Origin of the sequence: Planktothrix sp. PCC 11201, assembly GCF_900009135.1 — a bacterium.
GTDB lineage: Bacteria > Cyanobacteriota > Cyanobacteriia > Cyanobacteriales > Microcoleaceae > Planktothrix.
In genome coordinates this window covers 368242-425912 of sequence record NZ_LT797701.1, presented here as the reverse complement: position 1 = coordinate 425912, position 57671 = coordinate 368242, and the positions used below count along the sequence as shown (strand labels likewise).

The following is a 57671-nucleotide window of genomic DNA, read 5'->3' as shown; positions in this document are numbered from 1 at the left end:
ATAACTGTGGACTCTCGGCTGATGGTATTGCTGGCCCGGCAACCCTAGCAGCATTAGGAATTTAGCTTTTTTTGTAGAGACGTTGCATGCAACGTCTCTACAAAAAAAGAGACGTTGTATACAACGTCTCTACGGGGTTGATATTAACGCAACCACAATTTAATAGTTTTGTCCTTACTTCCACTGACTAAACTATTCCCATCGGGACTAAATTTAATCGAATAAATCTCATCTTGATGTCCGGTTAGGGTATTTAATAATTCTCCCGTTTTTAAATTCCATAGTTTAATAGTTTTATCTCGGCTACTACTAGCAATAATAAGGTTATCAGGACTAATGGCGACGGATAAGACATCGTTAGAATGTCCGGTTAAAGTCTGAATTAACGCGCCAGTTTCTCGGTTCCAAACTTTAACGGTATCATCCAAGCTACCACTGACAATAATTTTACCATCGGAACTAATTGCCAGCGATCGCACCCCTTCTAAATGTCCGGTAAGCGTATTTAATAATTCTCCGGTTGCCACCTGCCAAATTTTAATAGTTTTATCCTGAGAAGCTGTAACTAATAGTTGACCATCGGGACTAAAAACAACCGCATAAACCTGATCTTGATGGTCAGTTAAATTATGTAAAATAGCCCCCGTTTGTCGATCCCAAATTTTCACAGTTTTATCCGCACTCGCACTGGCAATTTTTTGATTATCAGGACTAACATCAACTGACCAAATAGTTGCTAAATGTTCTAGGGGAGGATAGGCTTTTCCAGTAGTCAGATTCCATTCTAAAATCCGCCATAACCCACTCCCAGAGGATATTTCTGTACCATCGGAGTTAAAATCTACAGCATAAATTGGGGAGAAATCTCCAACTAAACTTTTAGTTTCATTTCTACTTTTAATATCCCATAATTTCAAAGTTGTGTCCTGACTCCCACTAGCAATAGTTTGACCATCGGGACTAAAGGTAACAGCCCAAACCGCATCAGCATTTTGGGCAAATTCTTCAGGCGTTACGGTTTTCCAAAATAGTTTATCCTGACATTTTTGGATGAGGTTTTTAATGGCTTGATTTTTTAAAGCGGTTTCGGTAATATTGTCCGCTTCATTTAAACATTGCTCATATTTTCCTGTGACTAATAATTCTTGGATAGCATTAATTTTTTGGGTTTGAAATTGTTGTAAATTTCTCCATTTTTGATATTCAGATAGTGCCAGAATTATTCCCAATAAACTCGCCAGTCCCAAACCCAACCAAAGCAGTTGATCAAGACGAATTTTTTTTAAGAACTTAGACTCTATATTTTGAGATTTAGCTAGAGTAGGAATGGGGCGAAAATTTTGGATAAATTTAGAAAATTGAGTTAAAATAGATTGGGGTAAAACCTGTTTTTCAATAGTGGCAATATCCTGATCATTTAACCCTAAAAGTTGTTGAAATCGTTTGAGTTCTTCCCTAGTTTCAGGACTAAAAGGATATTCCTGCTGCATTGTGGCAATTAAAGCTTGTTCATAACGTTCTCCCTTTTCATGATATTTACGATAGGGATTTAAGATTTCATCTTCAATAGCTTCTGCATCTTCGGGTAACAGTTCTAAACTTAGGCGTAACTCCTCTAAAATTTGCCGACCGATAATCGAAATTTCACCCCGATGATGGTTGGCACACCGTTGAACTTCTTCCCGATAGATTTCTAGTTTGGAAAGATTAGGCGCGGAGGCGGAACGCAGAGTTTTCAGAACAGATAAAACGTCATCAACAGATTGATAACGTTGGTGATAATCAGACCGCACCATCTTATCAATGAGATCACCAAATTCCACACTAACAATTGCTAAATGTCGCCAAAATATTTCCCCTGTATCTGAACCATTATTTCTTCGCAATTTTGACAATTCTGATGCTGGCAAACCCGTTAATGCTTGAATGGCAACCATTCCCAAGGCATAAATATCACTGTTAAAATGGGGATGACATTGAAACTGTTCAATGGGCATATATTCCAGGGTTCCCACCCGACTACTGGGGGAATCTTGATCGGAATTCAAATTAATTTCTTGAACCGCTCCAAAATCCAGTAAAATAATTTTTCCATCGGTTTGACGACGGATTAAATTACTCGGTTTAATATCCCGATGAATCACTCCCTGTTGATGCACAAATCGGAGTATTCCTAATACATCGGTAAGTAAATTAATGACTTGATTTTCTGTTAAGGGCTTACCTGGTAAAATCTCATCCATTAATGAGTGACCCGAAACATAGGATTCAACTAAATAAAATTCTCGATTTTCTTCAAAATAAGCCAACAGTTGGGGAATTTGATCATGTTGGGAGAGTTTTTCTAAAACCTTGGCTTCCTGTTGAAAACGCTGACGGGCTACATTAACAAGTTTGGCATCTGCTGGGGTCAGATGCAAATGTTTAACAAAACATAACGACTCACCGGGTCGGCGAGTGTCTTTAGCGAGATAGGTTTTCCCGAAATCCGTTGACTCAATCACGTCTATGACTTGATAGCGTCCGTCTAAAAGCTGACCAACCATAGCAAAAATATTGACCCTATTTTGTTTGATTATGGCATTAATCGTGAATAAACTTATAAAAACCCGTAGGGGTTGGGTCTTCCAACCCTCTTTGCGCTTGGGTTGAGTCTCCCAACCCCTACGATAAAATGCTACAACCTATTTAGGATTGCTATATTGATTTTAACCCCTCGAATTGAATAATCTAGTAATTCCATCGGGTGCATTAAATTAATATCTTTTCCTTGCAATTGTAAGTGTTTTTTAATTTGCAAAGAACAACCGGGATTAGAAGAAGCAATTAATTCTGCCCCGGTATTTGTCAAATTATCTACTTTTTGCTGTCCTAATTCTTCGGCAATTTCCGGTTGCAACAAATTGTAAATCCCGGCACTTCCACAACACAAGGAAGCATCTATTGGTTCTCGTAATTTTACCCCCGGAATTTGTTGCAGCAGTTGACGGGGTTGGGAACTAATTTTTTGTCCATGTAATAAATGACAAGCATCTTGATAAACTAGGGTTAATTCCCCGGTTTCTGTTAAGGGAAATAGGGGTGTTGTTAACCCAATTTCGACTAAAAATTCCTGAATATCTTTAACTTTTGCCGAAAATTCTTGTGCTGCTTCTCGATATTGGGGATCATCTTTTAAGATATGTCCATATTCTTTTAAGGTATGACCACAGCCCGCCGCATTAATAATAATAGCATCTAAACGAGTCCCGGAAAATCTGTCAATCATTTGTTTAATTAAGGTATGGGACTGTTCCGTTTGTCCCTGATGTTCGGGTAAAGCTCCACAACAGCCTTGATTTCTCGGAATCACAACTTCACACCCATTGGCGGTTAAAACCCTGACCGTGGCTTCATTAACGGGGTTAAATAATAACCTTTGAACACAGCCCAAAATTACCCCGACTCGATAGCGTTTTTCTCCTTGGGTGGGAATAATAACCGGAAAATCTTCTCGAAAAGCGTCTTTAGGAATAGCAGGTAAAATTGATTCCATTGCAGCTAAACGAGGAGATATTTTTGGTAATAAACCTGTTTTTCTGACTATTTTTTGTATTCCTAATTTTTGATAGATGAAAAGCGGTATTAAAAATGCCTGTAGACGTTTAGGGTAGGGGAATAAATTAAAAATTAATCCTCGAATTAAACGGTCAGATAAACTTCTGGGAACATTTCTTTCAACTTGAGGACGAGTGGCGGCAATTAATTGATCATATTTAACACCTGAAGGACAAGTGGTGACACAGGCTAAACATCCTAAACAGCTATCAAAATGTTGGGCGGTTGTTTCCCCCAAGGAAGCATCATTTTTAGAAATGGCATCCATTAAATAAATCCGCCCTCTTGGGGAGTCCATTTCTGTTCCTAAAACCCGATAACTGGGACAAGTGGACAAACAAAACCCGCAGTGAACACAGGTACTTATTAAATTAGGATTAGGGGGATTTGTGGAGTCAAAACCAGGAATTTCAGTCGGGTTTAAATGGGGATTTTGTCCTAAAAAGTTACTTTGTTTAGCAGGAAGTGATTGAGGGTCAATAATTTGATCAGATGTTTGCATTTTAACTAAATTCTCCCAAAATAATTGATTAATTAAATTCCACCGACAAAACGATTGGGACTAAACTGATTTTGAGGGTCAAATTGTTGTTTAATTTGACGCATCAAATTCAAAGCATTTCCTGCATATCCCCAAACTTCTAACTTTTGTTTTAGGTCTACAGGTGCTTTTAAAATTGATAAAAACCCCCCTTGGGACTCACACCAATTTCTTAATTTTAACAGGGTTTCTGGGGAAATGCTGTCAAACCTTAATACCCCTAAACCAACTCCAGCATGAATCATTCCCAGGGTTTGATATTGGATTAAGGTTTTGACCGCCGAGGTAGGGGTGATTCCGACTTTACAAATAATAGAATCTTGAGATTCAGATTGCCAAATTTGCTGTTTTAATTGTTGCCATAAATTATCCTCATCGGAATCAATATAAATTGCTTTTAACCCTATTTTTTCTCCCAACTCTATTAATCGTTGAGATTGTTGTTTAATACCTTCTGCAATACTTTGGAACCGAACCATTAAACCAATATTATCTCCCAATCCTAATATTTTTGATAGGTCAGACGAGATTAAATCCACAGCGACAGGAGTTAAAGCAGAAGCTAATAAAATTTGATTGACTTGAGAAATAGCTTCAGCTTCTCCTGTTAATATTACCGTCCCGGAAACTTCAGCTTGGGGATAAACTCGTAGGGTAATTTGACTAATAATTCCTAAAGTTCCATAGGAACCTGTAAATAGTTTCATTAAGTCATAACCGGCTACATTTTTAACCACTCGACCCCCAGCTTTAGCGATTTTTCCATCATAACGAATAATGGAAATCCCCAGGATTAAATCTCGAATACTTCGATAACGTTGGCGCAGGGAACCTGTATCTCCCGTGGCAATAATTCCGCCAATTGTTGCGGTTTCAGGATAACTCGGATCAAATCCTAAAACTTGATTTTTCTGAGCTAAAATAGCTTGCAACTGGGAAAATTTCATCCCTGCTTCTACGGTAACGGTTAAATCGCCAACGGCGTGTTCAATCAGTTGATTCATGCCCTGGGTACTGACAGCAAAATCAATATTTTTGACCAGTCCCCCCCAATCAATTTTACTACAAAAACCGCAGGGTAAAACCTTTAATTGCTGTTGGTTAGTATAGGCAATAACCTCTGCTAATTGTTGTTGAGTTTGAGGATAAATTAGCCCTTGAATTGGGGTTTCTGGTGCTAAACATTGAATGATTTGTTGTTGTCGCACGGATTCAATTTTGTCCCAGGGTTGGACATTCCCTACCCCCACAATTTTTTCTAATTCCTGTTGGTTTTTAGGGTTGGTGCTAGAAATCGCGTTCATTTAAAAAATTCAGAGATTGATTGAGGCAAAATTAAGTTATAACTATTCTATAACAAAAAACACCAGAATCTGGAATAGGGAAAAGGGGATTCAAGCAATGGGTGGTAATTTTTTCTAGGAGACCGTTATGGAATTTAAGGATATTATTGGATTAATCCACCCCGTGTTGGCGGTGGTTTTTGTGTTTCCCTTAATCGGGATTTCTGTATATATGGCATGGCAAACCCGTCAACGCCGTTTACATCGTTCTGAATCAGAGAATAAAACTAAAATTCCGGCGAATGTTGGACAAGAACATTTAAAAATAGGTCGGTGGTTAACGGGTTCGGTGGTGGGAATTACGTTAGTTGCTTTAGGGTATTCAATTTATTTTAAGGGGGTTTTTAAAGATTTATCCCCTGAGAAAATGCCTCAAGCTATTTTTATTATTTTTATGTTTGTACTCACGATTGCTTCACTAATTTTACTCTATCGAGCTAAACCCAATCAACGGATTTGGCGAGGAGTTTTTGCCACTTTAGCCGGAATGGGAATTGTGCTTATCGGATGTCAGGAAGGGGTGTTTAGACGGGGTTATGAGTGGCAATTCTCCCATTACTATTACGGGGTAGCAGCAGCGTTATTAATGATTTTTTCCTTGGCAATTGTCCCGGATATTTATCAATCAAATCGCTGGAGAATTACCCATACGGTTTTAAATTGTATTGCTTTATTATTGTTTCTAGGTCAAGGAATGACGGGAACCAGAGATTTACTAGAAATTCCCCTCAGTTGGCAAGAACAACATCTCTATCAATGTGACTGGAATCAGAGAACTTGTCCTCAACCGCCTAAAGGTTAAGAGTTCAAGTTTTGTCCCCCAGATTCATCTTATAGCAATAGGGAATAGGCAATCTCGCTATAGGTAAATACTTACTGTGAGCAGCTTTTAACTTTCAAGAATGTCCTAATAGATGTGGCGACTGCTTTATAACCATGAGTGGTACTCGTGTATTATAGCCACACCACTTATGATTATTTTCGTCTTGATTCTAATTTTTGATAAACATTTCTTAACTCAACATTGTGATAAGCTAAGGCGACTAAGGTATGATAGAATAAATCCGCAACTTCCCCGGCGATCGCATCTTTTTCATTATCCTTACAAGCCATAACTACTTCAGCCGATTCTTCTCCAATTTTTTTGAGAATTTTATTATCTCCCCCCGCTAATAATTTACAGGTATAGGATTCTAATTGTGGATAATCCCGGCGATCGCAAATTATATCAAATAACCCTGATAACGTATTTCCTGATAACTCCTGATGCCGTTCTTCCACCCCAATAATCACCATCGGACTATCATCATGGTAACGAATTTCCTTTACCATTATTTCCGACTTCCATAACACAATCGATGTTTCTTGACAAGACCAAATCTGTTTTGATGTAATCGTTTTTTCTAGGGCTTCTGGATTCATCCAAACCCAATTTAACACCGTTCCTTCTAAACAATCTTGGATGATCGCCAGAAGTAATCCGTTTTCGTTGTAACGAATTGTATCAATTTCACTCGACAGGCTTAACTCTAAGGGTTTTAAGGTTGACATAAATTTACCGAATACAACGAGATCCCTAACTTGATTACAATATCATCTGGTTGGTTGGGCTATACCCAGTAAAAGTGATCGGAATATTGCTTTTTGTCCATTAACCCAAACTATATACAGTTCAAGGAGATTATCTCAGAGTGACCCTACCCTTAACAACTACAAAATCAGAAGAAATCTTTGCCGCCGCCCAAAAAATCATGCCGGGGGGTGTGAATTCTCCCGTGCGGGCGTTTAAGTCCGTCGGGGGACAACCCATTGTTTTTGATCGCGTCAAAGGCGCCTATGCTTGGGATGTGGACGGCAATCAGTATATTGATTATGTTGGCTCTTGGGGGCCGGCTATTTGCGGTCATGCCCATCCCGAGGTGATCAACGCCCTGAAAGAAGCCTTAGAAAAAGGTACCAGTTTCGGGGCTCCCTGCCTATTAGAGAATATTTTGGCAGAAATGGTGATTGATGCGGTTCCCAGCGTGGAAATGGTACGATTTGTCAATTCAGGAACCGAAGCCTGTTTATCGGTCTTGCGCTTGATGCGTGCCTTCACTGGACGGGAGAAACTGATTAAATTTGAAGGTTGCTATCACGGGCACGGGGATATGTTCCTGGTAAAAGCTGGTTCCGGGGTCGCCACATTAGGTTTACCGGATTCTCCTGGGGTTCCTAAATCCGTTACTATTAGTACCCTCACCGCCCCCTACAATGACCTAGAAGCCGTCAAACAGCTATTTAAGGAAAATCCAGGTGAAATTGCCGGAGTCATCCTAGAACCGATTGTAGGCAACGCTGGCTTTATTCCTCCCGATGGCGGATTTTTGGAAGGGTTGCGGGTGCTAACTCGGGAAAATGGGGCTTTATTGGTGTTTGACGAGGTGATGACCGGGTTTCGCATTGCCTATGGCGGGGTGCAGGAGAAATTCGGGGTGATACCAGACTTAACGACCTTGGGAAAAGTCATTGGTGGCGGTTTACCCGTGGGGGCCTATGGCGGACGGCGGGATATTATGTCCATGGTGGCTCCGGCTGGCCCGATGTATCAAGCGGGAACCCTATCGGGAAATCCCTTAGCGATGACCGCAGGCATCAAAACCTTGGAGTTATTGCAAAAACAGGGAACCTATGAATATTTGGATAAAATCACCAAAAAATTAAGTGTTGGTTTGTTACAAATAGCCAAAGAAACTGGTCATGCAGCCTGTGGAGGTCAAATTAGTGGAATGTTTGGTTTATTCTTTACTCCAGGGCCAGTCCACAATTATGAAGATGCTAAAAAATCTGATTTAGCCAAATTTAGTCGTTTTCATCGGGGAATGTTAGAGCGAGGAATCTATTTAGCCCCCTCTCAATTTGAAGCCGGGTTTACCTCTTTAGCCCATACGGATGAAGACATTGATCAAACCTTAGCAGCGGCTAGAGAAGTCATGTCTAGTTTATAATTTTTTCTGCCCCTACAAATTGAATTGAATGTAGGGGCGATTTTGTTTTTAAAACACAAGAATTATGAAAGTTCAGACCTCTGTTTTTGCAGCACTCCTGTCTTTGACCATTCTGGGTACCGCCATGGTTGCCAAAGCAGACACCGTAAAGGCGCGCTGTGATGTTTACCCCAAAGGAGAAGATAAAGCCTCATCTTCCGGGCTATGTACCTTTTCTCAGCGTCAGGGCGCTGTCGGTATTCAACTCAAAGATGGCAAACGCTATGACCTTCGCCCCGTAAAGAATAAACCGGGTAACTATGTAGACCAAAATGGTCAAGCCGCCTATCGTCAAGCTGGTTTGGACGACAAAGGGCAAATTTATCGGTTAGCCCAGGAGTCAATTTATGTCTATTGGGATACGGCTCCCTACTAGATAACGTTCAAAACCGATGGATTAGTTCACAAATGTTAGCAAAAAAGGATCGGAATAACCTATCATTTTGAACAATTTTCTGTTTAAATTTTGAACAATCACTTTACTATCCTTCAGGAAAAAACAATTATGAGCATAGAAGATAGAATCAAAGCTGCGGCTACAGATGTCGAAGGCAAATTAAAAACCGCTGCGGGTGATTTAACGGGTGACAACCAACTCAAAGCGGAAGGGGAAGCCAAACAAATACAAGCAGAAGCTATGAATGCAGCAGCCGATCTCAAAGATAAGGCTAAAAACCTAATTGATGGGGTGAAAAATGCGACTAACGATGCACTCGATGGCGTGAAAAAAAAATTGGACTAAACCAGAAAATCAAATTATATTATCGTAGGGGTTGGGTCTCCCAACCCTCTTTTTACTTGAGCAGGACTTATAATCAATCACTGAATAGTATGACGAAGTAATAGAAATAACGCATTTATCTTTAGATTATTTTTTTTGACCAGTCACAATAAAACCTGGAAAACCTGCTAAAAAACTCCCTTGGTTGTGCAGTTTTTTTAACTGATTTACCCATTGATTTAATTCGGATTCTGATATGACTTTTTGGTGAATCGCTTGCTCTAAAAGTCCATGACAAACCCACATAAAGAAATCGTATGGTGCCAGATTAGTGTGGGGAACAAAAGTGATGTTGGTTAAACCTAATTCGGCAAATATTTCTGGGAGTTTACAACCTATTAATCCATTGGGAAAACTGTCCGATATGAAGCCTACAATTTTGCGAGTTAAAGCGGGAAAAGCCGAGTTAACAAAAGTGCCGTCTAAGTAAAAATCAAAGATGGCAATTTTTCCGCCAGGACGCAATACACGAATCATTTCCTCAACTGCATTCTTGGGGTTTTCTAGGAATAATAAAACTCGTTCTGCCCGACAAGCATCAAAGCTATTATCATTCATCTGGAGAGAGTTGGCATCAGCTACAGAATACTTGACTGACAGATTTAATTTATCTGCTCTTTTCTTGGCCTCCTCAATCATTAACTCACTTTTATCGACTCCCACAACCAAACCATTCTTCCCAACAATTTGTTTTATACGTTGTACTTCCTGACCGATTCCGCACCCTACATCTAAAACGCAATCACCTTCTTTAATGTCTAAATAATTAATGATTTTCTGCTTGCATACACGCACAGAATCTATTTCGTCACATTTATCTAGAAAGTCAAATAAAAATTTTTGTTCGGTGATTTTTTCGGGAGATTGAAATCCCAGGGCTATATTTTGCATAACGTTTTTAGAAGATACTATAGCAATCCTAAATAGGTTGTAACATTTTAATACTGATATGAAAGAGCCAGAAGTATTATTTCTGTTCCCAGATCCGGCGTTCCCTATTCCCTGTCATGAATGGCTGGGATTGATTAATACTTTAATACCAGACAGCATAACATGGTGTTCATTTTGTTAACAGACTCCATGTACTCTTGTTCCGGGAGTGATTCTGCTACTATACCTGCTCCAGCATTTAGGTAAATCCAGTCATCATATTGATAGACGGAGCGGATGGCGATCGCTAAATCTACTAGTCCAGCGCTGTTTATCCAACCAATAGCACCTGCATAAATACCTCGTGGCTCGTCTTCTAGGCGAGCTATCCATTCCAACGCCTCACTTTTATCAATACCGGACACAGTAATGCCTGGAAATAAAACCTTCAGAGCATCCCATAAAGTTTTCTTTGGTTTTAACTGACCGCTCACTCGCGATGACAAATGCTGTACATAGCGGTATTTCTTGACCTGCATAAAATCAAATATTTTAACTGTTCCAGGTACAGAAAGTTTGGCTATCTCTTGTTGAGCAAGTTCGACGGAGAGCGCGTGTTCCTTAACCTCTTTAGCATTGGTAAATAATTCACTATACAGGCGAGCATCTTCTTGCGAGTTTTCACCCCGTCGCCGGGTGCCTGCCAACGGATTAGTAGTAACAAATCCTTGATTGTCTATTTGCATCAATATTTCGGGACTAAATCCTACAGCACTTACATCTCCTATATTCAGACAATATGAACGGGCAGAGTTATTAAGTTTCGTTCCGGCTATATAAGTTTTAATAACATCCAGATCTCCTTTGAGCTTTACATAACGAGAAAGTATGGCTTTTTGTAATTTACCTGCTTGAATAGCTTGAATGAGAACATCTACTTTACTTTGATAACATTCCTGCTCGTTATCAGTAACATTAATCGATATGGGTGTGGGAACGAACTCTGTTAATTGGCTATTAACCAATAACGTTTTTTTGATTTTATCTAGGGATTTTATGCTTTTAATTTTTACTTTTTGTTTAGTAATGTGAATTTCAGTTTCTGGCACAATAAAACATAAAAGTGGTTGCTGTATTGCTTTGGAGTAGCTTGAGTAGAAGCGAACTATATCAAAAGCAATATAGCCATAAGCCGTCCAATCTCTAATTGGCAAAGATGCTAATAAGGATTCTACTTGTTTAAATGGATCGCTAATAGGGACTGACAGCTTTTTTTCTGTATCTTCTAATGAGACAGCCTCGCAGCTTACTGATACTTTAAATAAGATATTGCCAGCAATACGCACTTCGTCCTGATCTTGATAAAGAATATAGTCAGAAATAATACCTTCTTGAAGCAAATTTTGCAACACAATAATAGGATGAATTTCCCCTGTTACAAACACTTCTTCGTACTCATATATTTGTGTTTCGCTCATTATATTTTCTAGCAATTTATAGTTACGAGAACAAGCACCCATTTATTCTATACTATTTTACAACTTAAATGAAACTGAACAGGGGTGCAATTGACAGTATTGACTAACTTCAGGTATTCAATTATACTGTTTAACGTGAATTTTTTAAAACTAAATAAAAGTGATCTATTTTTGATTTTACCGAAAGAAGATCACTTTTATTTTCTTTTTTACCCCGACAATGAAAACGCCCTGGCCCCAAATGGGAACTCTATTTTGAGCAACGACGCTTTCGTAGAGTGGCGGATGCGTTACCTCGTCGTCCAAAGTTACTGACCTTAATTCATTTAACTCGACAAGGAGAATATCTCTTATGAACATTTCACCATTTCTCAATAAAAAGCTCGCTCGACGTTTTAAAGGATACGACTTTGATGGCAATGGCTACGTCGAGAAAACAGATTTCGAGCAGGCTGTTGCCAGGATGTGCGAGGCATTTGGTCATGGGCCTGATTCCGCAGCGCGACAGAGGTTATATGACCTCACCATGCAACTTTGGCAGCGTCTTGTCACCACTGCCGATGTCGATGGCGATGGTCGGATCAGCGAAGCCGAATACAAGAATGCATTTTCCAACAGTATGCTTGTAACCCCTGAAAACTTTGAGCAAGGCTATCGTCCGTTTTGCGAGGCGGTCATGGAAATCGCCGATGTCGATGGCGATGGTCGTCAAAGTTTAGAGGAATATGAACTTTGGATGCATACGTTGATCAACGTGCCAAAGGCCGATACACTTGTGGCTTTCCGCCTGGTCGATAAGGATGGCAGCGGCTATATCACCACCGATGAAATGGTGGAGGCTATCCGCGAATACTACTTCAACGAAGACCCGCAATCGATTGGAAGCTTGTTGCTAGGCCCGCTTGATTCCTAACCGGCACAAGATAGACTAGTACACAGCGGCAGAAGTAACGCCAAAACGGGGTAAAGACAAGATACGCGCAAAATTTATCACGACGTAAAGTTTTGTAAAGTAGCAATGTATTTATGTCTTTCAAACATTGCCTAGTTGGGTTCAATTTAGGCAATGTTTGATGGAGAGAGAAACAGATCATAATATATATAGCGTCCTTGCGTAAGTCCTGTTGAGTTTGGAGACTTTTAAGCCTTAATTTTTAATCTTTTCTACATAACCCCATAAACTATAATCTCGACTTAACCAACCGTGAAAAAATGCCATTTGACTGGGATTTTCTTGAACCCGTTTATAACGATATAAAATTCGTTCATTAATAATTTGTAGGGCTGTGTATTGGTTATTTCCGCGTTCTAAGGCTTCCCTGGTTTCTGGATCAAATACTCCGGTTTGTGGTAATCCTAATGCTTGTTGTAAAAACGTAATTGAGTTATTAATTCCGAAGTTAACAGAAGTATCAAACATCACAATAGCGAGGGATGGGTGCATTTTTGCAGCCTCACTTCCTTGCCAATAGCTATTATAAATTTCAATTAATTCTGTCTCAGACATTTGACTCACATCTAAGCCGGGTAATCCTCGATTAGAACGATAGACATTATATTCCGCCTGGGTAATTCCTCGATAGGTTCTGCCCCCAATATCGGAGGGATGATCACTGAATCCTCCTTCAAAATACAGGGTAAATCCTAAAGCTGCATTAAATAATTTGGTTTCATAATCACTTCTAATTTTATTTCTTGCCCAACTTTGGCTACCAATCACAACCGAAAATGCTAGGGTTAATAACACCATTCCGGCGATCACCTGGGGCTTGAGTTGGGTCTTTAGTTTTCCAGGGAGCATTTGCTGCCAATTCATAGGTTTAGAGGGGATGAAATTTACCGTAGGGCTATTTAGCGCACTAGGGACTAACAAGCCAAAGTCTAGGATAGCAGATATGGTTAATAGTTGAGGCTTAGTTATTCACCCCAGCAAGGATGTCTCCCCTCCCCCACCGCTCTAAGGGGTAAACTCACCCCTAGGGAGTTCGGTTCTACGAATGTACGAATCAGGCAAATGTCGCTATGGTGAAGGGATAACAAACCGCCTTTGTCGGGGAGTGAGACTTTACTTATTTCTAAAAGTTATTTCTAAATTCTATAATTCGTTTTAGGGGGACGATGATGAACCAAATATTATTACCAACACTCAGTCAGATTTTGGCAGAAGATGAAACCCATAAATTAGGTTATTCCTATTCGTCTCAATTTCTGTGTCATTCAGAACATCATTCTAATATTTCTTCTGAGGTTAAACGATATTTAAAGGCAGAGGAAGAATGGTATAGTGGCGTTAAATCCATGAATTGTTTATTAGAAGAACTCCAATCTAATATCAATTCAATATCGGAAAATTCGATTTCAAGTTCAGACGCACTATCCCATTTAGGATTAATTATTTCCGGGCCAGTTCCGGTTTTAATTCATCCCGATTTAGCGATTCATTTTGCGACTCAAATTTTTACCCATGACCTGTCTAAATTAGGAGATGAATTAGTTTTAAAATTACGCCATCCTAAAGCCTTACTTCCGGCATCGGAGGAATTCTATAATTCTATGCCTGAAACAGAAGCCTGTCCTTTACATGGGAAAGATCCTTTAGTTAAAGAACAGTTTTGTTTAGTTTTAACAAGTCAGTTTAGTTTAGTTATGGTATTGGGTCAGGATTTAATTGGAAGTCCGGCTTTTCTGTTTTCCTTTGATCCTGATATTGTGGAAAAAGCATTATTAATTCTGCGTGATCGCATGGAATTAATTAAAGCCACAGCAAACCGAGATTTAGGAATGGAAGTAGCTAGACAAAAAGCCAAATTAGAGGAGAGCATTGCCCGGTTTATTCCGATTGAACCCAATTATAAAACGGTGATGCAATTTAGTCGTTTATTATTAAATAATTTATCCTTAGAAGTAGAAAAAAAATCAGAAATTGAACCTTTAAAAAATAAGTTAAAAACCGTTGGCATTGCCGTCAAAAAAAATTCCAATTTAGATAAAAACAAGAGTTCAAAATCTTTTCCTCCCGAGCCAGAAACGACTATTCTGGAAAATCCAATCCAAACGGCAGAAGTTGAATTATTACAAGCGATCGCCCATGAAGTTCGGACACCCTTAGCGACAATTCGCACATTAACAAGGTTACTATTAAAACGGCCAAATTTACCAGCCGAAGTAATTCATAAACGTTTAGAAATGATCGATCAAGAATGTACAACCCAAATTGATCGGTTTAACTTAATTTTCCGGGCTGTTGAATTAGAAATAGAACAAAGCCGACAAAATAGTCGAGGAAATAGTGAGGAGAAATCCCTACCATTAACGGCAATGTCATTAGGAGATGTGTTTCAAAGTAGTCTATCTCAATGGCAAAAACAAGCGAGTCAGCGTAACCAAACCTTAGAGGTAATTTTGCCCCATAAACTACCGACAGTCATCAGCGATCCGACTATGCTTGATCAAGTCTTAACGGGAGTGATTGATAATTTTACCCGCAGTCTTCCCTGTGGTAGCCATATTAAAGTCGGGGTGAGATTAGCAGGACATCAGTTAAAGTTACAATTAGAATCCCAACCCGGAAAAGAAGTTAATTCCCCCTTTGCCGTGTCTCCCCAATCTCCATTAAAATCAATAGGGCCGTTATTAATGTTCCAACCGGAAACCGGAAGTTTAAGCCTAAATATGGCGGTAACAAAAAATCTATTTCATGCGTTGGGGGGGAAACTGGTAATTAAACAGCGCCCGCAACAAAGGAACATCATGACGATTTATTTACCATTACAAAATACCTCGGAAACTGAATGAAAAAAAATTGGATCAAACAACATTTTCTATTAGTTAGTGCTTCTGTTCTCGTCCTTGAAGGTTTAATGGCCGGGGTCGCCCTAGCTCAACCCGATCGTTATGGAGCGATCGCCACCTCCATATCGGGAGGTTGGGGTTATGGTTACGATTATCCGACTCGACAAGAAGCCGAACAAAAGGCATTAAAAGAATGTGCTAAATCCGATTGTAAAGTCCAGGTTTGGTTTAAAAATGCCTGTGGTGCGGTAGCCAAGAGTCCAGAAGGAATTATCGGTTGGGGTTGGGCGATCACAAAAGAACAAGCCCAAGCAAATGCTCTAATTGAATGTGGTACCGGGACTTGCAAAATTGAAACCTGGGCTTGTACAACCCGATAATTAAGTTCAATGCTGTTTATTAGTTCATGTATCAACAAGAACTGCGAGAGTATAATGGGGGCATTGCCCACCTAACTCAATTACAAGGAGGGACAATGCCAGCAAAAGATGTTTACCATGATGCGGTTAAAAATGCTCTAATTAAGGATGGTTGGACAATCACAGCCGATCCCTATCCTCTGGAATATGAAGATGTTGAACTTTATCCTGATTTAGCAGTAGAAAAGGTCATTTCAGAAGAACAAAAACAACGTAAAATTATTATTGAGATTAAAAGTTTTATTAGTTCTTCATTAATGAAAGATTTTGAATTAGCTTTAGGACAATATATACTGTATCGTAATTTAATTCAATGAGCTTCGAGATGAATACCAAGAAATTTACTTAGCTATTAAAGATGAAATTTATGACACTTTTTTTCAAAGAAAATCAATTAAAGCTGTAGTAAAATTAAATCAAGTTGCTTTACTTGTTATTAATACGGATAAGGAGGAAATAGTAGAATGGATAAATTAACTAATTATCGTCAAACTATTAAAAAGATATTAACAGAACATGATTATCTTGCTAATCGTTCATCTAAGAAAAAATATGAAACTTGTTTAGTTTTTGATGAAACTCATGATCATTATTTATGGATGTCTGTAGATTGGGTTAATCACAAGAGAATTAATAATACTCATGTTCATATTCGCATTAAAAATGATAAAATTTATATTGAGGAAGATTGGACAGAAGAAGGAATTGCTAATGAGTTATTAACTGAAGGTGTACCAAAAGAGGATATTGTTTTAGCTTTTTATGATCCTGAAACTCGTCAATTTACTGAGTTTGCTGTGGCTTAATAGTTTTTGTTTATAATGGTAGAATTAGTGACAAAGGAGGATAATGCAAGGAGGATAATGCCAAGAAAAGATATTTACCATGATTCTTTTAAAAATGCTTTAATTAAGGATGGTTGGACAATTCTAGCCGATCCTTATACAGTTGAATATGAAGATGATAACCTTTATGCTGATTTATTAGCAGAAAAGAGTTTATTGCCAGAACAACAAAAGCGTATAATTGTAGTGGAAATCAAAAGTTTTATTAATCCTTCGCCAATGAATGATTTTCAAAACGCTTTAGGGCAATATCTTCTATATCGTGATTTTCTTGAATTTTCTCATAAGGATTATGAACTTTATTTAGCAGTAAGAAGTGCTGTTTTTAATTCTTTCTTTCAAAGAAAATCAATCCAACCTGTAATTAAACGTCATCAACTTCACTTGATTGTTTTTAATGATAAAAAAGAGGAGATTGTATCATGGATAAAATCGTAAAATATCGAGAGTTAATTAAAAGTATTTTAACAGAATATGATCAGTTAGTTCATAAATCACCTGATTATAATACTGAAACTTGTTTAGTTTTTGATGAAACTCACGATCATTATCTTTGGTTAACAGTTGATTGGAAAGAGGATAAACGACTAAAATCAACTCATGTTCATATTCGCATTAAAAATGAGAAAATTTATATTGAGGAAGATTGGACAGAGGAAGGTATTGCTAATGAGTTATTAACTGAAGGCGTACCCAAAGAGGATATTGTTTTGGCTTTTTATGATCCAGAAACTCGTAAATTAACTGAGTTTGCTGTGGCTTGATTGTATGGTTAAGTTTAACTTTGCTGTTTTTTGTCTTTTCCTAAGATTAAAAATTTTTAACGAAAAGAAACACTTGAGTTCTAGTTTAGATTTTAGGAATCAAGTGGGGGTTTTTGTACCTCTACCTCCTCTAATAACATCGCGTAGGGGGATTAGCCAGAAACTTGACTTTCAGTCTAAACACTGTGTACGATTGAAAATTATGGCTTAAACGCCTAAAAAACATAACCAGTAGGATTAAAGATATGTCGCAAGCAGTATTTGAACGTACCAAACCGCATATTAACCTTATTACTATCGGTCATACAGGTCACGGTAAAACCACACTTACCGCAGCCCTATCCAGGGTAATTACTCGTACCTATGGTGGTGAAGAAAACTCTTTTGAGCAAATTGCCACTTCTCATCATGCAGAGTACGATACTCCAACACGTCACTATGCACACGCTGACTACCCAAGTGATGATTTAAACACTAGGCTTACAGGTGATGTTAAGTTCGATGGTGCAATCCTAGTTGTTGCAGTAACTGAGGGTCTAATGCCACAAACCAGCGAGCACATTCAGATGGCAAGACAAGCTGGCGTTCCCTATATCGCTGTATTTCTGAATCAATTCGAGGATGTTGATGAAGAAGCATTAGAGTTGCTTAAAATGGAAGTGTGTGAACTGTTGTCTAACAATGACTATCCAGGTGATGATGTCTATGACCATATTGTCTGTGGTTCATCTCTAAAAGCCCTGGAAGGTGACGGGTTTGAGGAGGTAAAAATTCGAGATATTTCTGCGGTACTCGATAGCATTCCACTACCTTAAGGTGAGTGTCATGTTTCTGTGTTGTTAAACAGGGTTCCCGCCTAAAAAATACACGGATTACACAGTGAACATTTCAAGTTTAAGTGCGATCGCTTTTCTAGGGGAGGTTGAGGTGCGATCGCTCTTTGAGGTGTAGGAGAGTTATGGTGCGATCGCTTATTATAAATTATTGATATCTCTATTGCCTGGAATCATGACTGAACTCCTCAAGCAAGTTATTGCAGAAATCCAAGAACTTCCTGCCGACCAGCAAGATGCGATCGCATTGCGTCTTATGGCTGAACTGAAAGATCAACAGAGATGGACAAAGCAGTTTGAATCAACCACAGACGAGCAGTGGGATCGATTAGCTGACATGGTTCGGCAGGAAATCGCAGACGGTGACACCGTTGCGATCGCGGAAAAAATTTCAGCCTTGATGACAGAAAATTATCTCAAAGAAAGAGCAAAAAGAGGCAGTAGGGCAAAGTATGAAGCAATTTTGGCAAAAGTTCCCGATGTGAAGCCAGAAACGTATGATAAGCTGCTACGCAGCTTGATTTAATAAATAGCATTTCCTTTGTTTTTAATTTTGCGAGACCAATTAATGATTAAATCTCCTTCGTTTAACAATTTATTCAATAATTCTTCTAACTGCTCTACTGATTCAAATAGCCGATGAGCAATATATTCTTTAGCTGAGTGCCAAACCAATTCAATTAAATTAAAGTCAGGGCTGTAAGGGGGCAAAAACTCTAACCTAATATTCGGCATTTCTGCTTCTATTCTCTCTAAAATCTCTTTCTTTTTATGAAAACTAGCATTGTCTAAAATTATTACTAATTTAGGCCCAGTTTCTAAAAATTCTTCGGCTAATTTTCCCGACTCTATCCATTCTTCAACAATCCAATTATGTAAAGCTTTGATTTGTTGATAAAAGGTCTCCGATTCTCCTTTCTTAATCACAAAATTTATTCTTTTTTTATCGCTATACCTTAACCCTCCCATTAGATTTACTCTTCCTTTCCTTCTTTGTCCTGTTACTTTTTTTCGGCTTCCCTTTTTCCCCCAGGTTTTTCTTCTTATTACTCTCAAACTAAATCCTACTTCATCCCAAAACCATACTTGCAAGCGTTCAGGTGATTCTTTTTCTATTTTTAAATACTCTAACAATTTCTCTTTAAATGCTTTCCTGTGTACCGGATTTTGTTTGTCCTCTAAGCTGTACTTTGCCCAAAGGTAAACGTACTTTTTTCTTTGTAATATTCTCCTGACTTGAGAGCCACTCAACTTAATTCCTGTTGCTTGCTCTAAATATGTTGCTAATCTATTTCCTGTCCATCTCCCAAATTCATATCCGTATTCTGATGGTTCTTTTTCTACTACTTTTAGTAACATTTCTTCATATTCAGCCGTAGCTTTCCGAAAGTTTCCTTGGCTTCTTCCATCTATAAAACTCTCCATTTTATCGGGATCACCATGAACAGCCCAGTACGCTACTGTCGGATAGGAAATTTCTAAAAAATTGGCTATCTTTTGATAGGTTTTTCCCTCATTCATTAATAATAAAATTAAAATCCTTTCTCTAATTTGAGCATTTTGATTTTCTTTCATTTCTTTAAGTAATCTTTCTTTTTGCTCTTTAGACAGATGATTTTTGGCTGGCATTGGGGGTTATATCCCTAAAAATACTTAATCTTCTATTATACAATCAAGCTGCGTAGCAGCTTATCATACCCACTGTCTAACACTGCTTTGGAACCGACCGTTCAAGGTTCTGTAAAAGCCAATATTTGACTGCGGCGTCTGAACTTCACCGTTAAGGGGAAATTGAGGTGCGATCGCTTTTTAGATGTAGAGGAGTTTAAGGTGCGATCGCTTTTGTGGGGAGGTTGAGATGCGATCGCTCTTATTCGTTTTTTCCACTGTTGAGGATCACGCTTAACATGAAAACAAGTGATATCATATATTAATCTATTGCTTCCTTTCTAAATTAAACAAAGATTCTTGATAAACTATAAATATTTTTTCACAAAAGATTCAGGCGTTAAACATTCAAAATCTGCAATAGCTTTGATTAATTCCCTATTCCCTGAGATAAAACAATTTGCTTTTCCATATTTTGCCGTTAGAAAAATCTCCATATCTTCTAAAGGAATATTGCCCTTAATCCTCATTTCTATTAATAATTGATACCATTCTTGATTAGGAGTAACATAGTGAATATCTAATCTAGTAAAAATCAAGCTCAAAACTAAACCTGCTTGATCTTTATTCCATAAATATTTACCAACTCGTCGTATTTGATCAATTAACTCTGCTGAAAAAATGATTTGACTTTCTAGTTGACGATCTTGTTTTCCATAATAACCAATCGCCGTTAAAATTTTAGCTTCATCTGAATTAATATCTTGAGTTCCTATAATATAAATATTAGTATCAAGGAATAATCTATTTAATTCAAGCATTTTTAAATTAGTCCTTTCTCTGTTAACATTTCTCTTTTAACTTGCTTAATTAAATCAAGGATTTTTTCTTTAGAATCATAACCTTTCTCCCTAGCAATTTGACGCATAAATTCGAGTTCATCAGGTTCATTTTCAGCTAAAATCACTAAATCAACTTCTCCATTACTAAAATCAGTGGGGATTGTAGCTGTTACTTTCCCATTGTTGACTATTCCTTTTGTTTGGATAATTCTCATTGGACATTCCTTTTTAATAATAAACTCCAGATCATTATAACATTTTTGGATAGCTTGTAACCTTGTTACACTGATAAGCCTTATCTAATTAATGATTGGAGATCGCACGCCAAGAGCGATCTTCGCAGCTTACCGTAGGTATCCGCTTTTTGATGTGTAGAGACGTTTGGGGTGTGGAGATGGGAGGTTGAGGTGTGGGGGAGTTATGGTGCGATCGCTTATTATCAGGTATTTTTAGTTAGTATTATTATTGTGGGGTTCTTTATGGCTCACCTACTCAATTACAAAATTACAAGGAGGAGATTTTACAATAGCTCAATTATAAAAATACCGTAATTCTATTAAAAAGGTATTGTAACACATTAATTCTACAAACCTATTATAACTTACCAGATTCGGCATTGTCTTTGACCAATATGGGGTCAATTGTAATTGGTAAAAGTCTTTACTTGAAGATTTTTAAACATTATTAGTAATATTAAAATCCCCTCAAATACCTATCAATCCATGATATAGTTTCCCTGTTCAATATATTACTATCAACAAGATGGCTAAACTCAATAAATTTAAGGCTTTTTCCCTATCTACCCTACTCTATGGGATAGCAGCATTAACCTTTTTACCCATTCCCAAAGCAGAAGCCGCAACAAATTTTAACTGTCCGGGCCAATTTCCCCAAAACAGAATGCAGTTTTCTGTGAGTTATCTTGATGGCCGATTTACAACCATTACGTTAACCCCTCAAAGTGGCCCACCTCGCACCAATCAATTAAAATATGATCGACCCAACGAGCGGGGAGAATTAGTTTATCGGGGGGGTGATATGGGCGGTGCTGATATCATTGTCATCGACTTATCAAAAGGAGCCGTCCAACCTGGGACACAGGTTTCTGTCTCACTGGATGGACAGTGGGCGAGGGGAACTTGTCGGCTCTAATTCAGTTAACTTTTGACATAGGGATGATACGGAAACCGAGTTTCTGAATGATAAACACGGTTTCCGGGAAAAATATTCTGATTCTAAAAGAGTATATAATAAAGATAGATTTTAATTTAGATAAAATCAGGAGTAACAAATGGAAGCAATTACGATTAAAGTTGATAATGAAGTAGCGAAGCTTTACCAGGAAGCAGATAGTAATAAACAAGAAAAAGCAATTTGGGTTTGTAGCCTGATTCTGAAAGAATTATTAAAATCATCTGATTTTGATGAGATTGTTAAACAAGTAAGAGAAGAAGCTAAAGTTAATGGTTTAACTCCCGAAATTTTAGCCGAGTTATTAGAAGATTAATAAACTTAGAACTGTATTAGATACAAATATTTTTATTAGTGGTTTATTGTTATCAGCATCAAAAGCCCAACAGGTTTTTGATCAAGTTACTGAAAGCCAAATTCTCTTGATATCTGACAGCACTTTTGTCGAAATTTATCAAACTTTTATTCGTCCTAAATTTGATAAATATGTATCTTTAGAAAAAAGGTTGAATTTTATTGGGAGTTTAAGGCAAAAAGCAGAAATAGTGAATGTTACTGAAACAATTACTATTTGTCGAGATGCTAAAGACAATAAATTCTTGGAATTAGCAGTAAGTGGGAAAGCTGACTTGATTATTACAGGAGATCAAGATTTATTGGTATTAAATCCTTTTGAAAATATTGAAATTATTACTGTTAATGAGTTTTTAATAAGGTTTAATTAATGATCTTAGTAACTCTCTGATCACTTACCCTCCAATTATAACACTTATAAATCTATTTTTCCAACAAAATATTTTAATTTAATCAAATATGATTTGTCATTTTATGGTCGGTATTCCGGGTTCGGGAAAGTCAACGGTTGCTAAACAGCTTGCGGATCTCAACCGGGGTTTAATTATTTCGACGGATCGGATTCGGGAACAACTTTATAAAGATGAAATTATTCAGGGGAATTGGTTAGAAATTGAAGGGGAAGTCTTGCGAGAAATGGAACAGGCGATCGCATCTTCTCAACCAATTATTTATGATGCGACTAATGCTTATCGACCTTGGCGACTCGATATATTAGAAAAAATTGCTCTAATTTATCCTGAAATCCCTCGATATTGGATTGCTTGGGTGTTAGAAACTCCCATAGAAACTTGCAAACTGCGGAATCAAAATCGCCAACGTCAAGTTCCTGAATCTGTGATTGAACAAATGGGAAAAGCGATCGCAGATTTTCCTCCCACTACCTCAGAAGGATTTATCAAAGTTTATAGTTTAAAACCAGACTATTTTGACTTAAAAACTTTGATTGATTTTTAACCATCAAAACTCCTTAAAATCTCGTTTCATACTCAAACCGAACTTCACTTTCATTCCTAAAATTTGTAACTCCCCGCAACAGTATATTATCATTGAGGCGATAATTAATATTAAATTGAAACGGTTGATCAGCGGCTAAAACCCGACTCAAGGAAACATAAGCATTATCAGTCACATCTAAACCCACTTCAATTCCTACTCCTAAAGCGGAAGCTGTGCCCTTAGAACCGCGTTCGGCTACCCGCGAGGGATAAATCCTAAATTCCGTTAATCCCGTGGCGTTAATCACCTTCTGTTGGAGTTTACCAAATAATCCGGTACTGGCAATATTTGCTAATACTAATGTACTATCATCTTGGATTCCTTGAATCACACTTCCCCCCAATAAAGCAACCAATTCATTTTGAGAACGGGACGGAGAACTTTGTAACTTAATAATATCATTAATTTCCGAAGCTGGGCCGCGAACAATGGCGGTAATTCGGATCGTCCTAACGGTTCCAAATCGAGAAGGACTTAAGGCTTCCGTTTGTTCCGCCGGAAACGCTGAAGGGGGAGAAACAAACCTTAAAGTTTCAGGAACACGGGTGACTAAACGGACATCTAAAATTGGATCTAATCCCTCTGAAGGGACAAATATTGCCCGTTGGGGATAACCTCGATCTAACCTTAATTGACTGGTATAAAGATTCACTTGCCCCCCGGTTAATTCAATCGTTCCTTGAGGACGAATATCATCAAGACTGGCTAAACTTCCATTTAATTCAATCGTTCCTTGGGCATTAAAATTAATTAAAGGTGCATTTAAAATCGGGGGAGTCATGACTTGAATATTGTCACCTAAAGTCAGTTTTAATCCGTTCAAACTGACATCCACAGAAGGTTGAGTTGTATTCGTAGTATCTGTGGGTAATTTAGCGGTTTCTTGCGAAGGTAAGGTCACTTTTCCCTGACTTAATATGACTTCTCCTCCTAATTTTGGTTTCAATAATGTTCCTGTAAGAAGAATAGCACCATCAGCATTTCCTTTATAGAGTTCGGGTAAATTAAGTGTTAGTTTTTCCAGGTCTAATTGTAGAGGAGTTTGCAGATCTGGGTCATTTTCATCTAAGGGACGAGACACGGGTAAAACACCACTTAACCGGATATGTCCGGTTCCTTTATCTCCTTGTAAATCTCCTTGAATATCTTTTACTTGAATGCGATCGCCGATAAATATAGCTGTTCCACTTAATCCGACAATTGATTGTTCTAAACTGCGAGCAATTAAAACGGCATCTTGGATTTTAAATAATCCTTCTGGTTTCAGATCGAGTTTAATTCCTCCAGTTTCTGGTTGTTGTAAACTACCACTAATTCTTAATTGAACTAATCCTTTTCCTTCCTGCCAATTTAATTCAGGATTGAGCAAATTGATCACCGCTAATCCTTGATCTTTAATATCAACTCGAACATCCACTACATCACTTTCTGGGGAAACTGTTGCAAAGGGTAATTGAAAAGGTAAAGTCCCTCTAAAATTAATCGGATCGGTTTCGGTAACTAACAAACTCCCGCCAAATCTTAGTCGAGAATTATTATAACTAAAACTGCTTTGCGCTTCTTGAATTGGTTCATCATTAACCGTTGCTTCTAATAAGGTTAATTCCCCCGATGATTGGGGATTCTCTAAAGTTCCAGCAATACTCGCCCGCACATTCAATTGTCCGGTTAAATCCACATTCGGCAAATCAACAATTTTTTCAATTTCTTCTAAGCGGATATTTTTGCCCCGAAACTGACCTGATGTTTGTTGATTAGCTAAATTCAACTGTCCGCGAAAATCATATAATGCCGATCCAGCACGCAATTGTATCGGTTCAACTCGCACTACATTATCTGCAAAATTAGCTTCTAATAAAAACTGATCGGCGGTATATCTGCCATAATTCCAATCTTGACCTTTGATGGTTGCTGTTGCATTAATTCCCCCTGAAATTGAACCTTGAAATGCCATTTCCCCGGTAAATTTTCCATCTAAATCCTGTAAAGGAGGTAAGGGCTCCGCCGCGATTTCTGCCAGGGATTCTTGTAGGATTCGTCTAATTTCTTCTAGGCGTTGTAACTGTTCAAATAACGTAGCAGTAGGGGGTAAACCGACGGGAACAGGCTTTACATCGGCGGCTATTCCATAGTTTGGAGGGGTTAATCCTCTGCCTAAATCTGCTAAATTAAAGATTTTTAGGGCGGTTAAAATATCCTGTAAACTTCCTTGAGGGATTTTAATTGTACCTTCAAATTGATTTGGCACGGGGGATGAATTTGGGGTTTGAGGTGTAGAAAGACTCGCTAAAATATCAGAAACATTGGCTTGACCTTGAATAAAAATCTGAGTTATTCCTTTGCTCAGTTCAGCATCGGTTAACTTAGCAATCCCATTTTGATAACTAAAATTTCCTAAGAATAAATCGGTTTCAATATGACCTAAAATTAGTTTCTGAACTGCAATATTTCCGACTACCCCTATTTTATTAATATCAAAACTAGCTAAATTAGAGACGGTTAATTTTCCCGATGCAATGCCTTTTAATTGTCCAATATCTAGTTCAGCTAAGGGAGATAAACTTAAAGTTTGTAGAGGAAAGTCGTCTAAATTAATCTCTAAATTATTCCCTTGGGAATTTCCGACCAATAGACTATCATTCCGTTTTACTAAAAACGAAGTAGGCAAATATTGATCATCTAAAGCTAATTCTATTTTATCCCGTTCTCCCGCCAAGGCAATATTAACCTTTTGATTTGGAATAATATTCACAGTTCCTGCTAAAATGGGTTCAAAGGTGACATCTCGAACAGCAAAGTTATTTAATCTTAAATTTCCGTTTAGGTTTAAAGCAGAAGGAGTTCCAGTTAACTTACCATTAAAATCAACAATTCCAGCCACTAAAGGACTATCTCCGTTTCTAATTTCCAAGGGTAAAGCAGTTAAGAAACTTTGAACTAATGGAGATTGTAAATCAAAATTATCAGCCCGAACATTTAGGTTTAAATTAGATAATTGGGGCATACCATTTCCTTGAAATTCAACTCCAATTAAGCCATCGGTTGAAAATCCCTGGGTTTCAGCTTTTTTAATATTAATTTCCCGACCATTCCAACTGGCAATGGCTTCAAAAGGTTGTTTAATAATCGGTAATTCTGTTAGTCTTAATTGACCTAATGCCTGTATAGTGTTAGGATTAAAGGAGGCAACATTTCCTTCTCCGGTGATTTCAGTGTTTAATAATCCTCGCAATAAAGGCATATTTTCAGCTTGCTGTAATAGTCCATTTTGACGTAAACTATTTGGCATTTGAGATTCGACTAATTGGGAGAAACGACCTAAAGCAATTTGATCTCCTTTAAGGGTTGTTTTCCATTGTCCTTGGCGGGTTTCTCCGGTTGCTAAAATGACTCCTCCATCTCTACCTAAATTGACTTGACTATCGAGGAAAGCGATCAGGTTATTTGGGGAAAAATTAGTGAGATTTCCCTTGAATTTTGCTAACCCTTGTAGAAATCCGCCTGGGAAATTTAAGGCGTTAATTTCAGCTACTAAACTAGGTTGTAAATTGGCCAAGGGTAATCCTAAATTAATCAGGGGTTGTAGAGGAATTTGAGCGGTGATTACTTGACCTGTTAATTGATTATTGGCTAATTGTCCTTCCGCGTTAATAATTCCACCAAAATTCCCTAAATTAACCTGTGCTAATCCCGTAGCAATCAGAGTATTAAGATTAAAATTAGTTAAATTTCCGGTAACATTTCCTTCTCCGGTTAAACGACTATTACGAAAGTCTAAGGTCTGAATTTGATTCTGAAGGTTTGCAGGTAAATTAGCCAGGGGTAAACCTAAATTAATCCAAGGATTTAACTGGAGTTCTTTGGCATTAAATTGTCCTTTAAATTGCCCCTGATTTAGTTGACTATTGGCGGTAATTATTCCCCCTAATTGACCTAAATTAATAATTGTTTTCGCATTTCCTATAAAGTTATTTGGGCTAAAATTATCGATTTTACCCGATAGAGATCCATCAATTTGTAAAATTCCTTGACTGATATCTAAACTCTGAATTTGGGAGGTGAGAGCATCGGTTAAGTTGGCAAAGGGTAATCCAATATTAATTAACCGAGGTAGGGCTAAATTGTTGCTAGAAAAATCCGTTTGTAGGAGTCCGTTTTGGAGTTGGGCGATCGCCTTAATTGTGCTATTCTGAAAGTTAAGTTGAATTTGACTATCTGCTTTTAAGCTATTGAGGGAAAAATTTTGCAAATTTGCTGATAACTTAGCGGCTAAATCTAACTGACCATCGGTTAAATCAATGGATTGAATTTGTTGTTTAGTCTCATCAGGAATTGCAGCAAATAATAGCCCCAAATCAACTAACGGAGTCAGGGAAAGTTGATTGGCTATGACTTCAGCATTCCAAATGTTATTATTAGTTTGTTGAGCGATAAGATTAAGATTACCTTCAGCAATTTTAATCTGTGCTTTCGCCGTATTTCCTGAAAATTGAGCTTCCCCTAAAATTGGATAAATAGCTGAAGGTAAGGAGAATTGAGTCTGGGCTTTTAAGTTATCTAAATTCCCAGAAATTTGACCATTTGCAGATAGGTTTCCCATCTGAAAACTGGTGATAAATCCATAGGATTTAGCGATCGCGTCCACAGGAATATCATTAATATTAAAATCTAATTTAACAATCGGATTAAGTTCGGTTTTAGGTTGTGAAATCTGGGGATTTGGGGGTAATTTCGGCAAAGTTTTTTGGTCAACCGTAGGCTGAGGTTTTATTGGGGGTGCTAATAACCCCGTCAGTCCTGCTAATTTAATTTCTCCTTTTCCTGCGACTGACCCCCCAAGGGAAGGTTTAATTAATAGGTTTTGAATTTCAATAATTGGATCATCTGAAATCTTGAAATTTGGATCAAGTTTAGTTAAGATATTAAAATCCGTTTGAATTGTATCAAAATAAACGCGATCTAATAAGGTTTTTTGGGTTGTGGCGATAGTCCCGGAAATTTGAGGGGCGTTTAAATTTCCCTTTAAGTTAAGATTAGCTTTCAATTCTCCCGTTACCGGAAAGGGAAGGGTAACAGGTTTTCCCTGAATAGTTTCTCCGGTTTTTAGTAGGGTAGAAACTTGAACTGGTTGTAAATTTGCTAATAAATTAACTTGAGTTTTAGCCAAGTCTAAGTTAGAATTAGTTAAAACCGATCCAGTTAACCCCAGTGCTAAATCTCCCATGGTGGTATTCAACTGATCAATGATCAATTGAGTTCCCGAAAAGCGCAATTTAGCTTGACTCAAATTAACGGGTTGAGGAAGACTATCAACAGCAACTTTAACTTGATCTAAATTCAGCGTTCCCCGGATATTTAAGGGTTGATAGTTATTTAATTTAACGTTTAAATTTGTATTGAGTTTTCCCTGTTTGATCGAAATACCAGGAGTTTCTACAAACCAAGCTAAATGGCTTAAATTCAAACTATTAGCTTGAATTTGAGCATTAATTTTTCCTGTTTCTAATAAAGCATCACCTTTGATGGCAAAAGTACCTGTTTCTGCAAATTTACCCCTTAAATCCGCTTGAATCCGCTGCTGATCTTCGGTTAAATTAGCTTTGATTTGATCCACCGCAATGACAATCGGCTTTTCTTTGGCTTTCAAAAGCGCGTAGGGCGTTAAACTAATTTGAGCATTTTCAATTCCAATCGTTCTAAAAACCAATGTAACCGGAGGATTTGGATCTAACTTAAGTTGAGTATCAATCCAGTTTCCTGATGAATTTTGTTCAATATAAATATTAGGATTAACTAAGGTAATATCCAGTTGAACCTTGGGTTTAAACAAGGATAAAACAGAGAAATGAACCTCTACCGCCGTCGCTTCCCCCCTATCGGTATCCGTGGCTGTGGCGGGGATGGACGAATGACCAAAACGAATACTATTCAGGGTAAATCGTTCAAGGGGGCCAACATCAACGGGCCGTTGTAGTATCCCCTCTAAGACATTACTAATTATGGGGGCTAACCGATATCTAATCAACCAACTAGCGGTTGTTCCCACGGTTAACAGCGTAATTCCGCATCCTACACCCCCCCAAATCAGGATGCGCTTTAACCGTCGTCGGGGACGTACTATCGATTCAGAATTGGGATTCGGTGAATTAGGCATCTCAAATCTGGCTCTAAGTGAATCAACACAATATTATAGAAGTAATTCAGACTTAGAGAACCTGCTCCAAAACCCACAAGACTCCCACCTTAGAGATAATACTTGACAGGTCTGGCAGTGACCATTCTATTGATTTGCAGGGTATTATGGAGGGGTTAGAACAGGTAATGTAGCGATTGGGAGTCAACTTATGCAAGCTATCCTTTTAAGCCGCGAAGAAGTTGCTCAACGTGCAGAGCAACTGTACGAAAGCAGAATCCGCCAAGAAGTGGAAGTTGAAGAAAATATTGGCAAGATGGTCATCATAGACATTGAGACAGGTGACTATAGGATTGATGCAAATGGCTTACGCGCTGCTGACTTCTTGAGCGAGAAGCACCCCCATGCTCGACTCTTTGGGATTAAAATTGGGTACAACGTTGCTGCCGCTTTTGGTGGGGGTGTTATGGAGCGTGTAGTCAAGTGATTTCAGGGATTGTGGCTGATGGACACCCGATTATTACCATCCCATTTCGGATTCCTAATCGCGCTGACTTCCCCATTGAATTCGTGATAGACACAGGATTTACCGATGAGCTTTGTTTACCACCTGAAGCAGTGGCACTACTGAATCTCCCCTTCAGATACGATATCCGTGTGAATTTGGCAGACAACAGCCGAGTGATGTTGCCTCTTCATAGAGCAATTATTGTCTGGAACGGAGAGGAGCGAGAAGCTCGTGTACTTGCGACAGGGCGACGACCTCTAGTTGGAACTGCTTTATTGGATAGCCATGAGCTTGTGATCCAATTTACGGAAGGTGGGTTGATAACGATTGATGAGTTGTAGTCCTCAGCATCGGCACAAACGCAGGCTAACAAGTCGATGAAGCGGACGGGCGAGACATTTGGATTGTGATGCAAAGGTTATCTGCCACCGCTTATCTTGGTCGTTATGCCAATACCTCTAAGTCCGTTAAGGTTATCTGTTTCTAGCTAAGATTAGGCAAGCAAAGATGGTCGGCTTCGTTGTTGAGTCCCCAAAGGTAATCAGCGATCGCAAAGCTTAAGTAATATATAGGTGATCGGGGCATAAACCCACATTCCGCAGATATTTAAGCCAATTGAATTTCCAATTAAATTGGAATAAATAAAAGCCCAAATGACTGTCATGTAATAATTGGGGCTATTTTTAATGTAGAATAATAATTGGAATAGCTCAAAAAAGAAAAAGGGGAAAATAGTTGTAAATAAATCTAAGTTATGAGTCAAGATGAGAACTCTTGGCTGGAACGAACTTGGTTATAAAATACAAATTTGTTAAAAAAGAGGATTCTATTTCTATGAAAAAATAACAATTATTTTGGTTTAGTTAAATAACGGTAAATTAGCTATACAATCTGATAATAAAGCCTCGGAAATTGAACGAAAAACTGTAAAGGTTTTCAATTTTTTAGAATTAGTGGAAAATTTAGCCCCCATCTGCCGAATGTGGGTTTCAACATCAAAACCACCGAATTTTTCTACTAAATGGGGTGGATTTACCTTTGGCAAATCTTGATGCAGTTCTTGGTCACTATTGGAGAATATACCGAAAGTTTCTGCCTATTATTTTCTATGAGGCAAATATACCGAAAATTTCGGCTTTTTGTCCCCTAGTGGTTGATAAGACAGAAAGTTTCAGTATAATAAATAGTTAGACTGCAAACTCTTGAACAGTTGAAGATAACTTTTATGCTGAGTTAAGCTCGAAGAATTTGAAGTTATGGATTTGGAAACACAGAGATTAGTGGTGAGGCAGTTTTACGAAGAGAACCATGTGCACTTATTTGAAACAATCTGGTATGGGAGATGTGAGGGGTTCGCTCCACCATTTGAAAGGATTGCAAGCGTTACTTTAGGAGAGCTAAGTCCTTTGCAAGTAGAAATCGAGAGAATCAACCAAAATGTTCCTCAATCTGTTTCCGATGCTTTCGCTCGCCACCTCTGGTATTCTCAATGGAATTTTGCCCATCTGTTTCTTATAAAAGTTCCCATTGATGAGCAAAACTTCTTTTTTCTATTTCACCAAGGAGTCAGTGAGGATGCTTGGGATAACGACACTAGCTTGGTTGAGGTTTTTACTGAACAAGGTGAGTTTGTTGGTGCAACACATTTTAGCGATGACAAACCTGTGAAGTGGATCGAGAGACAATTTACTCACCAAGACTGTAGAGACGGCAAAAGAGGCGACCCTCCTCCTCCTTGGTCTGGAGATGATCCTAATGCTGTGTACTATAACGAACCTTTGTGGACTGAAGAGATGCTGATACGATAGGGTGCGAAGGTTGAGGAGAAAGAGACTGTTATTCGCTACGTTTGGCGTTAGTGAATTAACTCGGAAAAACCTTATGTTATTTGATTTCCAGTTTGATTGTGTTGTCCGATTAGCAATGATATTGATAGGATAGAAGGGGATAAGTCAAGTTAAGAAAACCCAGGGATTTTAATGACAATATAATCTGGCTATCAAGACTAAAGATTGGTAGATTCCTAGAGTATGGAGACTCAAAATTATGTTAAACCAAAAACGCTTTTGGGGATTATTTCTAACGATTGTCCTAGTGATGATCGGGTTCAAAAGTTTTGCCCAAACACCGCCCCCGGACTATTTCCCTTTACCTGTGGGGGGAGTGTGGGAATATCAAGCAAAAACAGCCGATGGGAAGCAATCTAAACTAACAATTAAAGTTGAAGGATTAGAAACGCAATCCGATGGAACAAACCTTTATAAAACCGAAAATAATTTAGGATTTGCACCCTTTTATATTTGGTATAGCAAACCCAGTGGATTAGTCAAAGAACATCAACAACTATATACTTTTGGAGGAAATAACACAGAATATCGCTTAGAACCTGCCAAAACTATCCTTAAAAATCCCCCTACGTCTGGGGATAGTTGGACTTGGGAGGGTAAAGAAATTGCGGTGATGACCACAGAAGTTAAAGAAAATTATCGGGTTGTCGGAATAGAAGATATTGAAGTTCCCGCCGGGAAATTTTCAACGTTTAAACTAGAAATTGAGGGAACCAAAGCCGGAAAACCCTTTAAAAAAGTGGCTTGGTATGGTAACTTTATCGGGCCGATTAAATGGCAAATTTTTGATGATCAAGGCACTTTAAAAACGACAACGGAATTAGGAAAATATACCTTTCCTCCTAATTAAATTAAGAGGCGATCGCACCTTCAAAACCCATTGATAATTTTCTAGTTTTTCAAGGGAATAGTTAAAGGAGAATAGGGAAGACTAGGCTCTATTCCATCGTTAGGTGCGGAGTTGATCGGGGCGGTTTCTTCTGAAAGAATAGGAGATTGTACTTCTACCGGAGGGGTTGGTTCTGTGTAGTAATTAGGAGCAGATTCTTCAGAAACATAACCTCCTCCTGCGGCGGATGGAACCTCTGGCGGTAGAGTTTCAGCCCCAGATTGAGAGTAATTAGGGTCAGTTGGAATATCGGGTTGAACCGTTGGATCACCAGAATAACTATTAACAGGGGTAGAAACCGAGTAATCTGTAGTAGGAGGTTCCGGTTTTACCTCGGAAGGAGAGAGTAAATATTCATCTATTTTAGATTCATCCGTTGACGGACTTTGTTCCTGGGTTTCAGCCACAACACCAGAATTATTATATTGATCAACGGGCGATTCTTCTGCGGTTTTTGCTTCTAAATCCGCAGATTTTGGTATTGGGTAATCTCCATTTTCTAAGGGTTCTTCAACCGAACGTTGAGGGGCTACTTCACTTGGAGCTTGAGTTTGAATGGAGGGATTTTCAAACATCGGTTCCGTGGAATCTAAATTGGCAAAAGGATGATTGATCTGAATCTTGGTTTTCTGACTAACAATATATCCATAACGACGGGTCAAATCAAAACCAACCCAACCAAAAAATAAAGAGGTAACTAAGAATAAAATCGGAACTAAAAAACCCAAGGAAGGGGTATATTCTACGGGTTCCCATTGGGGAATTGAGACAGGAACAGGCGGAATTTTAGGTTGGGGATGGGGCGGGGTAACGGTTACAAATACGGGGGTTTCCACAACAGGTTTCACCGCCACAGGTTCAGGGGGGATAATAACCGGATTAGGTTGAATTAAAGTATTAGGAGATTGAATTACCGTAGTAGTTGCTTCAATCGGTAAAAAAGCGATCCACTGATCAACATTTTGAGGCCGTCGTGCAGGTTCAATTTCTAATCCCCAATAGATCAACCTTTCCACCACAACACTCAGGGTGGGTTGAATTCTCCTTAAACTCGGTTTAGTCGCGTTGAGTAACTCCTGTGTGGCTTCATTGACTCGTAGAGGGGCTTCTAAGGGCGGTTCACCCGTTAATAAATAATAGAGTGTAGCCGACAAACTATAAATATCCGTTGCCGGAGTTAATTGTTGATGGGGAAGATAATGTTCTAGGGGTGCGTAACCCACGGATAAAACCCGGTTACGGATGGGAAACTCCGGGTGATACTGGATGAAGCCATTAGTTAAACCAAAATCAACTAAGGTGAGGGTATTTCCATGACATCGGATATTTTTGGGTTGGAGATTACAGTGGAGTAAACCCTGTTGATGGAGTTTTCGCAACGCCGCAGAAATCTGACTAATATAGTTTATGGCTTGACCCACCGATAGCCTGGGACTCGATTGTAGGGTTTCTTCTAGGGTTTTCCCAGGAATATAACTCATTACCAGATAGGGTAAACCCTGTTCTTCAAATAGGTCTAGGACACGCACAATATTCGGATGGTGACAGTGACTTAAACCCTGAGCAAAGGTGATAAATTGTCGCCTAATTTTGGGAAAATCAACGGAGGTCATGAATTTCGGATGGAGGGTTTTAATCACCACCGTTTGATTTGTCAGGGGGTGAGTCCCTTGGTAAGTTACACCAAACTCCCCGCGACCAAGAACCGCATCAATTCGATATTTGCCGTTCTGGAGAACCATTTCCTGCGTTAGATTCATTGCTTAATCACCAACTCCCCACCGTTTATTATCTGCCCATACCAGAACGAAACCATCGTTTTAGCACAGTCTACCTTCAGTTCTGGGATTGTAGCGCCTCTATGGGATGATCGCCAACTCTCCCCAGGGGTTAGACTAGAACTCCTCCACCATCCATTCCGAAGATCTCCCTCCTAAATCGAGGGGAATACTCACGGCTTTTCCTAAACGGGGTTTTTCTCGGGTATTTAGAATATAATGTCTTACCTGTTCCGTACTTCCCCAACTATTCAAATAGTTAGCGATCGCATTCAAATGGGCGATATAATCGGCTTCATTCAAGGGAAAGGATAATTGTTCCAAATATTTCCACATAATTTGTAGAAATATTTTACCCCTTGTCCGGCGCAGTTGAATATCGTAGGACACTCCCCATTTATTTAATAACAATTGACGAATATCTTCACCAGTCATAGTTGCGATTAACTCCCTAAATACAGATCCATTAACCGCCAATTCCTAACCCGGTGGCTAAGGCGGGGGTGAGGGGAAACAGGGTTAAAATCATCAACAAGAAAACCAATAATCCCCAGGCGGCACGGGTATCATTGGGTTCAGTTAATTCATTTGAACTCGGTCTTTCTAAATTTCGTTGTAAAATTAAAATTACTAAGGCCCAATAAAGAGCTAACGGATTAGATAAAGAAGCGATCGCTAAAACAATAAAGGTAGCAATAGTTGAACGTCCGGCAATTTTCCGGCCATAAATCGCCTGCATCATTCGTCCCCCATCTAACTGTCCGGCTGGCATTAAATTCAAAGCCGTAATCACTAACCCAAACCAACCGATTAAGGTTAGCAGATGCACGTCAACGCTGGCTTGGTGCAGTTGGGAACCTAAAATTAATCGGGATAAAGTTCCGACTAAGACCGATCCCTGAAAAAATTCCGTTGGCACTTGAAAAGCACTGCCTGGATGGGATAAAAACAACCCCGTAATTAATAGGAATAACGATAATGCTCCGGCGGCCGCCGGGCCAGCAAAAGCCACATCAAATAACACCGTCCGGTTAGGTAATACGGATTCAAAGCGATTAAAGGCTCCAAAACTTCCGATTTGAACCGTAGGAATAAAAAACGGCCAACTAAACTTAATATCATAACGTTTTGCTATTACTTGATGGGCGATTTCATGGAGAAATAAAACCGCTAAAATTCCGAGGGCGATGGGGATAATTTCCGGGTAACGGGTTAAATTTTCAGAAAAATCGAATCCTAATAATAAACCTCCCGCTTCAAAAATTGTTCCTACCGTCATTAAAAATAAAATAATCGCTAAAATTTTTTGAGGAATTGAAGTGGTTAAGGGTTCATTCGTCTGGGGTAGAACAATCACAACGGGTTTGCCATCGGGATTATCTACTAAAAATAATCGTAAGCGATCGCCAATTCTTTTTTTTAAATTTGCCGATAATTGTTGATAAGCAATTTCTGGATCACTGCGAAGATTTCCTTTAAAAATCACCCCGTCTTGATAGGGAATGGTTTCCGTGGCAAAAAAGGTATCAATGCCAAAAATACCCTGAATAATTTTCAGGTCTTCTGGGGATAATGGCACCGAGCGCAGGTTCAAAACCGGATCGGAGGTTGGGGAAGGTTGAGGCTCCGGCGACCGGGGGGGTGGATTTTCTGACAGTTCGGGTTTCGGCCCAGAGACCGAATCTTGATTCGCCACTTCCCTAAGTCGTCGGCCAATCATAATATATAATCCGGTCGAAGCCACGAATAAAAATAAAAGACTCACCAAATTGAGGTAAATTCCCGCCGCCGCCAAGCAGAAAAACAGTAACCCAGGAGACATTAAGGCCACCGATTGCAACCAGGACAACAAACCCAGTTTCCCATAAGGCAAGGCTCGATAATACCCCCAACCCAGGATACCCAGGGCTACAAGGAGGACGAGAATAGTGGTGTTATCAGATGCAGTAAACATTATTGACCTTGATTTTGAGCTTGAAAGGCGATCACCTTGAGAATTCATTGTAGCCCAGTCCATTCCACCCAACTCCAATCAGACCAGTAATCAAGGCATTGTCGGAATGATATCTAGGTCTTTGGGGTGGGTATTGATATCCCCCTGGGAAATGAAATCGGGATTTGTCGCTAAAATTGCTTTAGCTTCTGCCATATCTCGGCGGGTTGCTTCGCGCAGTTGTTCTCGCAGGGCGGGCATGGCGGCCAAAGCCCTTGTCCAGTCGGGAATTTCAGCCGTGACCGGATTTTGAAAGAATTCCTGACCCGCTTCGGCGATCACTTTTTCAAAGACATCAATAATCGCTTCTTCGTGATGACGGTCATACTGCATATTATTAAACCGAGCATCGACAAAATATTGGCGGGTAAAATCCTGGGCTTCCCGTTTGAATTTAATTCGCAAGGTATGAATTTGTTCCCTAGTCACCACCACCCGTTCGGTTTCGATTAAGGTACGCAAAATCGACCGCAGAATATCAGCGCACATTTTGCGTAATCCTTCGGTGGGAGATTGACCAATAGTTTGATGTTTATGGTCGAAGTTACCTAAATCAATTTGAGCAATTCTTTGGGGAACAACATTGCGATAAACCTCCGCTAATAAACCAATTTCTAGGCCCCAATTGCTGGGAATTCGAGTATTAAGGGCGATATCATTGGTTAGGGCAAATTCCCCAGATAGGGGATAACGATAGGCACTTAAATAGCGCAGATAATTGTTATAGCCATATAAATCCATCAGTGCCACCAATAACGGGGTGACAAATAGACGCATCACCCGACCATGGAAACTTCTAGGTTCGCCGCCCAATCGGGCATAATAGGCTTTATTAAAGGAAATCCCTAGTTCTTTTTCCAGCAGGGGAAATAATAGTTTCAGGGGATAGGATTTATCGTAGGTAATAATATCAGCATCGTGAAGCGCAATCACTTCGGCTTGCAGGGATACCACCCCCAAACCAATCCAAACCGCCCGACCTTTGCCTTTGAAGCTCATCAGGTCTAGGCCTTTTTCCCGCAATTTTTCTAAAAGTTGGTTGACTCTTGGGCTATTTTCCCAAATCACCAGGGTGGGTTGGGGTAGAACACTAAAAAAATGAACCGCTTTTGTATATTCTTCTAGGGTTTTAGCATACAAACAGACCACAATGGTATTAACGAAATGACAGTCTTTGAGGCAATCTCGAATCCGGGTCAGAGCGGGTCTTTCCAGTTCTTCGTATAGGGCTGGAATCAAGACCGCCGTGGGGCAAGTTTCACAAAGTTGGATAAGTCGGGCTTCTAATAAGTCGAGATCGCAACCAAAGTCGTGAATTGTGGTAATTAATTCTTGTTTATAGTCCATTATGGTGACCCAACTCCCAAGATAGCCAGCGACTTACAAAGTCCATCTATGCTAACACTCAATGACAAAAAAGGATAGAATTTTTTACAGAAAAATCAACGCCGTGGCGGCTCCTTGATTTATTAATCAGAATAAAAGGTTAACAGAGGATGTGTCAGATGGGGTCGAACTTACCCCTACAATTTTAGAATGCCTAATCACTTGGCTGCTAAAATGAGGGTAAAATCAGTTCCTTCACCTAAGACGGAATTGACTTGAATCTCTCCCCCATGTTTTTCTACCACAATTTGACGGGCGATCGCTAGTCCTAAACCTGTCCCTTTCCCCACTAATTTCGTTGTGAATAAATGGTCAAATATTTTTTGTTTAACATCTTCAGTCATCCCCTGAGCATTATCAGCAATATTAATCTTCACTTGGTTATCTACTAAAGCAGTTGTAATGGTAATCCGATTAGGATTTGCCTGAATTTCTGCCAAACTGCGATGGGTATTTGACTCATCTAAAGCATCGAGCGCATTGGCCAAAATATTCATAAATACCTGATTCAGTTGACCTGGAAAACAATTGATTTTGGGTAAATCACCATAGTTAGTAATTACTTCAATTGCCGGACGTTTTTCGTTAGCTTTGAGGCGATGTTTCAGAATTAAAATTGTACTATCAATCCCTTCATGAATGTTAAATGGTACTTTGTAATCTCGATCAGCCCGGGAAAAAGTGCGGAGCGAAGTGCTAATATTTTTCAGGCGATCGCAAGCCATTACCATGGAATTTAATATGTTTGGCAAGTCTTCTAAACTAGAATTTAAGTCAATTTCTTCGGCATGGCGTTGAATTTCTGCACCAGGATTTGGGAAAGTTTGTTGATAGAGTTTTAAATGTTCAACTAGGTCAAAAAAAGTCGGTTTAGCTTGTTGTAGACTAGCATAAATAAACCCTAAAGGATTATTCATTTCATGACCAACACCCGCAACCAAATTACCCAAAGCCGACATCTTCTCATTTTGTACAAGTTGTAAATGAGCGTTTTTCAGATCGTTTAGTGCGTCTTCCAAGGCTTGGGATTTTTGCTGTTCTCGCTCATACAGTCGGGCATTTTCCAGAGAAATTGCCACCTGAGTACAGATTAAATTCAGAAGTTCAACCCGATCACGGGTAAATGCTCCGATCGTCAAATTATTTTCCAGATATAAAACTCCAATCAAATTTCCCTGATTCAAAATCGGGCTACAAAGGATACTTTTTGGCTGATATTTGTGAATATAAGAATCAGCAATAAATCGGTAATTTATCGCCGCATTAGCTAATACTAAAGGTTCCCTGGTTCGCTCAACGGTATTAACTAAACTAATTGCTACATCTAAACTTGATTCTAGGGGAATTGAGGGTAAGAGTTGCGGTGGTTTTCCCTCCTCTACCAAAGCAACTAATTCTAACGAACTATCTTGTTTAAGTAGTAACACACACTTACTCGCTCCGGCATTAGCAATCACCATTTTTAGGAGAGTAGTGATTAATTGATCCCGTTCAATTTCCCGAGAAATCGCTTGAGAGGCTTTGATCAAAGTTGCCAAATCTAGGGCTTCAGAGATACTGGTGGAGGTTTTAGTCCCAGAAATCGTTCCCCCGGTGATCGTTTCCTGAACAGAGTCCATAACCCGAGGTTGTTGCAGGATGGGTGTTAGGAGTTGGGGATAGGATTGTTCTAAATTAGCAATTTTAGCTTTGGCTCCCCAACGGGCATAGCAGTAGTAGGCTTCTTGCATATATCCGGCGGCGATTTTCTGTTTGTCCCATTCCCAATAAAACCTGGCGGCGAGTTCGTTGGCCAGTGCTTCTTCTTGAATAAAGCCATGGGTTTTAGCCCCGGCAATCGCCCGATCATAAAACTCCATCGCCTCGGCTTTGTGACCTAAAATCCGCTCCTGTTCCGCCCGAATTAAATCACATTTGTGGGCAAAATTCATCGGTGCTAGAGTCGCCCAGTTGATCAGCCGATCCAGATCCTGAGTCACCGCTTCACTGATGGGCAAGGTCTTGGTATTAGCCAGTAACGTCAGGGCATGATAGAAATAAAACACGCCATAGAACACCGTCCCAATAATACTACCAATAGTTTTCTCAGAAATTTCTGCCCTTTCTAGGGCGTTTTCTGGTTGGCCAAAATGGTAAGCTAGAACCAATTTATGGGCATTAACACTGCCGATGGAGTAGGTATCTCCAGCTAATTGATGTTGAGGAAATCGGGTGGTTTCATCGTAAGCGCTGCCCACGAGTTGCTGCGGATCATCGGCTTCACCCGTCCAATTTAAGACGGCCTGTTGATGAATTTGATGAAAGTTCAGAGCGGTTGTTTGATTGAGTTGGGCGATCGCCTCGCCATAGGTTTGCATTTCTTCCCGGAGTTGGAGCAGTTCATTTCCCGTCGCATAAGCAAGCTCACATCGGTTATGGACACAGTAGGCTGCGAACTCCAAATCTCCCGATGCCAAACCCGCTTGATAACCTTCAATTAAAGGCATCAATACCGTGTGAATGGGCTGTTGCCAAATCCGCACAAAGGGATAAACTAAATTGATAATTTTGGCTTTAAAACTCGATGCTTTCAAGGTTTCCATCAAGGCGATCGCAATATCCGCCGCCCGATTTCCAGCGACAATTTCTCCCCCATAGGCACAAAGAATTAGTCCATAGGTGGAATAGGCATAGGGGGTTTGAATTGCATTGCCAAACTCCAGGGATAACTCAATTTGTTTGAGGACAATTAACGGATAAAGTTCTGGGGAACCCATGTAGGCAGCCGAGGCCATACTGCTAAGAATATTCATCGCAGCCAGATGTTTAGGATCGCTCATCGGGGGTAAATTCATCACATTCTCAATCCTGAGTCCCTCGCCAATGGCCTCCAGAGCCTCTGGAATCATGTCTGGGGTGGGATGGGCGGGTAACTCCACATCCAACTGTTTCAGGGTTGTGCGGGCGACCTGAATAGCCTCTGATAATTGATTCTGGGCGATTAAGGATTGAATTTGAATTTCTAAAATTTTGACCTGTTCTAGGGGGCTGGAGGTATGCTGGAGAACTGCTTTTACCCAAGCCTCTACCCGCTCAAATTCCCCAATCAGACAGGCTGAATTAGCGGCTTCGGTATGCAATTCTAAAGTGAGAATCGGCTGTCTGTTCCATGGGTCAGAATTGTCAGTGTCTAACAGTTGTAGCCCCAGGTCACAATATTGGGCTGCTGCCGGGTAAGCCGCCGAGATTCGGGCTTTTCGCCCCGCTATCAGATTTAGATTAGCCAGATGATCTCGTTGTTCGGTGTTAGTTATTCGGTCGAGGCCTAGGTTAAATTGACTAACAATGGCAAAAATTTTCTCATCGAGTTGCTCCGGTGCGGTTTGAGCTAATAGCAATTGACCAATTTGTAAATGCAGGGCTGGTTTTTGGTCGTCGGGAATTAGGGAATAAGCCGCTTGTTGGACGCGATCGTGCAGGAATTTATAATGGGCATTAGCAGTGGGGTTGACGCTGGAAATCCCGTCAGATTGGGTAAAGAATTTATAGACTTCCGTAATCGGAAAAATTAACCCTTCTTGTAAGGCTTTCCATAGTTTATCCGCCATTGAGGTCAGAGATTGAGAGGTTTCTGAAACGATGGCTAAAGTGGCTAAATCAAACTGCGCTCCAATACAAGCTGCTAATTTTACCACCTCCTGAGTTTCTATTGGTAACTTCTGTAATTGCAATGCCATGAATTCCACGATATCATCGGTAATTGCTAAGGCTTTGACTTGGGAAAGATCACATTGCCAATGCCAAATATCCCAATTGAAGCTAATCAGTTTTTCATCATATAATGCTTTCAGAAACTGGGTGATAAAAAAGGGGTTTCCTTGAGTTTTTTGATGGACTAATTTTGTTAAAGGTTGCGTCAGAGATGATTCACTATGCAGTGTATCTACCACTAAGCAATTTAGATCTGATTCACTTAAAGGGAGCAAAGTCATTGTATTCACAATCGCCCCGGTTTTCCCGATTTCATCTAAGGTTAATATCAAGGGATGAACGGGGTAAACTTCATTATCTCGATAGGCTCCTAATATTAATAAATGTCCGGTATCTTGGATTAATAGTTTGAGTAAATTCAGTGACGCTAAATCTGCCCATTGCAAATCATCTAAAAACATGACTAAGGGATGTTCAATGCTGGTAAAGACTTGCATAAACTGGGAAAATAGGAGGTTAAACCGATGTTGGGCGGCGCTTCCTGATAGTTCCGGTGCTGGTGGTTGTTGACCGATGATATTTTCTAATTCGGGAATCACATCAATTAAGACTTGTCCGTTATCTCCTACTGCTGCTAATATTTGAGTTTTCCAAGTTTGCAGTTGACTCTGGGATTCTGATAATAATTGTCCGATTAAATCACGGAAAGCTTGTACAAAAGCACTGAAGGGAATGTTTCGTTGGAATTGATCATATTTGCCTTTGATAAAATAACCCCGTTGACGGACAATGGGTTTATGGACTTCATTAATTAGGGCAGTTTTCCCAATCCCAGAAAAACCTGCAACTAGCATTATTTCGGGGTTTCCGGTGCTGACTCTTTCAAAAGCTGCTAAGAGTTGAGTTACTTCTGGTTCTCGACCGTAGAGTTTTTCGGGAATTAAAAAGCGATCGCACAGATCCCGTTGTCCAATTTTAAAGGTTTTTATTTTACCCGTTTCTTGCAGTTGAGTTAAACAATTTTCTAAATCATATTTCAGCCCTAAAGCACTTTGATAGCGGTCTTCTGCATTTTTATCCATCAATTTATTAACGATTTCCGAGAGTACCTGGGGAATTTTTGAATTGATTTTATGGACTAAGGGTGGTACTTTGGCAATGTGACAATGGACTAACTCCATCGGGTCATTGGATTGAAAAGGTAATTTTTTTGTGAGTAATTTGTAGAAAGTTACACCTAATGAATAAAAGTCAGTTCGATAGTCAACTCCCCGATTCATTCGTCCGGTTTGTTCGGGAGAAATATAGGTCAGTGTTCCTTCTAATACGTTAGGATTAAGCAGTATTTGTGTTTCTCTAGGTAGCAAGGAAGCAATACTAAAATCAGTTAATTTTATTTGTTTGGTTTCGGGATTAATTAAAATATTACTGGGTTTAATATCTTTATGAATAATCCGCTCTCGGTAGAGTATATCTAAGATATTGCAAAGGGTAATTGCTATCTGTAAAAAATCACTTAAAGAGAGGATATTTTTCCCTTTAACTACCCATTCTTGCAGAGACATCCCCCCAAAATCTTCCATGACTAACACATAGCCATTTTTGTAAACTTCTAGGCTATAGGTTTCGATGATTAGAGGGGATTTGAGATGTTTAGTAATCGTGTATTGATTGCCAAACTGTACCAATTCGCTAAAGGTGGGATAATCGTTTTTCAGCCGTTTAATGATCACAGATAATTGGTCACTGTTACGAATAGCCCGATAAACTAAAGTGCGACTTCCTGAATAAACTGTTTCGACAATTTGATAGTCAAGAATTTGAACGGTTGTGTGAGGGTTGCCGTTTTTTAGGGAGTGATCCATAGCTGTATTTAAAAATTGATTGATGTGAGGTTGGTTAAATGTGTATTTAATAAAGTTTTGTGATTAATTTTTTCACAATTGATGGCTGTTTACTTGATTTTTTGGTAGTTTTATTAGAATTTTATAAAAAAAGTCTGGGAGATTGAAAACTCAGAGGCTTCAGCCCACCAGATGAAAAGCGACCCAAGGGAATTTATTCCCCGTGAATATTCTCATGGATTTATGCTACCATTTACGGTAACAGGAAAAGGTAAACAACCTGTCTAAAAACCTAGTCGCCTAACGGCAAAACGCGCTCACCTTGACAATTGAATCTATAGGGTTCTACTGCACAGTTCTAGTTTTCCCCCAGCAGTGGGTAAAAGATTCATGGGAGCTAGACGAACAGTTTTCAAGTAAAAAAGAACTCGCAGCAGTTCGACAGGCTCACTGCGAATAGGGTAGGGCATACCCGAATTCACGCTTGGGGAGAATCCCACCTCTGGTTGAAGTACTGCAAGGTACTTTGATTAAGTGGTTTCGTTGAACCAAGAATCTCAGTGTTTTTAAACCTGAGAGTGTCAACACGATCATTAGGGAATAACCCAAAATTTGCCCAATTTTTGAACAGACAAATGATCAGTTGGTCTAGGTACTTAAACTGGTGATCTGGTGATCACCAAGCTCAAAAGTATTTCCCTAATCGTCGGAAAATTATTATTTATTGGTTAGATTAAATCCATTCATCTACTCAACAACTGGATTGAATTCTGCAATGACGGGAAAATGATCCGACGGCCAAATATAATTAATTTGATTAACGTCAATGTTCACAGATTTTAATAACATCCGATAATCATAATAAATCGTATCAACGGCGGCGATCGCTTCACCTGTAAAATTATGAAAGGTTTGTTGAAATTCTAAAGGAATATCGGATAAACTATCTAGTAATTGAATCCCATTAGCAAGGGGTTTTAATAAAGTTTGACGTTCTTCACTATGGGGTTCGGCGTTAAAATCTCCGGTCAATATTAATAAGGAATGCTCCAGATTAACTTGATTTAAGTATTTTTGAATTAACGGAATACTCAATTTTCGAGATTGTTGACTATAATAATCTAAATGGGTATTAAAAACGGTGATTTGTTGTTGGGTTTCTCTGGAAATAAACACCCCGCAACTCACGGATTTAGGGGTAGAATTTCCCCATTCTGAACTGATACTTCCGACCAATTTAGGAGTATTACTTAACCAGAAATCTTTTGATTCAATACATTGGAACGTTTTAGTTTGATAAAAAATAGCACAATGTTCTCCAGTTCCATTGCCAATTTGATCCGTGCCAATACTTTGATATTGGGGTAATAATCTGTGTAAATCTAAGAGTTGATGGGCTGTTCCTTCCTGGGTTCCAATAATATCAGGGTTGTGTTTTTCAATTAATTTAGCAATCGCATAACGGCGAAACTTCCAGTCATTGTTACCTTGATCGGGTTTATCATAACGAAGATTTAAAGTGATAATTTTCATAGGGTAAGATTAAAGCGATCGCCTCCAATTAAAAAATCGTTCTAAAAGCGTTTGTTGCCAAGTATTCGCTGCATATTTTTGTTTTTTTAACAATAATGCTGCTTTACTATTAACTTCAGATAAAGTCGGATAAATATGAATCCCAGTCAAAGCGGAAACCTTCAAACCATGAGACATGGCCAAAACAATTTCATGAATTAACTCTCCGGCGGATGCACCCACTAAATGAGCACCTAATATCTCACCATTCCTCCGAGTAATAATTTTAGCAAATCCTAGGGTTTTTGCTTCAGCAATGGCACGATCAACTCCCCCAAAAGGTTGTTTTAAAACACAAATATCCTCCCCATACTGTTCCTTTGCTTGTTGTTCTGTTAACCCGACTCTAGCTAATTCAGGATCGGTAAAAGTCGCCCAAGGTATGACCCGATAGTTAACTTTACTAATCGGAAAAAATAGCGCATTCGTTAACACCACAACAGCCTCATAACCCGCAACATGAGTAAATTGATACCCGCCAATGACATCTCCGCAAGCGTAAATATACGGATTAGTGGTTTGGAGTTTATCATTAACTTGAATCCCCGATGGATTTATTATAACACCCGCCGCTTCCAAATTTAAGGATTCAATATTAGGTACTCGTCCCACGGAAACTAAAATTTCATCGGCTAAAATAATATGGTTCCCGGCAATAATTTTCTTTTTGCTATTTTCTATTTCAATCCGTTCGGCTTTGGTATTATTTAAAATCACAATATTTTCCGATAATAATTGATCCTGAACTACCTTTGCCACTTCGGGATCTTCTTTCGGTAAAATTTGATTTCGACTCGATAAAATTGTCACCTTTGACCCTAACCGAGAAAAGGCTTGTCCCAGTTCACAGCCTATGGGCCCTCCTCCAAAAATTGCTAAGGATTCAGGACAATCTTGTAGAGAAAAAACCTGTTCATTGGTGAGAAAACCTGCTTGATTTAACCCTGGAATATTAGGAATAGCTGCCCGGGAACCCGTGGCAATTACAAAGGCTCTAGCGGTTAGTTTACGCCCATTAATACCGAAGGTTTTGTTATCTAAAAATTCACCATCTCCAAAAATAACCTCAACTCCTAAAGATTCAAACCGCTCGGGAGAATCATGGGGCTGAATAGTAGAAATAACCTGTTGAACATGACTTGCGGCTTTAGCGAAATTAATGTTATAATTATCGGTATAAATCCCAAATTTTGCTGCATTTTTAACTTCATAAGCCACCCGAGAGGCATGAATTAAAGACTTGCTAGGAACACAACCAAACCATAAACAATCTCCCCCTAGGCGATCGCGTTCTACTAAAGCAACTTTTGCCTTTAATTGGGCAGCGGCACTGGCAACCACTAACCCCCCAGAACCACCTCCAATCACCACCAAGTCATACTCAACGGCCATAATTTTACCTTTAAATTGTAGAAGCTGGATTTCTTCAGCTATCTTTCTATTATGCAGCAAAAAATGCCTTGGTTAAAGATGGCTGGACGATTACGAATGATCCATTACGTTTTGTTTGTTGTATCTGGCTGTTCGTAAAACAACCTATCAGGCAATTTTTTCTGAGCCAATTGGACAGTTAGTGATTAACAAATATCGAGTTAATTTATTGATTTTTGAAAGTCAAAAGGAGGAAATTGTTCAATGGATAGTTTAGTTCAATATCGAGAAGTTATTCAAGAAAAACTTAAAGAATATACAGAAATTCCCTATGCTTACGGGGATTTACAATGTCGTTTGATTGTGAGTGAAGATAGAAACAACTTTTTATTGATTACTTTGGGATGGGAAGATGATGTACAGGTTCATGGATGTTTGGTTCATATAGAGGTGCTTGGCGATAAAATTTGGATACATCGAGATGGATTAGAGGATGGAATTGCCAATGAGTTAGTCAAGGCAGGAATTCCCAAAACTCAAATTGTCTTAGGGTTTCATCCCCCTAATATTCGTCCTTACACGGAGTTTGCTGTTAATTGATAATAAAAAGGGGCGGGTTTAGTGAAATTTCTAGCAGGTATTCGAGATATTGGCGAACCCGCCCCTACGGGAATTGTGTTGAATTAAGCGGAGAGAAAATCGGATCGTGCTATTAGCTACAGCTGATGATTTTTCATGCAAGTTTATTCCTATGTTCTCCTACTTAGGATCACAAGAATAGCAACCGTCTTTTGTCTGTTCGCAGCAAACTGTACTAGCAGATGCAATACCCAAAGATCTCCACCCCAAACTAGGGGTTAAAAATAATAAAATTAGGCTAAATATAATTAGCTTGAATGGTTTATTCATGGTGTTTAAAGATTGCTTTATGGTGTTTGTAATTACCAGATTAAAACTTACTTGTTTAATTGTCTGTAGATGAAAGTTAGTGATTTAAAAGTTAATTTAGGTAAGGGAAAACTTTGTTTGAAGGATGCAAAGTTAATTAAAGTCAATCAAAGTGAGTTATAGTTATTATTTCAAGCTGTAACTTACCACCAGATAGACTAATGGACATTAATGCGGCTTTGGATTTTATCAGTTCACAACTGATGGCTAAGAAGCTCAAAACCTTGAGTACCCTGGAAACTACTATCTTGAAAGAAGCGTGGAAGGGTAAAGATGGCAAAAGTTATGACGAAATTGGAAATAGCGAGTACCTTGATGGTGGAAGTGTTAAGACGGCTGCATACAAACTTTGGCAGAGATTGTCAAACCTATGTGGAGAAAAGGTAAATCGGGATAATGTGCAAGCGGTAGTAGAGCGTTACTATAATAAAATTGGTTTAGCCGAGGCTACTGTGCCGATTAATAGCTCATTAACTGTTAATATTGAAACAATTGATTCAGAAGATCACAGAGAATGCCATCAAATTGAAATTACTTTAAGAGAGAAAACAAATTGGGAGCAAAAAAAGTTATTTGGAATTAATACAATCCTTGAGCAACTCAGAGATCATCTCCAAACTCGTGATGATTATTGGTTGATGAGTATTACGGGTGCTGGGGGAATCGGAAAAACTTCTTTGACGGAAAAATTAGTGGGTGAATATGCTGCTGATGCAGGTTTTTTTAAGTTAGCTTGGACTATGGCTAAAAGGACTTATTATTTAGAACCCAATATGTCAGTTAAAAAAGACAACAATAAAAAAGATATCAATACAGATTACATGATCTATGATATCGCTTCACAATTAGACATTAATTTACCTCCTGCAAATCAAGATTATTTTTTAGCCCTGCAAAGAAAATTAACATCCGAACCTTATTTAATTGTTATTGATAATTTGGAAACATTACCCGAATATCAAAAGCTTTTAGCTAGATTTAACCCTTTTGACCCAATGTGCAATATTAGACCCAGTAAAGTCATATTTACTTCTCGTAAAGATCTAAAAGCTAATAATTGTGCAGTGAGAGAAATTAAGTTACCTGGTATAGATAAGTCAGCGACTTTAGAGATGATTCGACACCAAGGTCAAGAATTAGATATTGTCAAACAAGCATTAGATGAAGAATTAGAGCCAATTTATCAAAAAACAGAGGGTAATCCTTTGATGATTTCATTGGTGATGAACTTATTAAGAATCTATGACGACCCTTTATTAAAAATTTTTGAACGATTTGAACAAGATCAAGATATTCAAGAGTTTTTATATGAAGAATCTTTAAATTCACTTTCAGATAATGCTCTACTGATTTTAAACTTAATGATTAAGTATGCTGCGGGCTATTTAATTCCTAGTTCCGACCTGCAAAAACCATCGGGTTTGAATAATGATGAATTTAGACAAGCAATAACAGAGTGCAGTCAATTTAACCTTTTAGATAGCAGTCGCAGTCTGAAAGACGAATCCCGATATTCAATTCATAGCTTACTTTATGAATTTTTAAGGAGAATTCAAGATGAACATTAAAACAAAAAATCAATCGATTAATCGTCGAGAAAGTCTAAGAAATAGATTACGTCGAAATGATCTGGAAAATGATCATCATTTGAATCTTCTTTTAGAAAAATCTGAGGATGAAATAGATTTAGCTAATGTGATTACGGCTTTAAAAGATAACTCTAAAAATATCCAATATTTACCACTTTGTTCCCAATTGTTAACTAAATTTACCAATAAAGCCCTACAAATTTTAGAGAGAACTCAAGAATGGTCTTATGAAATTAAACTTATTCTAAAAGAGTATGAAATCAATTATAAAAATCCACCTTATAGTCTATATTTTGCACAATTCAAATGTTTAACACATTTATCAGTTTCTGATCCGGAAGCGGAATTATCTATCAATAAAGCAATCGCTTTAGAAACAGATGAATCTAAACAAATTGACTTGAAATTGGAATTGGCAACTTACTATGAAAATAGTAGCCAATATCAAAAAATGAAAAAAATTCTTGATCAGTCTGAAATCCTATGTAAGCGAAATCCTAATTTAGATCAACAGTTAGCAATGACTTGGCTTTTTTTAGGGCATTACTATTTTTATAGATTCCAATTTCAGGAAGCCAGAGATTATATGAATCAAGCTAAAAATCTTTTAGAGATTATCTGCAAACAGGAAAAAAAAGAAAATATAAAAATTTTAGGATTGTTTGGAAATTGCTTACATTATTTAGGTCGAGTTTATTTTGCACAGTATGATTTTGTGACGGCGGCTCAACTCTATATTAAAAGTCAACAGATGCTGGAAATCGAAAATTTTCCTACTAACAAATCTACTTTAGCTGATAGCAACCCAGCAGCAACTGGATTTTATCATCTAAGATTAGGTCAAGTTTTAGAAGCGTGTCAATTGATTGAAAGTGCAGATTATCACTATCAGCAAAGCCAGAAATTATTTCTTGAGTGTGGTGCTGCTTCGGGTCTAATGCAAGTATCTTTGATTCGAGCAAATTTGATAGGTAGTTATGTAGATAACTCGACCTTTAACAAAAAAAGTATCTTGGAAAAACAAGTAGAACAAATTAAGAATGCAGCGAAAGATGCACAGGCTATAGGTTATAATCGGGGCTATCTTGAAGCCTTATTACGTCTATTATTTCTGTATCTAAAATATGGGAAAATATTGGATTTAATTAAAGTATGTTTTGCTATTGTTACAGCCTCTGAATTTTATCAACTTATTAATCCAAATACTTTTATGTCTGGATTCCAACTAGCAATAGGGCTATATGGTATGGGGCCTTATTACATCGCTAAATTATACCAAAAGCAAAAGCACAAACCTAGGACTATTCTCAAAGTTTGCCCTTGCCACGATCCTGAATGTAGGAAACTTAGATGAAAAATATCAGGTATTCCACCTTAAAATAAACTACAATTTGCCCCGTCACCACAATCCGTGATAAAGCAAAATGAAACTTCACAAATTCCTGCTAAAATATCTTCAGGTTTGCATTGACAGTTTTGATTAATTAAGTTCTGACACGGACGCTGTTTTTTTTGTGTTTCACTATAGAGAATCAGAGCGGCAGTTTTACAAGATTTGAAGCGTTGATTGGCTAAGGGAATAGCATCAATTATACCATATTTTTTAATCAATTTTTTAATATATTGGGAGCAAGAATCAGTCTTGTGTAAAACTCGGTATGCACAGGAGAATCCTTTACGCGGTGAAAGATATTTTTGATATCCTGTAATTGCTGCGATCGCCATGATGCAGGCATCAACAAAATCAATTCTACTATCGATATATTGTTCTAAACCGATCAAATATGCAATTTCAACCAATGCGACCTGGGGAAGAAAAATCTGTTGATACTGTAAGTAAATGGGCGTTACGTCAGCATGGCGTTGATCCAAACGATTAACGAGAGCGACAACAAAACCAGTATCGGCGATTACTCTTTCCATGTAAAACCAGAGGTTGAGTTCAGTTCTCGATTCAAGATTTCCTCAGACTGGGTTGCCAAATCGGGTGAACCTGCAAAAAGACCAATTAGGGGGTCTTTTGACTGGGGAATTGGGGCAATTTCTCCTGTCGAGGGTAGCATTTTTTGTTCGACTAACTGCATAATTTGACTGGCTAGATGAACCTGATCGGATAAGCTCAATTGTTGAGCCGCCTTGAGGAGTTCTTGAACGTTCATAAGAGATTTTTTAACAAATTTTATTGAGGGGTTAGATCATACTTTCTATTATATATTCCCAGAGTGTTTGGGCTAATTTATAACAAAATTACCAAATCTAACCAACAACAGATAGCCTGTCTGAACTGGACACAACGCCCCCAGAAGAACTCCAGAGGTTCCCGAATTGTGCAATAATGATCCGGGCAGTCTCCCAACCCAACGTGCGTCCAATGGCCGACAGTCCCCAAATCCCCGATGAACTGATCCAGGTTTTAGCTGAATTTCAGGATCTGCATTTTGAACTCCCTGATCCAGAAGCGGAAATTCCTGAATTGGATTTTGAACACCAAATTGATGTCGCTTGGAAAGTTTGCGATCGCTTTGACTTGCAAACCGAAATCTGGCGCGGCAGAATATTAAGAGTTGTTAGAGATCGAGAAAAAAAAGGCGGAGAAGGACGGGGTACAGGGTTTTTAAATTGGTTAAAAGAACGGGAAATTAGCAAAAGTCAAGCCTATGCTTTAATTGAATTAGCTAATAGCGCTGATGCCCTATTACTTCAAGGTCATCTTAACCCCGATGCGATTAATAACTTTAGTAAAAGGGCATTTATCGAAACCGCAAAAGCCCCCGCAGAAGTTCAACAAATGGTGAGTGATGCGGCTTGCAATGGCGATCGAATTACTCGCCGTGAAGTCCGACAATTAAATGATGAATGGACGGCAATGAGCTCCGATTTAATTCCCGATAGTATTCGAGAAAAAGCCACGGAAGGGGCTATGCCACCTCGCTATTTAGCGCCTTTAGTGCGAGAAATGGAAAAACTACCAGAAGTTCATATTACGGAATTACAACGGGAAATGATCGAAAATCCCGATGTAGATACGATTAAACAGTTAACATCAGAAGCCAAAAATTTATCAAAATATTTGGATGCGGCGGGTCAAGTTCAAGCCTTAAATCAATCTTCTGTGGATATGGAAATGGCATTAGAAGAAGCGTTGCGGGTGGGATGTTTAAATACGGCTTCTGATTTAGTGAAACAAGCCACCGTCCTCGAACAAACCATGGTTAGACTGCATAGCAGTTGGAAACGAGTGGGTAGTTTAGCGGATAGATTATATGTGGATACCGGAGCAAGTACCCCCCATTTGCGATCGCTTTTAGGCTGTTTAGAACAGTTAGCGGGTCAAATTATTGAAGTACAATTAGGCGATGGTAGTGAGGGCAAAATTCGCCTACAAATTCTATCGGATAACGATTAAAACCAAGTAGTGGGTTGGCGTCAGCCCTATGGTAGCAGCACGCCATCGCCCGCTATGATTTCCTAAACTATAATTTCCTAAACTATTAAGCATTTTAACCATAGATTCCAATGTAAAATATAAATCCTAGCGATCAAAGACGCACAAAATCACCCAGGGCTTTGTCAGCGCACCCCCCAAATATTAATTAAAAACTTAGTTATTATAGAGGATAACTGATCTGATGTAAGATTCTGGAGATCTGAATCAGTTACAAGATCATCTCTTTACAAACATCATCAAAATTGTATGCTAAGTTGCAACGGATTTGAGCTATACAACCTGTTCCCGAGTTCTACTGCTATTTCCTATCCTAATCTATCATCAACCCTGCAAGATCAATGTTTATATGATTGTCAGGTAGATACTTCGGAAACTGGAGAAGTAGTTGCTAATTATTTTAACTCTAACCCTTTATTACCTGGGGTAATTTTAACAGAAAATAACAATTTTTTTGGGATGATTTCTCGACAACGATTTTTAGAACGGTTAAGCCGTCCCTACGGCATTGAACTATTTTTAAAACGTCCTTTAAAAGTATTATATCGCTGGGAAAATAAAGAAATCTTAGTTCTAGCGGGTTCTACACCAATTTTAGAAGCCACTCAAACCGCTTTACAACGCTTACCCGATTTAGTTTATGAACCTATTGTGGTTGAACTTTCTCCCCAGATTTATCGACTGATTGATATGTACCAACTGTTACTAGCTCAGTCCAAAATTCATCAATTATCGAATCAAGTTCTCCACAAATTATATCAGGAATTACAAATTCAAGCCAGCCTAGATGGATTAACTCAAGTCCCCAACCGTCGGTTTTTCGACCAATATTTTGATCAACAATGGTCACAACTAAAATCCACTGAATTTCCCCTATCTCTGATTTTTATTGATGTCGATTACTTCAAAAAGTATAATGATACCTACGGACATCAAGTGGGAGATGATTGTCTTAAACAAGTGGCTCAAGTCATCGCCCAAACTTTAACATTAAAACCGGGTTTAGTGGCTCGATATGGAGGGGAAGAATTTGTGGTTGTGTTACCCAAAATCGATCAAAATGAAGCGGTTTCAATAGCCGAAAAAATCCGAGATAATCTCAAATTTATTCAACTTGATCATCAAAGTTCTTCGGTGAGTTCCTATGTCACATTGAGTTTGGGAATTGCTACCGCAGAATTTGGAAATCCAGAAACCATGAAAACGATTAAAACACCCGGAGATTTAATTGTTATAGCCGATCAAGCCTTATATCAAGCTAAAAATCAAGGACGCGATCGGGTGATTTGTTCGAGTTTAAGACATCCCTATCTTTGGGTAACAAATCCCGCAATTTCACTTCAAAATTCCCGGAAAGATAGCTAAAATTACACAATCATATTGTTGTTTTTTAAACCTGTATCGCGGGTGATAGGAGTATGTATCCCCATTAGTTTAAGAACAGGTAAATAGATTAATAATAGGTTAAATTTAAAATTTTGCTTCAAATTATAAATTATAGAATAAAATGGAGTAAAGGCTTTTCAGGGTGAAACGGTATCCTTTAAGCTGTTAAGGATTTGAAAGACACTACCCCAGTCATCAATATGACTAAATTGTGAAGATTTTACGGTTTTTGAATCGGTAATTTAGATGCAGCAACAGCTATCCAATCAATTGAAATTCAATCTATTTATTTTGACATGATTATGCTCACTACTTACTCTATGGAAACGTCATCCTTAATGCCTGCTTTTTCATCAATTAATGAGTTAAATTTAGGGTCAACCCTGAAAGATTTATCTTTGTATGATGCTCAAGTTGATGTCAATCAACCGGGAATAATTCTGACTCAGAAGTTAGAAGAAAATCCCCTGATTCCCGGGGTGATGCTAACTCAAAATGGTCAGTTTAGCGGAATGATTTCTCGACGAATATTTTTAGAATGTTTAAGTCGTCCCTATGGACGGGAATTGTTTTTACAACGGTCTATTCGTTCATTACAAAGGTTTGCTCAAAGCCAATTATTAGTTTTATCAGGAGACACCTTAATTGTAGAAGCAGCCCATCGAGTTGTCAAGCGATCGCCTGAATTATTATATGAACCCATTGTAGTTCAGTTAACAGAAAATCGTCATCAACTTCTCGATATTCAACAATTATTAGTTGCTCAATCCCATATTCATCAATTAGCAACTGAATTATTACGTCAACAGGCTCAATCCCAACTGATTCAAACTGAAAAATTAGCCAGTTTAGGAAAAATGGTCGCTGGAGTTGCCCATGAAATCCGAAATCCTGTCAGTTGTATTTTAGGAAATTCTAGCTGTCTGTTAAATTATTATCAAGATTTAATTAAGTTAATTCAAACCTATGAAGACAATATCCAAAAACCTTGTCCTGCGATTGATGATGTTAAAGCCGAAATTGATTTTGAATTTTTGCAGCAAGACTTAGGAGAAGCAGTTAAAAGTATTTTAGTCAGTTCAGAACGTCTGAGTCAACTGGTTAATAGTTTGCATAGTTTTTCCCACATGGATGGTAGTCAACGGCGGGAAATCAATATTCATGATTGTCTGGATGGAACATTATTAATTTTAAAAAATCGTCTAAAACAGGGAATTGAAGTCGTCAAAAACTATGGTGATATTCCCTTAATTAAGTGTTATTCGGGTCAACTGAGTCAAGTGTTTATGAACCTAATTTCTAATGCCATTGATGCGTTAGAAGAAACTGATCAACAGTCTCTCAAAATTGAGATTAATACCCAGGTTAAAACCCTATCTGAAGATCAAATATATCCGGCGCAGTTAGCCCAACTTTCTCAGGGAAATCGATTATTATATTGTTTACCCACTGACAAAAAAATTGATATGCTTGATATTGATGTGAACTCAGAATGGCTATCAGTTTCTATTCGGGACAATGGAATGGGTATTCCCCCAGAAATTCAAGCTCGAATTTTTGATACTTTTTTCACCACTAAACCCGCCGGAAAAGGAACCGGATTAGGATTAGCGATTAGCTACCAAATTATTAGTGAAAAACATGGGGGTCAACTCAATTTTATTTCTAATTTAGGATTGGGGACGGAATTTGAGATTTTACTCCCGATTATTTAAAAACTGATCACTGATTGTTTCAGTAGTTCTAATAAACTTAGAGGTAAATTAAACTGATTAATTTCTCCGATTCCATGATAATCACTCCCCCCCGTTTTTAATAGATTATATTCTTCACAAAGGTTTTCTAACCGTTGAATTTGTGATAAACTATGGTGAGGATGATAAACTTCTAAACCCATTAATCCGGCTTCTAATAATTCTTGAAAAACTGTTTCAATTTTTCCCCCTTGATATAAATAAGGATGAGCCCAAACCGGAATCGCGCCGCAGGATTTTAATAATTTAATCCCATCAATACTCGAAAATCTGTCATACTGAACAAATGCAGGTTTATAATCTCCTAACCATCGGTCAAAGGCTTCTTTAGTAGACTTAACATAACCCGCTTTGACCATCGCCATGGCAATATGGGGACGCGCAACTGCCATCCCTTCTCCCATGGGTTCTAACTCAATTGGATAACCCAGCTCAGCCAGTTTTTCTATGATCTGAGTAGCTCTATTTTTGCGTCCATTTAAACGTTCTTTTAGGGGAGTTTCCAATTTATTTCTATTAGGATAAAATCCCAAAATATGCAATGATCTTTCATTATGAACGGTTGACAATTCCACACCCGGGACAATTTCTATACCGTAGAATTGTGCCGCCTGAAACGCTTCTTCCCAACCGGATAAAGTATCATGATCGGTAATCGCTAATGCCTTAACTCCAGCCTCGGCGGCGACCTTCACCAGTTCCGTTGGAGTCAGTTGACCATCGGAGTAGGTGGTATGACAGTGTAGTTCTAACATCGGTTAATTAATCTCCCAGGGATTCCTTGCTTAGAGTATAGTCTGAAGAATCCCGAATCAGAATTAATCCGCCTGAAGATTTCTTTTCCTCCGGTATTCCCTGTCATACCGTATTTCTTAAGATTAAGGTGCGGATAATGTTAATAAAAAAGCCAAATTAGACTCTGCTTTTAAAGCATGGGGGGCGTTAGCAGCCATGATAATAAAAATCCCAGGTTCTAATCTAATATCTTCCCCATTTAAGGTAAAAATTCCTTCTCCTTCTAATACCTGAACTGTAGCATTTCGACTTGAGGTATGTTCAGAAATATCGGTTCCTTTTGCCAAACAAAATAGGGTATATTGGCAGATGTCATTTTTCCAGAGCACTGAACTGAAAATTCCCGATTCTGAATAGTTGATTTTGTCTTTTAGATTTAAGATAGTTTGAGTCATGGTTGAATCCTTTTACCAAAGTTGATGGGTTTGCAAGAAATCCTGAATAGTTTGATAGAGTAAATGGGCCTGTGCTGGAGAAAATCCCCCGTGACCTGCCCCTGGTATTGTTAATAATTGATTAGATACCCCTAATTCATCTAGCTTGAGATGGAGTTTAACCGCTTGTTGGTGGGGAACTAATCCATCTTGATTCCCATGAATGGTTAAAATCGGAGGTAGTCCCGGGCGAACGTAATTAATCGGGGAAATTTTAGTCGCTAATTCCTGAATATTAGGTTGTTGACCGAACCACATCAGAGCATAATCTTGGCGGTTAACTCCAAATAAAACATCATTAACATCCATAATCCCAAATAGATTAATAATCGCCGCAACTTTTAATTCAGGTGGGTTTATATCTTCACCCGTTTCTGCTAATAAATCAAATCCGGCAGAATTAGGTAAAATACTACATAACGTGGCTAAATGTCCCCCGGCTGAACCACCAATAACGACAATTTTATTGAGATCAAATTGATATTCAAAACCATGGGAAAAGACCCAACGCAAAGCACACCTAACATCTTCAACCGCCGCCGGAGCTAACGCCACATTCCTTAAACGATACTCAACATTAACAATCGACCATCCTTGGGTTAAAAATGGGAACAGTTGGGGCAGGACTTCCTCTTTGCTTCCTGATATCCAACCACCACCATGAACCGCCACCAAAGTTTTATTGACTCCCTTGAGGTTCCGTGGTTTGTAGATATCCAGATGAACTGTAACATCATTAATCCGGCGATAGGGAATATTGGGCAAAACTTCAATTCCTTCAAATAGGAAACGTCCCAGTTCAGCAAAATTGAACATAAATTTTAGTTAGGCGTTAAGGCCATGATAAGGGGTGGCAACGATCCGATACAATAAGCCTTAACTATCATAAATGGAGATGAAATACATGACTGGCGAAATTTTCTCAACCGCGTTCCTGTGCTTTTCCCTAATTCTGGTGGGTCTGGGTGGTGGCTTTCTGTTACTGAAAATCCAAGGCGGAGAATAGGGAGCAGGGGAGCAGGGGAG

At 38.7% G+C, this 57671-nt stretch carries 54 protein-coding genes and 1 pseudogene (1 of these 55 running past the window's edge); 31 read left to right on the top strand and 24 right to left on the bottom strand.

Annotation, left to right across the window (positions count from 1 at the left end; genetic code table 11):
- Window positions 1-65 carry the 3' portion of a peptidoglycan-binding domain-containing protein gene (locus PL11201_RS12090; RefSeq protein WP_079678981.1) on the top strand. The gene continues 580 nt to the left of window position 1, outside the view, so only the last 65 of its 645 coding nucleotides appear in the window; its start codon lies off the left edge, out of view; the stop codon is at window positions 63-65.
- Window positions 66-143: 78 nt separating this feature from the next.
- Here PL11201_RS12090 and PL11201_RS12085 read toward each other — a convergent pair whose 3' ends face one another.
- The 3 genes from PL11201_RS12085 to PL11201_RS12075 form a co-directional block, all read right to left on the bottom strand.
- A complete protein-coding gene (locus tag PL11201_RS12085; RefSeq protein WP_079678979.1) occupies window positions 144-2546 on the bottom strand; it encodes a serine/threonine-protein kinase in 2403 nt (800 codons plus the stop codon).
- A gap of 131 nt (window positions 2547-2677) precedes the next feature.
- Window positions 2678-4099, bottom strand: a complete 1422-nt coding sequence (locus tag PL11201_RS12080; protein ID WP_079678978.1) for a (Fe-S)-binding protein — start codon at window positions 4097-4099, stop codon at window positions 2678-2680.
- Between the two features lie 32 nt (window positions 4100-4131).
- Window positions 4132-5442 (bottom strand): FAD-binding oxidoreductase, encoded by a 1311-nt coding sequence (locus tag PL11201_RS12075; protein WP_079678976.1) that lies wholly within the window; start codon window positions 5440-5442, stop codon window positions 4132-4134.
- 127 nt (window positions 5443-5569) lie between these two features.
- Between PL11201_RS12075 and PL11201_RS12070 the strand changes: the two genes are divergently transcribed.
- Window positions 5570-6283 carry a DUF4079 domain-containing protein gene (locus PL11201_RS12070; protein WP_079678975.1) on the top strand — a complete coding sequence of 238 codons (714 nt, stop codon included), beginning with the start codon at window positions 5570-5572 and terminating at the stop codon, window positions 6281-6283.
- Window positions 6284-6456: 173 nt separating this feature from the next.
- Here PL11201_RS12070 and hisE read toward each other — a convergent pair whose 3' ends face one another.
- Window positions 6457-7032 carry a phosphoribosyl-ATP diphosphatase gene (gene hisE / locus PL11201_RS12065; RefSeq protein ID WP_079678973.1) on the bottom strand — a complete coding sequence of 192 codons (576 nt, stop codon included), beginning with the start codon at window positions 7030-7032 and terminating at the stop codon, window positions 6457-6459.
- A 140-nt stretch (window positions 7033-7172) separates the two neighbouring features.
- Here hisE and hemL point away from each other — a divergent pair, with 140 nt between their 5' ends.
- From hemL to PL11201_RS12050, 3 genes are all read left to right on the top strand, one after another.
- A complete protein-coding gene (hemL, locus tag PL11201_RS12060) occupies window positions 7173-8468 on the top strand; it encodes a glutamate-1-semialdehyde 2,1-aminomutase (RefSeq protein ID WP_079678972.1) in 1296 nt (431 codons plus the stop codon).
- Between the two features lie 64 nt (window positions 8469-8532).
- Window positions 8533-8883, top strand: coding sequence for a hypothetical protein (locus PL11201_RS12055; RefSeq protein WP_079678970.1), 351 nt, complete (start codon window positions 8533-8535; stop codon window positions 8881-8883).
- A gap of 129 nt (window positions 8884-9012) precedes the next feature.
- Window positions 9013-9249 (top strand): CsbD family protein, encoded by a 237-nt coding sequence (locus tag PL11201_RS12050; protein ID WP_079678968.1) that lies wholly within the window; start codon window positions 9013-9015, stop codon window positions 9247-9249.
- Between the two features lie 126 nt (window positions 9250-9375).
- Here PL11201_RS12050 and PL11201_RS12045 read toward each other — a convergent pair whose 3' ends face one another.
- Window positions 9376-10179: a methyltransferase domain-containing protein gene (locus PL11201_RS12045; RefSeq protein ID WP_079678967.1), complete on the bottom strand. Its 804-nt coding sequence runs from the start codon at window positions 10177-10179 to the stop codon at window positions 9376-9378.
- Window positions 10180-10313: 134 nt separating this feature from the next.
- Window positions 10314-11678 (bottom strand): salicylate synthase, encoded by a 1365-nt coding sequence (locus PL11201_RS12040; protein WP_234996674.1) that lies wholly within the window; start codon window positions 11676-11678, stop codon window positions 10314-10316.
- 310 nt (window positions 11679-11988) lie between these two features.
- Here PL11201_RS12040 and PL11201_RS12030 point away from each other — a divergent pair, with 310 nt between their 5' ends.
- Window positions 11989-12549: an EF-hand domain-containing protein gene (locus tag PL11201_RS12030; protein ID WP_079678963.1), complete on the top strand. Its 561-nt coding sequence runs from the start codon at window positions 11989-11991 to the stop codon at window positions 12547-12549.
- A 234-nt stretch (window positions 12550-12783) separates the two neighbouring features.
- Here PL11201_RS12030 and PL11201_RS12025 read toward each other — a convergent pair whose 3' ends face one another.
- Window positions 12784-13452 (bottom strand): glycoside hydrolase family 108 protein, encoded by a 669-nt coding sequence (locus tag PL11201_RS12025; protein WP_079678961.1) that lies wholly within the window; start codon window positions 13450-13452, stop codon window positions 12784-12786.
- Window positions 13453-13757: 305 nt separating this feature from the next.
- Between PL11201_RS12025 and PL11201_RS12020 the strand changes: the two genes are divergently transcribed.
- The 9 genes and pseudogenes from PL11201_RS12020 to PL11201_RS27075 all read left to right on the top strand — a co-directional run bounded on the left by PL11201_RS12020 (window position 13758) and on the right by PL11201_RS27075 (window position 18815).
- Window positions 13758-15431 carry a sensor histidine kinase gene (locus PL11201_RS12020; RefSeq protein WP_079678960.1) on the top strand — a complete coding sequence of 558 codons (1674 nt, stop codon included), beginning with the start codon at window positions 13758-13760 and terminating at the stop codon, window positions 15429-15431.
- Complete coding sequence (locus tag PL11201_RS12015; RefSeq protein WP_079678958.1) at window positions 15428-15808, top strand: DUF4189 domain-containing protein; 381 nt, start codon at window positions 15428-15430, stop codon at window positions 15806-15808. The genes PL11201_RS12020 and PL11201_RS12015 overlap by 4 nt, the downstream gene beginning before the upstream one ends.
- A gap of 26 nt (window positions 15809-15834) precedes the next feature.
- Window positions 15835-16164 (top strand): XisH family protein, encoded by a 330-nt coding sequence (locus PL11201_RS27340; protein ID WP_255377631.1) that lies wholly within the window; start codon window positions 15835-15837, stop codon window positions 16162-16164.
- Between the two features lie 22 nt (window positions 16165-16186).
- Entirely contained in the window at window positions 16187-16324 is a 138-nt protein-coding gene (locus tag PL11201_RS27335; RefSeq protein ID WP_369821841.1) for an element excision factor XisH family protein, read from the top strand.
- Entirely contained in the window at window positions 16312-16653 is a 342-nt protein-coding gene (locus tag PL11201_RS12005) for a XisI protein (RefSeq protein WP_079678956.1), read from the top strand. The genes PL11201_RS27335 and PL11201_RS12005 overlap by 13 nt, the downstream gene beginning before the upstream one ends.
- A gap of 57 nt (window positions 16654-16710) precedes the next feature.
- Complete coding sequence (locus PL11201_RS12000; protein WP_079678954.1) at window positions 16711-17130, top strand: XisH family protein; 420 nt, start codon at window positions 16711-16713, stop codon at window positions 17128-17130.
- Window positions 17115-17456, top strand: coding sequence for a XisI protein (locus PL11201_RS11995; RefSeq protein WP_079678951.1), 342 nt, complete (start codon window positions 17115-17117; stop codon window positions 17454-17456). Before PL11201_RS12000 ends, PL11201_RS11995 begins: the two co-directional genes overlap by 16 nt.
- A 245-nt stretch (window positions 17457-17701) precedes the next feature.
- Window positions 17702-18268 (top strand): annotated as a pseudogene (locus tag PL11201_RS11990) (GTP-binding protein); the annotation flags it as partial.
- A 196-nt stretch (window positions 18269-18464) separates the two neighbouring features.
- Complete coding sequence (locus PL11201_RS27075; protein WP_144017734.1) at window positions 18465-18815, top strand: hypothetical protein; 351 nt, start codon at window positions 18465-18467, stop codon at window positions 18813-18815.
- Here the strand turns inward: PL11201_RS27075 and PL11201_RS11980 are convergent.
- The 3 genes from PL11201_RS11980 to PL11201_RS11970 all read right to left on the bottom strand — a co-directional run bounded on the left by PL11201_RS11980 (window position 18812) and on the right by PL11201_RS11970 (window position 20954).
- Window positions 18812-19918, bottom strand: coding sequence for an IS630 family transposase (locus PL11201_RS11980; protein ID WP_079678947.1), 1107 nt, complete (start codon window positions 19916-19918; stop codon window positions 18812-18814). The two genes, PL11201_RS27075 and PL11201_RS11980, sit on opposite strands and share 4 nt — an antisense overlap.
- Window positions 19919-20265: 347 nt before the next feature.
- Complete coding sequence (locus tag PL11201_RS11975) at window positions 20266-20718, bottom strand: PIN domain-containing protein (protein ID WP_079678944.1); 453 nt, start codon at window positions 20716-20718, stop codon at window positions 20266-20268.
- 2 nt (window positions 20719-20720) lie between these two features.
- The gene (locus PL11201_RS11970) at window positions 20721-20954 is read right to left on the bottom strand and encodes a hypothetical protein (protein WP_079678942.1); all 234 of its coding nucleotides are present in this window, start codon (window positions 20952-20954) and stop codon (window positions 20721-20723) included.
- Between the two features lie 547 nt (window positions 20955-21501).
- Here PL11201_RS11970 and PL11201_RS11965 point away from each other — a divergent pair.
- The 4 genes from PL11201_RS11965 (at window position 21502) to PL11201_RS11950 (ending at window position 23241) form a co-directional block, all read left to right on the top strand.
- Window positions 21502-21891 (top strand): hypothetical protein, encoded by a 390-nt coding sequence (locus PL11201_RS11965; RefSeq protein ID WP_079678939.1) that lies wholly within the window; start codon window positions 21502-21504, stop codon window positions 21889-21891.
- Between the two features lie 139 nt (window positions 21892-22030).
- Window positions 22031-22246, top strand: a complete 216-nt coding sequence (locus PL11201_RS11960) for a hypothetical protein (protein ID WP_079678937.1) — start codon at window positions 22031-22033, stop codon at window positions 22244-22246.
- Window positions 22242-22655 (top strand): putative toxin-antitoxin system toxin component, PIN family, encoded by a 414-nt coding sequence (locus PL11201_RS11955; RefSeq protein WP_079678935.1) that lies wholly within the window; start codon window positions 22242-22244, stop codon window positions 22653-22655. Before PL11201_RS11960 ends, PL11201_RS11955 begins: the two co-directional genes overlap by 5 nt.
- Before the next feature lie 88 nt (window positions 22656-22743).
- On the top strand, window positions 22744-23241 hold the full coding sequence (locus tag PL11201_RS11950) for an ATP-binding protein (RefSeq protein ID WP_079678932.1): 498 nt from the start codon (window positions 22744-22746) through the stop codon (window positions 23239-23241).
- 13 nt (window positions 23242-23254) lie between these two features.
- Here PL11201_RS11950 and PL11201_RS11945 read toward each other — a convergent pair whose 3' ends face one another.
- Complete coding sequence (locus PL11201_RS11945; RefSeq protein ID WP_079678931.1) at window positions 23255-29437, bottom strand: translocation/assembly module TamB domain-containing protein; 6183 nt, start codon at window positions 29435-29437, stop codon at window positions 23255-23257.
- A 190-nt stretch (window positions 29438-29627) separates the two neighbouring features.
- On the opposite strand from PL11201_RS11945, the gene PL11201_RS11940 reads away from it, so the two are divergent.
- On the top strand, window positions 29628-29903 hold the full coding sequence (locus PL11201_RS11940) for a hypothetical protein (RefSeq protein ID WP_026796558.1): 276 nt from the start codon (window positions 29628-29630) through the stop codon (window positions 29901-29903).
- A gap of 11 nt (window positions 29904-29914) precedes the next feature.
- Window positions 29915-30265: a clan AA aspartic protease gene (locus PL11201_RS11935; protein ID WP_234996673.1), complete on the top strand. Its 351-nt coding sequence runs from the start codon at window positions 29915-29917 to the stop codon at window positions 30263-30265.
- A gap of 518 nt (window positions 30266-30783) precedes the next feature.
- Here PL11201_RS11935 and PL11201_RS11930 read toward each other — a convergent pair.
- Window positions 30784-30969, bottom strand: a complete 186-nt coding sequence (locus PL11201_RS11930) for a hypothetical protein (RefSeq protein WP_079678927.1) — start codon at window positions 30967-30969, stop codon at window positions 30784-30786.
- Between the two features lie 211 nt (window positions 30970-31180).
- On the opposite strand from PL11201_RS11930, the gene PL11201_RS11925 reads away from it, so the two are divergent.
- Window positions 31181-31732: a hypothetical protein gene (locus tag PL11201_RS11925; RefSeq protein ID WP_234996672.1), complete on the top strand. Its 552-nt coding sequence runs from the start codon at window positions 31181-31183 to the stop codon at window positions 31730-31732.
- Window positions 31733-31970: 238 nt separating this feature from the next.
- Complete coding sequence (locus PL11201_RS11920) at window positions 31971-32621, top strand: TapB family protein (protein WP_079678925.1); 651 nt, start codon at window positions 31971-31973, stop codon at window positions 32619-32621.
- A gap of 41 nt (window positions 32622-32662) precedes the next feature.
- On the opposite strand, the gene PL11201_RS11915 is transcribed toward PL11201_RS11920, so the two are convergent.
- The 7 genes from PL11201_RS11915 to PL11201_RS11885 form a co-directional block, all read right to left on the bottom strand.
- Window positions 32663-34420, bottom strand: a complete 1758-nt coding sequence (locus tag PL11201_RS11915; RefSeq protein WP_079678923.1) for a serine/threonine protein kinase — start codon at window positions 34418-34420, stop codon at window positions 32663-32665.
- Window positions 34421-34555: 135 nt separating this feature from the next.
- Window positions 34556-34873, bottom strand: a complete 318-nt coding sequence (locus tag PL11201_RS11910) for a DUF3067 family protein (RefSeq protein ID WP_079678921.1) — start codon at window positions 34871-34873, stop codon at window positions 34556-34558.
- Between the two features lie 31 nt (window positions 34874-34904).
- Window positions 34905-36392 (bottom strand): site-2 protease family protein, encoded by a 1488-nt coding sequence (locus PL11201_RS11905; protein WP_079678918.1) that lies wholly within the window; start codon window positions 36390-36392, stop codon window positions 34905-34907.
- Window positions 36393-36482: 90 nt separating this feature from the next.
- Window positions 36483-37778 (bottom strand): glycosyltransferase family protein, encoded by a 1296-nt coding sequence (locus PL11201_RS11900; RefSeq protein WP_079678917.1) that lies wholly within the window; start codon window positions 37776-37778, stop codon window positions 36483-36485.
- 197 nt (window positions 37779-37975) lie between these two features.
- Complete coding sequence (locus PL11201_RS11895; RefSeq protein ID WP_079678915.1) at window positions 37976-43372, bottom strand: trifunctional serine/threonine-protein kinase/ATP-binding protein/sensor histidine kinase; 5397 nt, start codon at window positions 43370-43372, stop codon at window positions 37976-37978.
- Window positions 43373-44098: 726 nt separating this feature from the next.
- Window positions 44099-44884, bottom strand: a complete 786-nt coding sequence (locus tag PL11201_RS11890) for an endonuclease/exonuclease/phosphatase family protein (RefSeq protein ID WP_079678914.1) — start codon at window positions 44882-44884, stop codon at window positions 44099-44101.
- Window positions 44885-44893: 9 nt separating this feature from the next.
- On the bottom strand, window positions 44894-46315 hold the full coding sequence (locus PL11201_RS11885; protein ID WP_079678913.1) for a dihydrolipoyl dehydrogenase family protein: 1422 nt from the start codon (window positions 46313-46315) through the stop codon (window positions 44894-44896).
- A 115-nt stretch (window positions 46316-46430) separates the two neighbouring features.
- Here PL11201_RS11885 and PL11201_RS27510 point away from each other — a divergent pair, with 115 nt between their 5' ends.
- The 4 genes from PL11201_RS27510 to PL11201_RS11865 all read left to right on the top strand — a co-directional run bounded on the left by PL11201_RS27510 (window position 46431) and on the right by PL11201_RS11865 (window position 50185).
- Complete coding sequence (locus PL11201_RS27510) at window positions 46431-46571, top strand: element excision factor XisH family protein (RefSeq protein WP_081696189.1); 141 nt, start codon at window positions 46431-46433, stop codon at window positions 46569-46571.
- Window positions 46559-46894 (top strand): XisI protein, encoded by a 336-nt coding sequence (locus PL11201_RS11875; RefSeq protein WP_079678912.1) that lies wholly within the window; start codon window positions 46559-46561, stop codon window positions 46892-46894. The genes PL11201_RS27510 and PL11201_RS11875 overlap by 13 nt, the downstream gene beginning before the upstream one ends.
- Before the next feature lie 596 nt (window positions 46895-47490).
- A complete protein-coding gene (locus PL11201_RS11870; RefSeq protein WP_159451536.1) occupies window positions 47491-48810 on the top strand; it encodes an NB-ARC domain-containing protein in 1320 nt (439 codons plus the stop codon).
- A complete protein-coding gene (locus PL11201_RS11865; RefSeq protein ID WP_079678910.1) occupies window positions 48800-50185 on the top strand; it encodes a tetratricopeptide repeat protein in 1386 nt (461 codons plus the stop codon). Before PL11201_RS11870 ends, PL11201_RS11865 begins: the two co-directional genes overlap by 11 nt.
- Before the next feature lie 20 nt (window positions 50186-50205).
- Here the strand turns inward: PL11201_RS11865 and yidD are convergent, their stop codons facing one another.
- Both yidD and PL11201_RS11855 read right to left on the bottom strand, forming a co-directional pair.
- The gene (gene yidD / locus PL11201_RS11860; RefSeq protein ID WP_079678909.1) at window positions 50206-50754 is read right to left on the bottom strand and encodes a membrane protein insertion efficiency factor YidD; all 549 of its coding nucleotides are present in this window, start codon (window positions 50752-50754) and stop codon (window positions 50206-50208) included.
- A complete protein-coding gene (locus tag PL11201_RS11855) occupies window positions 50742-50990 on the bottom strand; it encodes a hypothetical protein (RefSeq protein WP_079678908.1) in 249 nt (82 codons plus the stop codon). Before PL11201_RS11855 ends, yidD begins: the two co-directional genes overlap by 13 nt.
- 212 nt (window positions 50991-51202) lie before the next feature.
- Between PL11201_RS11855 and PL11201_RS11850 the strand changes: the two genes are divergently transcribed.
- The 3 genes from PL11201_RS11850 to PL11201_RS11840 all read left to right on the top strand — a co-directional run bounded on the left by PL11201_RS11850 (window position 51203) and on the right by PL11201_RS11840 (window position 55377).
- Window positions 51203-52237, top strand: coding sequence for a hypothetical protein (locus PL11201_RS11850; protein ID WP_079679572.1), 1035 nt, complete (start codon window positions 51203-51205; stop codon window positions 52235-52237).
- A gap of 288 nt (window positions 52238-52525) precedes the next feature.
- The gene (locus PL11201_RS11845) at window positions 52526-53641 is read left to right on the top strand and encodes a GGDEF domain-containing protein (RefSeq protein WP_079678907.1); all 1116 of its coding nucleotides are present in this window, start codon (window positions 52526-52528) and stop codon (window positions 53639-53641) included.
- A gap of 323 nt (window positions 53642-53964) precedes the next feature.
- Entirely contained in the window at window positions 53965-55377 is a 1413-nt protein-coding gene (locus tag PL11201_RS11840) for a sensor histidine kinase (protein WP_079679571.1), read from the top strand.
- Here PL11201_RS11840 and PL11201_RS11835 read toward each other — a convergent pair.
- From PL11201_RS11835 to PL11201_RS11825, 3 genes are all read right to left on the bottom strand, one after another.
- A complete protein-coding gene (locus tag PL11201_RS11835) occupies window positions 55374-56171 on the bottom strand; it encodes a PHP domain-containing protein (protein ID WP_079678905.1) in 798 nt (265 codons plus the stop codon). The two genes, PL11201_RS11840 and PL11201_RS11835, sit on opposite strands and share 4 nt — an antisense overlap.
- Window positions 56172-56294: 123 nt before the next feature.
- Window positions 56295-56606, bottom strand: a complete 312-nt coding sequence (locus PL11201_RS11830; protein ID WP_079678903.1) for a cupin domain-containing protein — start codon at window positions 56604-56606, stop codon at window positions 56295-56297.
- 12 nt (window positions 56607-56618) lie between these two features.
- The gene (locus tag PL11201_RS11825) at window positions 56619-57461 is read right to left on the bottom strand and encodes an alpha/beta hydrolase (RefSeq protein ID WP_079678901.1); all 843 of its coding nucleotides are present in this window, start codon (window positions 57459-57461) and stop codon (window positions 56619-56621) included.
- An 88-nt stretch (window positions 57462-57549) separates the two neighbouring features.
- On the opposite strand from PL11201_RS11825, the gene petM reads away from it, so the two are divergent.
- On the top strand, window positions 57550-57651 hold the full coding sequence (gene petM, locus PL11201_RS11820; RefSeq protein ID WP_079679570.1) for a cytochrome b6-f complex subunit PetM: 102 nt from the start codon (window positions 57550-57552) through the stop codon (window positions 57649-57651).
- The last annotated feature ends 20 nt before the right edge of the window (window positions 57652-57671 follow it).

What these genes read in the sequence shown, in the direction of transcription:
- PL11201_RS11900 (WP_079678917.1), bottom strand. Translation starts at nt 37,778, where the DNA reads ATGGACTATAAACAAGAATTAATTACCACAATTCACGACTTTGGTTGC.
- PL11201_RS11885 (WP_079678913.1), bottom strand. Translation starts at nt 46,315, where the DNA reads ATGGCCGTTGAGTATGACTTGGTGGTGATTGGAGGTGGTTCTGGGGGG.
- PL11201_RS11960 (WP_079678937.1), top strand. Translation starts at nt 22,031, where the DNA reads ATGGAAGCAATTACGATTAAAGTTGATAATGAAGTAGCGAAGCTTTAC.
- PL11201_RS12030 (WP_079678963.1), top strand. Translation starts at nt 11,989, where the DNA reads ATGAACATTTCACCATTTCTCAATAAAAAGCTCGCTCGACGTTTTAAA.
- PL11201_RS11945 (WP_079678931.1), bottom strand. Translation starts at nt 29,437, where the DNA reads ATGCCTAATTCACCGAATCCCAATTCTGAATCGATAGTACGTCCCCGA.
- PL11201_RS11905 (WP_079678918.1), bottom strand. Translation starts at nt 36,392, where the DNA reads ATGTTTACTGCATCTGATAACACCACTATTCTCGTCCTCCTTGTAGCC.
- PL11201_RS12080 (WP_079678978.1), bottom strand. Translation starts at nt 4,099, where the DNA reads ATGCAAACATCTGATCAAATTATTGACCCTCAATCACTTCCTGCTAAA.
- PL11201_RS11970 (WP_079678942.1), bottom strand. Translation starts at nt 20,954, where the DNA reads ATGAGAATTATCCAAACAAAAGGAATAGTCAACAATGGGAAAGTAACA.
- PL11201_RS12020 (WP_079678960.1), top strand. Translation starts at nt 13,758, where the DNA reads ATGAACCAAATATTATTACCAACACTCAGTCAGATTTTGGCAGAAGAT.
- PL11201_RS12075 (WP_079678976.1), bottom strand. Translation starts at nt 5,442, where the DNA reads ATGAACGCGATTTCTAGCACCAACCCTAAAAACCAACAGGAATTAGAA.
- PL11201_RS11965 (WP_079678939.1), top strand. Translation starts at nt 21,502, where the DNA reads ATGGCTAAACTCAATAAATTTAAGGCTTTTTCCCTATCTACCCTACTC.
- PL11201_RS11980 (WP_079678947.1), bottom strand. Translation starts at nt 19,918, where the DNA reads ATGCCAGCCAAAAATCATCTGTCTAAAGAGCAAAAAGAAAGATTACTT.
- PL11201_RS11835 (WP_079678905.1), bottom strand. Translation starts at nt 56,171, where the DNA reads ATGTTAGAACTACACTGTCATACCACCTACTCCGATGGTCAACTGACT.
- PL11201_RS11825 (WP_079678901.1), bottom strand. Translation starts at nt 57,461, where the DNA reads ATGTTCAATTTTGCTGAACTGGGACGTTTCCTATTTGAAGGAATTGAA.
- PL11201_RS27340 (WP_255377631.1), top strand. Translation starts at nt 15,835, where the DNA reads ATGTATCAACAAGAACTGCGAGAGTATAATGGGGGCATTGCCCACCTA.
- PL11201_RS12000 (WP_079678954.1), top strand. Translation starts at nt 16,711, where the DNA reads ATGCCAAGAAAAGATATTTACCATGATTCTTTTAAAAATGCTTTAATT.
- PL11201_RS11975 (WP_079678944.1), bottom strand. Translation starts at nt 20,718, where the DNA reads ATGCTTGAATTAAATAGATTATTCCTTGATACTAATATTTATATTATA.
- PL11201_RS11910 (WP_079678921.1), bottom strand. Translation starts at nt 34,873, where the DNA reads ATGACTGGTGAAGATATTCGTCAATTGTTATTAAATAAATGGGGAGTG.
- PL11201_RS12005 (WP_079678956.1), top strand. Translation starts at nt 16,312, where the DNA reads ATGGATAAATTAACTAATTATCGTCAAACTATTAAAAAGATATTAACA.
- PL11201_RS11890 (WP_079678914.1), bottom strand. Translation starts at nt 44,884, where the DNA reads ATGAAAATTATCACTTTAAATCTTCGTTATGATAAACCCGATCAAGGT.
- PL11201_RS11845 (WP_079678907.1), top strand. Translation starts at nt 52,526, where the DNA reads ATGCTAAGTTGCAACGGATTTGAGCTATACAACCTGTTCCCGAGTTCT.
- PL11201_RS11915 (WP_079678923.1), bottom strand. Translation starts at nt 34,420, where the DNA reads ATGAATCTAACGCAGGAAATGGTTCTCCAGAACGGCAAATATCGAATT.
- PL11201_RS11830 (WP_079678903.1), bottom strand. Translation starts at nt 56,606, where the DNA reads ATGACTCAAACTATCTTAAATCTAAAAGACAAAATCAACTATTCAGAA.
- PL11201_RS11850 (WP_079679572.1), top strand. Translation starts at nt 51,203, where the DNA reads ATGGCCGACAGTCCCCAAATCCCCGATGAACTGATCCAGGTTTTAGCT.
- PL11201_RS12025 (WP_079678961.1), bottom strand. Translation starts at nt 13,452, where the DNA reads ATGAATTGGCAGCAAATGCTCCCTGGAAAACTAAAGACCCAACTCAAG.
- PL11201_RS11895 (WP_079678915.1), bottom strand. Translation starts at nt 43,372, where the DNA reads ATGGATCACTCCCTAAAAAACGGCAACCCTCACACAACCGTTCAAATT.
- PL11201_RS11950 (WP_079678932.1), top strand. Translation starts at nt 22,744, where the DNA reads ATGATTTGTCATTTTATGGTCGGTATTCCGGGTTCGGGAAAGTCAACG.
- PL11201_RS11920 (WP_079678925.1), top strand. Translation starts at nt 31,971, where the DNA reads ATGTTAAACCAAAAACGCTTTTGGGGATTATTTCTAACGATTGTCCTA.
- PL11201_RS12015 (WP_079678958.1), top strand. Translation starts at nt 15,428, where the DNA reads ATGAAAAAAAATTGGATCAAACAACATTTTCTATTAGTTAGTGCTTCT.
- PL11201_RS12070 (WP_079678975.1), top strand. Translation starts at nt 5,570, where the DNA reads ATGGAATTTAAGGATATTATTGGATTAATCCACCCCGTGTTGGCGGTG.
- PL11201_RS11840 (WP_079679571.1), top strand. Translation starts at nt 53,965, where the DNA reads ATGCTCACTACTTACTCTATGGAAACGTCATCCTTAATGCCTGCTTTT.
- PL11201_RS27075 (WP_144017734.1), top strand. Translation starts at nt 18,465, where the DNA reads ATGACTGAACTCCTCAAGCAAGTTATTGCAGAAATCCAAGAACTTCCT.
- PL11201_RS12050 (WP_079678968.1), top strand. Translation starts at nt 9,013, where the DNA reads ATGAGCATAGAAGATAGAATCAAAGCTGCGGCTACAGATGTCGAAGGC.
- PL11201_RS11865 (WP_079678910.1), top strand. Translation starts at nt 48,800, where the DNA reads ATGAACATTAAAACAAAAAATCAATCGATTAATCGTCGAGAAAGTCTA.
- PL11201_RS11925 (WP_234996672.1), top strand. Translation starts at nt 31,181, where the DNA reads ATGGATTTGGAAACACAGAGATTAGTGGTGAGGCAGTTTTACGAAGAG.
- PL11201_RS11940 (WP_026796558.1), top strand. Translation starts at nt 29,628, where the DNA reads ATGCAAGCTATCCTTTTAAGCCGCGAAGAAGTTGCTCAACGTGCAGAG.
- PL11201_RS12055 (WP_079678970.1), top strand. Translation starts at nt 8,533, where the DNA reads ATGAAAGTTCAGACCTCTGTTTTTGCAGCACTCCTGTCTTTGACCATT.
- yidD (WP_079678909.1), bottom strand. Translation starts at nt 50,754, where the DNA reads ATGGAAAGAGTAATCGCCGATACTGGTTTTGTTGTCGCTCTCGTTAAT.
- PL11201_RS12040 (WP_234996674.1), bottom strand. Translation starts at nt 11,678, where the DNA reads ATGGGTGCTTGTTCTCGTAACTATAAATTGCTAGAAAATATAATGAGC.
- PL11201_RS11995 (WP_079678951.1), top strand. Translation starts at nt 17,115, where the DNA reads ATGGATAAAATCGTAAAATATCGAGAGTTAATTAAAAGTATTTTAACA.
- PL11201_RS11875 (WP_079678912.1), top strand. Translation starts at nt 46,559, where the DNA reads ATGGATAGTTTAGTTCAATATCGAGAAGTTATTCAAGAAAAACTTAAA.
- PL11201_RS12045 (WP_079678967.1), bottom strand. Translation starts at nt 10,179, where the DNA reads ATGCAAAATATAGCCCTGGGATTTCAATCTCCCGAAAAAATCACCGAA.
- hisE (WP_079678973.1), bottom strand. Translation starts at nt 7,032, where the DNA reads ATGTCAACCTTAAAACCCTTAGAGTTAAGCCTGTCGAGTGAAATTGAT.
- PL11201_RS12085 (WP_079678979.1), bottom strand. Translation starts at nt 2,546, where the DNA reads ATGGTTGGTCAGCTTTTAGACGGACGCTATCAAGTCATAGACGTGATT.
- PL11201_RS11855 (WP_079678908.1), bottom strand. Translation starts at nt 50,990, where the DNA reads ATGAACGTTCAAGAACTCCTCAAGGCGGCTCAACAATTGAGCTTATCC.
- petM (WP_079679570.1), top strand. Translation starts at nt 57,550, where the DNA reads ATGACTGGCGAAATTTTCTCAACCGCGTTCCTGTGCTTTTCCCTAATT.